Source organism: Streptomyces sp. NPDC051364, assembly GCF_040682115.1.
Classification (GTDB): domain Bacteria; phylum Actinomycetota; class Actinomycetes; order Streptomycetales; family Streptomycetaceae; genus Streptomyces.
In genome coordinates this window covers 1-56,209 of record NZ_JBFBAH010000003.1, presented here as the reverse complement: position 1 = coordinate 56,209, position 56,209 = coordinate 1, and the positions used below count along the sequence as shown (strand labels likewise).

The 56,209-nt window shown below is 72.7% G+C and carries 52 protein-coding genes and 1 riboswitch; of the genes, 25 read left to right on the top strand and 27 right to left on the bottom strand.

Annotation, left to right across the window (positions count from 1 at the left end; all coding sequences use genetic code 11):
• Positions 1–42: 42 nt before the first annotated feature.
• Both AB0M76_RS07250 and AB0M76_RS07245 read left to right on the top strand, forming a co-directional pair.
• The gene (locus AB0M76_RS07250; protein ID WP_365951983.1) at positions 43–672 is read left to right on the top strand and encodes a hypothetical protein; all 630 of its coding nucleotides are present in this window, start codon (positions 43–45) and stop codon (positions 670–672) included.
• Positions 673–687: 15 nt separating this feature from the next.
• Positions 688–918 carry a DUF2277 domain-containing protein gene (locus tag AB0M76_RS07245; RefSeq protein ID WP_365951982.1) on the top strand — a complete coding sequence of 77 codons (231 nt, stop codon included), beginning with the start codon at positions 688–690 and terminating at the stop codon, positions 916–918.
• A 134-nt stretch (positions 919–1,052) separates the two neighbouring features.
• Here the strand turns inward: AB0M76_RS07245 and AB0M76_RS07240 are convergent, their stop codons facing one another.
• From AB0M76_RS07240 to AB0M76_RS07225, 4 genes are all read right to left on the bottom strand, one after another.
• Positions 1,053–1,562, bottom strand: a complete 510-nt coding sequence (locus tag AB0M76_RS07240) for a hypothetical protein (protein ID WP_365951981.1) — start codon at positions 1,560–1,562, stop codon at positions 1,053–1,055.
• Between the two features lie 176 nt (positions 1,563–1,738).
• Positions 1,739–2,359 carry a VTT domain-containing protein gene (locus tag AB0M76_RS07235; protein ID WP_365951980.1) on the bottom strand — a complete coding sequence of 207 codons (621 nt, stop codon included), beginning with the start codon at positions 2,357–2,359 and terminating at the stop codon, positions 1,739–1,741.
• A 300-nt stretch (positions 2,360–2,659) separates the two neighbouring features.
• On the bottom strand, positions 2,660–4,327 hold the full coding sequence (locus tag AB0M76_RS07230) for an alkaline phosphatase D family protein (RefSeq protein WP_365951979.1): 1,668 nt from the start codon (positions 4,325–4,327) through the stop codon (positions 2,660–2,662).
• A 174-nt stretch (positions 4,328–4,501) separates the two neighbouring features.
• Positions 4,502–5,164, bottom strand: coding sequence for an HNH endonuclease family protein (locus tag AB0M76_RS07225; RefSeq protein ID WP_365951978.1), 663 nt, complete (start codon positions 5,162–5,164; stop codon positions 4,502–4,504).
• A gap of 580 nt (positions 5,165–5,744) precedes the next feature.
• Here AB0M76_RS07225 and AB0M76_RS07220 point away from each other — a divergent pair.
• Both AB0M76_RS07220 and AB0M76_RS07215 read left to right on the top strand, forming a co-directional pair.
• The gene (locus AB0M76_RS07220; RefSeq protein WP_133898149.1) at positions 5,745–6,338 is read left to right on the top strand and encodes a TMEM165/GDT1 family protein; all 594 of its coding nucleotides are present in this window, start codon (positions 5,745–5,747) and stop codon (positions 6,336–6,338) included.
• A gap of 206 nt (positions 6,339–6,544) precedes the next feature.
• The gene (locus AB0M76_RS07215; RefSeq protein WP_365952345.1) at positions 6,545–7,066 is read left to right on the top strand and encodes a DinB family protein; all 522 of its coding nucleotides are present in this window, start codon (positions 6,545–6,547) and stop codon (positions 7,064–7,066) included.
• A 498-nt stretch (positions 7,067–7,564) separates the two neighbouring features.
• Here the strand turns inward: AB0M76_RS07215 and AB0M76_RS07210 are convergent, their stop codons facing one another.
• Positions 7,565–8,248: an HAD-IA family hydrolase gene (locus AB0M76_RS07210; protein WP_365951977.1), complete on the bottom strand. Its 684-nt coding sequence runs from the start codon at positions 8,246–8,248 to the stop codon at positions 7,565–7,567.
• Between the two features lie 128 nt (positions 8,249–8,376).
• Entirely contained in the window at positions 8,377–9,312 is a 936-nt protein-coding gene (locus tag AB0M76_RS07205) for a peptidoglycan-binding domain-containing protein (protein ID WP_365951976.1), read from the bottom strand.
• 127 nt (positions 9,313–9,439) lie between these two features.
• On the opposite strand from AB0M76_RS07205, the gene AB0M76_RS07200 reads away from it, so the two are divergent.
• Positions 9,440–11,506, top strand: coding sequence for an MFS transporter (locus AB0M76_RS07200; RefSeq protein WP_365951975.1), 2,067 nt, complete (start codon positions 9,440–9,442; stop codon positions 11,504–11,506).
• Between the two features lie 35 nt (positions 11,507–11,541).
• Here AB0M76_RS07200 and AB0M76_RS07195 read toward each other — a convergent pair whose 3' ends face one another.
• On the bottom strand, positions 11,542–12,075 hold the full coding sequence (locus AB0M76_RS07195) for a GNAT family N-acetyltransferase (RefSeq protein ID WP_365951974.1): 534 nt from the start codon (positions 12,073–12,075) through the stop codon (positions 11,542–11,544).
• A 106-nt stretch (positions 12,076–12,181) separates the two neighbouring features.
• Between AB0M76_RS07195 and AB0M76_RS07190 the strand changes: the two genes are divergently transcribed.
• Positions 12,182–12,577 carry a nuclear transport factor 2 family protein gene (locus AB0M76_RS07190; protein ID WP_266667397.1) on the top strand — a complete coding sequence of 132 codons (396 nt, stop codon included), beginning with the start codon at positions 12,182–12,184 and terminating at the stop codon, positions 12,575–12,577.
• A 94-nt stretch (positions 12,578–12,671) separates the two neighbouring features.
• Here AB0M76_RS07190 and AB0M76_RS07185 read toward each other — a convergent pair whose 3' ends face one another.
• Positions 12,672–13,034 (bottom strand): antibiotic biosynthesis monooxygenase, encoded by a 363-nt coding sequence (locus tag AB0M76_RS07185; protein WP_365951973.1) that lies wholly within the window; start codon positions 13,032–13,034, stop codon positions 12,672–12,674.
• Between the two features lie 120 nt (positions 13,035–13,154).
• Between AB0M76_RS07185 and AB0M76_RS07180 the strand changes: the two genes are divergently transcribed.
• A complete protein-coding gene (locus AB0M76_RS07180; protein WP_365951972.1) occupies positions 13,155–15,173 on the top strand; it encodes a bifunctional glycosyltransferase 87/phosphatase PAP2 family protein in 2,019 nt (672 codons plus the stop codon).
• A gap of 138 nt (positions 15,174–15,311) precedes the next feature.
• Here AB0M76_RS07180 and AB0M76_RS07175 read toward each other — a convergent pair whose 3' ends face one another.
• Together AB0M76_RS07175 and AB0M76_RS07170 are read right to left on the bottom strand one after the other, a co-directional pair.
• Complete coding sequence (locus AB0M76_RS07175) at positions 15,312–15,695, bottom strand: DUF6193 family natural product biosynthesis protein (protein ID WP_365951971.1); 384 nt, start codon at positions 15,693–15,695, stop codon at positions 15,312–15,314.
• A gap of 195 nt (positions 15,696–15,890) precedes the next feature.
• Entirely contained in the window at positions 15,891–17,135 is a 1,245-nt protein-coding gene (locus AB0M76_RS07170) for a cytochrome P450 (protein ID WP_365951970.1), read from the bottom strand.
• 241 nt (positions 17,136–17,376) lie between these two features.
• On the opposite strand from AB0M76_RS07170, the gene AB0M76_RS07165 reads away from it, so the two are divergent.
• The gene (locus AB0M76_RS07165) at positions 17,377–18,546 is read left to right on the top strand and encodes a steroid 3-ketoacyl-CoA thiolase (RefSeq protein ID WP_365951969.1); all 1,170 of its coding nucleotides are present in this window, start codon (positions 17,377–17,379) and stop codon (positions 18,544–18,546) included.
• A 156-nt stretch (positions 18,547–18,702) separates the two neighbouring features.
• On the opposite strand, the gene AB0M76_RS07160 is transcribed toward AB0M76_RS07165, so the two are convergent.
• The 7 genes from AB0M76_RS07160 to AB0M76_RS07130 all read right to left on the bottom strand — a co-directional run bounded on the left by AB0M76_RS07160 (position 18,703) and on the right by AB0M76_RS07130 (position 26,952).
• On the bottom strand, positions 18,703–19,104 hold the full coding sequence (locus AB0M76_RS07160) for a transglycosylase SLT domain-containing protein (RefSeq protein WP_266667409.1): 402 nt from the start codon (positions 19,102–19,104) through the stop codon (positions 18,703–18,705).
• 388 nt (positions 19,105–19,492) lie between these two features.
• Positions 19,493–20,341 carry an ECF transporter S component gene (locus tag AB0M76_RS07155; protein WP_365951968.1) on the bottom strand — a complete coding sequence of 283 codons (849 nt, stop codon included), beginning with the start codon at positions 20,339–20,341 and terminating at the stop codon, positions 19,493–19,495.
• Positions 20,338–22,434 (bottom strand): ABC transporter ATP-binding protein, encoded by a 2,097-nt coding sequence (locus tag AB0M76_RS07150; protein ID WP_365951967.1) that lies wholly within the window; start codon positions 22,432–22,434, stop codon positions 20,338–20,340. The genes AB0M76_RS07155 and AB0M76_RS07150 overlap by 4 nt, the downstream gene beginning before the upstream one ends.
• Entirely contained in the window at positions 22,431–23,528 is a 1,098-nt protein-coding gene (locus AB0M76_RS07145) for an energy-coupling factor transporter transmembrane protein EcfT (protein ID WP_365952344.1), read from the bottom strand. Before AB0M76_RS07145 ends, AB0M76_RS07150 begins: the two co-directional genes overlap by 4 nt.
• A gap of 197 nt (positions 23,529–23,725) precedes the next feature.
• On the bottom strand, positions 23,726–24,367 hold the full coding sequence (locus tag AB0M76_RS07140; protein ID WP_365951966.1) for an SCO2322 family protein: 642 nt from the start codon (positions 24,365–24,367) through the stop codon (positions 23,726–23,728).
• The gene (locus tag AB0M76_RS07135; RefSeq protein WP_365951965.1) at positions 24,367–25,605 is read right to left on the bottom strand and encodes a prenyltransferase/squalene oxidase repeat-containing protein; all 1,239 of its coding nucleotides are present in this window, start codon (positions 25,603–25,605) and stop codon (positions 24,367–24,369) included. Before AB0M76_RS07135 ends, AB0M76_RS07140 begins: the two co-directional genes overlap by 1 nt.
• Before the next feature lie 136 nt (positions 25,606–25,741).
• A riboswitch (cobalamin riboswitch) is annotated at positions 25,742–25,808 on the bottom strand.
• A gap of 103 nt (positions 25,809–25,911) precedes the next feature.
• The gene (locus AB0M76_RS07130; protein WP_365952343.1) at positions 25,912–26,952 is read right to left on the bottom strand and encodes an MBL fold metallo-hydrolase; all 1,041 of its coding nucleotides are present in this window, start codon (positions 26,950–26,952) and stop codon (positions 25,912–25,914) included.
• A 286-nt stretch (positions 26,953–27,238) separates the two neighbouring features.
• Between AB0M76_RS07130 and AB0M76_RS07125 the strand changes: the two genes are divergently transcribed.
• Positions 27,239–28,702, top strand: coding sequence for an aldehyde dehydrogenase (locus tag AB0M76_RS07125; protein ID WP_053785007.1), 1,464 nt, complete (start codon positions 27,239–27,241; stop codon positions 28,700–28,702).
• On the top strand, positions 28,702–28,935 hold the full coding sequence (locus AB0M76_RS07120) for a ferredoxin (RefSeq protein WP_266667425.1): 234 nt from the start codon (positions 28,702–28,704) through the stop codon (positions 28,933–28,935). Before AB0M76_RS07125 ends, AB0M76_RS07120 begins: the two co-directional genes overlap by 1 nt.
• A gap of 78 nt (positions 28,936–29,013) precedes the next feature.
• On the opposite strand, the gene AB0M76_RS07115 is transcribed toward AB0M76_RS07120, so the two are convergent.
• Positions 29,014–29,676 carry a TetR family transcriptional regulator gene (locus AB0M76_RS07115; RefSeq protein ID WP_365951964.1) on the bottom strand — a complete coding sequence of 221 codons (663 nt, stop codon included), beginning with the start codon at positions 29,674–29,676 and terminating at the stop codon, positions 29,014–29,016.
• A 260-nt stretch (positions 29,677–29,936) separates the two neighbouring features.
• Between AB0M76_RS07115 and AB0M76_RS07110 the strand changes: the two genes are divergently transcribed.
• The 5 genes from AB0M76_RS07110 (at position 29,937) to AB0M76_RS07090 (ending at position 34,502) form a co-directional block, all read left to right on the top strand.
• Positions 29,937–31,253, top strand: a complete 1,317-nt coding sequence (locus AB0M76_RS07110; protein ID WP_365951963.1) for a glycosyltransferase family 4 protein — start codon at positions 29,937–29,939, stop codon at positions 31,251–31,253.
• A 58-nt stretch (positions 31,254–31,311) separates the two neighbouring features.
• The gene (locus tag AB0M76_RS07105) at positions 31,312–32,046 is read left to right on the top strand and encodes a class I SAM-dependent methyltransferase (RefSeq protein ID WP_365951962.1); all 735 of its coding nucleotides are present in this window, start codon (positions 31,312–31,314) and stop codon (positions 32,044–32,046) included.
• Entirely contained in the window at positions 32,043–33,125 is a 1,083-nt protein-coding gene (locus tag AB0M76_RS07100) for a prenyltransferase (RefSeq protein WP_365951961.1), read from the top strand. The genes AB0M76_RS07105 and AB0M76_RS07100 overlap by 4 nt, the downstream gene beginning before the upstream one ends.
• Before the next feature lie 168 nt (positions 33,126–33,293).
• Positions 33,294–33,965 carry a hypothetical protein gene (locus AB0M76_RS07095; RefSeq protein ID WP_365952342.1) on the top strand — a complete coding sequence of 224 codons (672 nt, stop codon included), beginning with the start codon at positions 33,294–33,296 and terminating at the stop codon, positions 33,963–33,965.
• An 81-nt stretch (positions 33,966–34,046) separates the two neighbouring features.
• Positions 34,047–34,502: a hypothetical protein gene (locus AB0M76_RS07090; protein WP_365951960.1), complete on the top strand. Its 456-nt coding sequence runs from the start codon at positions 34,047–34,049 to the stop codon at positions 34,500–34,502.
• A gap of 84 nt (positions 34,503–34,586) precedes the next feature.
• Here AB0M76_RS07090 and AB0M76_RS07085 read toward each other — a convergent pair whose 3' ends face one another.
• The 5 genes from AB0M76_RS07085 to AB0M76_RS07065 form a co-directional block, all read right to left on the bottom strand.
• Complete coding sequence (locus tag AB0M76_RS07085; protein ID WP_365951959.1) at positions 34,587–37,325, bottom strand: PKD domain-containing protein; 2,739 nt, start codon at positions 37,323–37,325, stop codon at positions 34,587–34,589.
• A gap of 88 nt (positions 37,326–37,413) precedes the next feature.
• Positions 37,414–38,427, bottom strand: coding sequence for an LLM class F420-dependent oxidoreductase (locus AB0M76_RS07080; protein WP_365952341.1), 1,014 nt, complete (start codon positions 38,425–38,427; stop codon positions 37,414–37,416).
• A 147-nt stretch (positions 38,428–38,574) separates the two neighbouring features.
• A complete protein-coding gene (locus tag AB0M76_RS07075; RefSeq protein WP_365951958.1) occupies positions 38,575–39,402 on the bottom strand; it encodes a hypothetical protein in 828 nt (275 codons plus the stop codon).
• Between the two features lie 133 nt (positions 39,403–39,535).
• Entirely contained in the window at positions 39,536–40,516 is a 981-nt protein-coding gene (locus AB0M76_RS07070) for an N-acetylmuramoyl-L-alanine amidase (RefSeq protein WP_365951957.1), read from the bottom strand.
• Between the two features lie 154 nt (positions 40,517–40,670).
• Positions 40,671–41,312, bottom strand: a complete 642-nt coding sequence (locus AB0M76_RS07065; RefSeq protein ID WP_365951956.1) for a class I SAM-dependent methyltransferase — start codon at positions 41,310–41,312, stop codon at positions 40,671–40,673.
• A 259-nt stretch (positions 41,313–41,571) separates the two neighbouring features.
• On the opposite strand from AB0M76_RS07065, the gene AB0M76_RS07060 reads away from it, so the two are divergent.
• A complete protein-coding gene (locus tag AB0M76_RS07060) occupies positions 41,572–42,390 on the top strand; it encodes a hypothetical protein (RefSeq protein ID WP_365951955.1) in 819 nt (272 codons plus the stop codon).
• Positions 42,391–42,408: 18 nt separating this feature from the next.
• Here the strand turns inward: AB0M76_RS07060 and AB0M76_RS07055 are convergent, their stop codons facing one another.
• Complete coding sequence (locus AB0M76_RS07055) at positions 42,409–43,413, bottom strand: polyprenyl synthetase family protein (RefSeq protein WP_365951954.1); 1,005 nt, start codon at positions 43,411–43,413, stop codon at positions 42,409–42,411.
• 74 nt (positions 43,414–43,487) lie between these two features.
• On the bottom strand, positions 43,488–43,952 hold the full coding sequence (locus AB0M76_RS07050; protein WP_365951953.1) for an ATP-binding protein: 465 nt from the start codon (positions 43,950–43,952) through the stop codon (positions 43,488–43,490).
• An 84-nt stretch (positions 43,953–44,036) separates the two neighbouring features.
• Here AB0M76_RS07050 and AB0M76_RS07045 point away from each other — a divergent pair, with 84 nt between their 5' ends.
• The 6 genes from AB0M76_RS07045 (at position 44,037) to AB0M76_RS07020 (ending at position 51,815) form a co-directional block, all read left to right on the top strand.
• The gene (locus tag AB0M76_RS07045; RefSeq protein WP_365951952.1) at positions 44,037–44,885 is read left to right on the top strand and encodes a helix-turn-helix transcriptional regulator; all 849 of its coding nucleotides are present in this window, start codon (positions 44,037–44,039) and stop codon (positions 44,883–44,885) included.
• Positions 44,845–45,105, top strand: coding sequence for a DUF397 domain-containing protein (locus AB0M76_RS07040; RefSeq protein ID WP_365951951.1), 261 nt, complete (start codon positions 44,845–44,847; stop codon positions 45,103–45,105). Before AB0M76_RS07045 ends, AB0M76_RS07040 begins: the two co-directional genes overlap by 41 nt.
• A gap of 2 nt (positions 45,106–45,107) precedes the next feature.
• Positions 45,108–46,622, top strand: a complete 1,515-nt coding sequence (locus AB0M76_RS07035; protein WP_365951950.1) for a serine/threonine-protein kinase — start codon at positions 45,108–45,110, stop codon at positions 46,620–46,622.
• Positions 46,622–48,187 (top strand): serine/threonine-protein kinase, encoded by a 1,566-nt coding sequence (locus tag AB0M76_RS07030; RefSeq protein ID WP_365951949.1) that lies wholly within the window; start codon positions 46,622–46,624, stop codon positions 48,185–48,187. Before AB0M76_RS07035 ends, AB0M76_RS07030 begins: the two co-directional genes overlap by 1 nt.
• Positions 48,188–48,266: 79 nt before the next feature.
• A complete protein-coding gene (locus tag AB0M76_RS07025; RefSeq protein WP_365951948.1) occupies positions 48,267–50,399 on the top strand; it encodes an acyl-CoA dehydrogenase family protein in 2,133 nt (710 codons plus the stop codon).
• A 201-nt stretch (positions 50,400–50,600) separates the two neighbouring features.
• The gene (locus AB0M76_RS07020) at positions 50,601–51,815 is read left to right on the top strand and encodes a lipid-transfer protein (RefSeq protein ID WP_365951947.1); all 1,215 of its coding nucleotides are present in this window, start codon (positions 50,601–50,603) and stop codon (positions 51,813–51,815) included.
• A gap of 165 nt (positions 51,816–51,980) precedes the next feature.
• On the opposite strand, the gene AB0M76_RS07015 is transcribed toward AB0M76_RS07020, so the two are convergent.
• Positions 51,981–52,409, bottom strand: a complete 429-nt coding sequence (locus tag AB0M76_RS07015; RefSeq protein WP_365951946.1) for a hypothetical protein — start codon at positions 52,407–52,409, stop codon at positions 51,981–51,983.
• Positions 52,410–52,524: 115 nt separating this feature from the next.
• Entirely contained in the window at positions 52,525–52,941 is a 417-nt protein-coding gene (locus AB0M76_RS07010; RefSeq protein WP_365952339.1) for a DNA-binding response regulator, read from the bottom strand.
• Positions 52,942–53,203: 262 nt separating this feature from the next.
• Between AB0M76_RS07010 and AB0M76_RS07005 the strand changes: the two genes are divergently transcribed.
• The 3 genes from AB0M76_RS07005 to AB0M76_RS06995 are packed head-to-tail and all read left to right on the top strand — an operon-like array spanning position 53,204 to position 56,119.
• Entirely contained in the window at positions 53,204–54,058 is an 855-nt protein-coding gene (locus tag AB0M76_RS07005; RefSeq protein WP_365951945.1) for a MaoC/PaaZ C-terminal domain-containing protein, read from the top strand.
• 25 nt (positions 54,059–54,083) lie between these two features.
• Positions 54,084–55,163 (top strand): Zn-dependent alcohol dehydrogenase, encoded by a 1,080-nt coding sequence (locus tag AB0M76_RS07000; RefSeq protein WP_365951944.1) that lies wholly within the window; start codon positions 54,084–54,086, stop codon positions 55,161–55,163.
• A gap of 14 nt (positions 55,164–55,177) precedes the next feature.
• Positions 55,178–56,119, top strand: coding sequence for a 3-oxoacyl-ACP reductase (locus AB0M76_RS06995; RefSeq protein ID WP_365951943.1), 942 nt, complete (start codon positions 55,178–55,180; stop codon positions 56,117–56,119).
• The last annotated feature ends 90 nt before the right edge of the window (positions 56,120–56,209 follow it).

Genomic DNA, 56,209 nt, shown 5'->3' with positions numbered 1-56,209 from the left:
GAGTCTTGACGGCCCGTCGAGGGCCCGTGCGATCGTCGGGGGATGGGTGAGTGGGTGGTGGGGGGTGTCGGGCTGCTGGCGGTCGTGGCCGGCGGCGTGGCGTACGTCGTACTGGACCGCATGGCCAGGGAAGGGTTCGAGCGGCGGCGGGATGATGAGCGGGCGCGGTTGATGGCGCGGGTGGCGGAGCCTGCGGCGGTCGTCGGGGATCCCAAGTACGCCGATGTCGGGGGGATACCGGCCGGGCGGGAGGGGCACGGGGACGCCGAATTCACGTCCGTGCTCGTGGAGTACTACGCGTACGGGCTGACGCAGGCGCGCAGCAGCTTCGCCACCAGCCAGCGGTTCGCCGGGGCCGGCGCCGCCATACTGCTGCTCGGGGTGGCCCTGGCAGTGTGGAAGGCCGAGAGCAGTGGGGATCTGTACCTCGGCGTGGTGATGAGCTCGGTCGGCGTCGTCGTCACGCTCGTCGGGCAGCTGTTTCACCGGCGGGCCGACATCGCGCTCAAGCACATGGCCGATCAGACCGCCTCCCTGCGGGAGGACCGGCGGGCCGCCGCCGCCATGCAGCAGGCCGTCGAGCTGCTCGATGAGGTCACGGATCCTGTATTGAGGGCGCGACTGCAAGCCGGTTTGATCATGAAACTGTCCGGGGCCGAGCTGCCGCAGTAGCGGGATAGTGGGGGTATGTGCCGTTCCATTAAGACCCTGCGCCCGCCCGCCATCCCCGAGAAGGCCACCGAGGAGGAGATCCGCGCCGCCGCGCTGCAGTACGTACGGAAGGTGTCCGGGTTCCGGGCGCCCGCCGCGCACAATCAGGAGGTCTTCGAGGCCGCCGTGGAGGCGATTGCCGAGGCGACGCGGGACCTGCTGGACGGGCTGCAGGTCAGGGGCGCGGTGGCAGCCACCATCGCCTAGGTTCGCCCCGCCCCGTGGTTGTCGTACGGGGCAGCGCCGAGTACGGCTTGCCCGTGCGGGTCCCGTACGGACGACTCGGCGGGCGCCGGCGGCAGTGGCATCGTGGGCTCGGGGCTGCGTCGCCCCGACCGGGGTCACGACATGCGGGAGCGGCGGCGCAGTACCCAGATGCCGGTGCCGAGCGCGCCTGCGGCCATCGCGGCGCCCAGGGCGATCCGGCCGGGGCTCACGGCGCCGATGCTGCCGCCCAGCCCGCCGCGGGCCGCGCCCGTCGTGACCTGGAGGGAGACGGTGACGCGCTGGCCACCGGCGCCGCCGCACTCGAAGGTGACGGAGTGCGCGCCGGTGTTGGCGTTGCTGAAGACGGTGGCGTTGCCGAAGAGGTTCGTGGCCTCGAGGTTGCCCGGCGTCAGACGTACGTCGCCGAAGGCGCTGGACGAGGCAAGGCCGGTCTTGGTCCCGCAGCCGGTGACGTTCAGGCTGACCCGCCCGCCGGGGGCGACGGCGGTGGGGGAGACGCCGGCGGAGGGGGAGGCGGCGTAGGCGACCGTGAGGGGAGTGGCCGCGGCGAGGACGAGGGTCGCGGCCGCGACCCTTGCAAGGAGGCGGTGGTTCGGCAGCTGGGCGAGCGGCTTGGCGGGCATGGAGAGAACTCCTCGGGCTCCTCGAAACGGCACGGCCAGGCCACGGATGTGACGCGGATTCGGTTGCGCACCGTGATGTGGACGCTAGGAGCCCGGGCCCGGGGCGGCGATCGGGGCCGGGTGAACGGGTGAGCCGCTGCTCCGCCCGGGGGAATCGGGTACGAGCGGGCTGCGGGCTATGCCGGTGTCGGGGCGGGGCGCCGGACGACGAAGGCCGCCAGGGCCCCCGCGGCGAAGAGGGCGATCACGGAGACCGCCGTGCCGAGCCAGGCGGCGCCGAGCCACTGGGTGCCGAAGTAGCCCAGAGCCACGCTGTACCCGGCCCAGGCCATGCCGGCCAGGACCGACCAGGGCAGGAACTCCATGGCCTTGCGGTGGGTCTTGCCCGCGCCCAGGGACACCACCGAGCGGCCGGCCGGCGCGAAGCGGGCGATCACCACAAGGGCGCCGCCGCCGCGGGCCAGGGCCGTGCCCAGGCGTTCCTGGGCCCGGGTGAGGCGGCGGGACCGGGCGATGACGCGGTCCAGCCGGGCCCCGCCGCGGCGGGCCAGCCGGAACGCGGCCATGTCACCCAGTACCGACGAGGTCGTGGCGATCACCAGCAGCGCCAGGATGTCCGGCACCTGTGCCGGAACCGGCACCGGCCCGGCCGCCCCGGCGGCTGCCGCAGCCGCCGCAGCGGTGATCACCAGAACCCCGCTCGGCAGTACCGGCAGGAAGACGTCGAGCACGACGGACAGCGCCACCACGGCGTAGATCCATGGGCTCGTGGTCAGCGACCCCAGAGTCTCAAACAAAGCGGGACTCCCCAGTCCGATTGACGTGCTTCGGCGTGAAGCGCCGCGACGTCGCGGGGGAGCGGCAGGGGCGGCTTGACAGCCATACAGCGTACGCCTGGCGTTGGTGCGCCGTACGCCCGGGGGCTTCCCGGGCCCACGGTGTGTCAGCCCCGTCTGTCCTTCTCGGGCAGTGAGTTGCGGTGTGCGGCTTTCGCGCCTGTTGTGCCGTCAGCGTGGTCCGTGCGGTCCGTGTGGTTCGTGCAGTCCGGTGCGGCTGCGCTGGCGGTTCCGGTCGTGCCGACCGGCCCCCTGCCTTATTCAGTCCGCCGCCGTCAGCTCTCGGTCCAGGACCGTCACCAGCCGGGCCCGCTGCTGTCCCTTCCGGGCCTTGTGCGCCTGGTCCAGCCGCAGCCGGGCAGACCGGCCCGCCAGCGTCAGCGTCATCAGCTGGTTCCCGAACCACGGCCCACCCGTACGACGCCAGCTCAGCGGCGGACGCCCCGTCCGCCCGTGCCGCGAGAACCCGCGCCCCATCCACCGCCCCGCCCGTGACCAGCCCAGCCGGAAGCCCCACTTCACCACGGTGTGGATCGAGTTGTGCACCGGCGAGCACGTCAACTGGAACACCCGCGCCGTACTGGGTATTCGGGGCTCGGCCACGTACGCGTGATGCACGTCCCCGGAGAGCACGCACACCGTCGCCGGCGCCCGCGGCCCCGTCCCGACCTCCTCGATCAGATCGCTGAGCGCCGAGAACGAGGCCGGGAACGCCGCCCAATGCTCCAGATCGCTGCGCCGCCGCAGATCCTCCCCGATCCGCGCCCACCGCGGCCCCCGCTCACCGCGGCACAGCGCGGCATTCCACACCTCCGCGTCGTGTATCAGCGGCGGCATCAGCCACGGCAGTGACGACCCTATGAGGAGGTGGTCGTAACCGCCGTGCCCGGCGAGGGCGTTGTCGCGGAGCCACTGCTGCTCCGCCGGATCGAGCATGGCCCGCCCGTCCTCCGCGAGCACCCGCGCCGCCCGCGTGTCCACCATCAGCAGCCGCGACCGGCCGAAGTCGCGCCGGTAGCTCCAGCGCACCGAGCCCGGATCGGCATCCGCCGCGGCGGCGAAGGCCCGCAGTGCATCCGTGCCGTCCGGGGTCTTTCGTACGGCCTCGTACAGCGGGTCGGCCACGAGCTCGGCCGGCGAGAGATTGCCCAGGTGCTGGTACACCCAGTACGACATCAGCCCGCTGAGCACCCGCTCCTGCCACCACGGCGTCGCCCGCATCTCCGCCAGCCAGGCCGCGCTGGTGTTCCAGTCGTCCACGACATCGTGGTCGTCGAATATCTGCAGGCTGGGGACGGTGGAGAGCAGCCAGCGGATCTCCGGGTCGAGCCAGGACTCGTAGTACAGCCGCGTGCACTCCTCGTAGTCCGCGACCTGCGCGCCGGGCGCATCCCGCAGGTCCCGACGGGCCGCGATCCACTGTCTGGTCTCCCGGGACAGCTGGTCCGCGTACACCTGGTCGCCCAGCAGGAGCAGCACATCCGGCCGTACCTCGTCCGGATCGGCGGCCAGCCGCGCCGCGAGGGTGTCGAGGGCATCCGGACCGTGCGGCCCGTGCCGGCCGGCCGGCGGCGCAGCCTGTCGGCACGACCCGAACGTCACCCGCAGCCCGGGGGCCGGCCGCCCGGCTGCCGTGACGGCGGGCGTGGTGATCGTGCTCGGCGGAAAGGCCGTCCCCGCCGGCGGCCAGACCTGCGCGCCGTCGAGCAGCACCTCGTACGCCGTGGTGCTCCCCGGGGTCAGGCCGGTCACCGGCACCAGGGCGTAGTGGTGCCCGGCGACCTGGAAGGTACGCACGCTGCCGCCGGCCCCGTCGGCGCAGCGCACTTCGGCCGTGCACGGGCGGTCGGCCTCGACCCATATCGTGGCCGAACCGCCCGCGTCCCAGTCGACATAGCGAAGCAGCGGCCCCAGACGCAATCCGGCCATGCAACTCCCCCTCCTCCGTAGCCCTTTCGATCACGGTACGACGGGGAGGGGGAGCGTGGCCTCCCCCTGGCGGGGGAAAGGCCGGGTGATTGGTCGGCGGCGGGGTCGGCAGCCGGTCGGGTGGCCGGTTCGGCCTCCGGTCGGATTCCGGTTCGGCCCGGCCCCGTCGGCGGATCAGCAGCCGTTGAGGATGTTCACCAGGGCCGTCTTCTCGCCGGAGTCCATGCTCAGAGCCCAGTACTGCTTCACCTGGACCCACATGCGGGCGTACGTGCAGCGGTAGGCGGTCCGCGGCGGCAGCCACTTGCCCGGGTCGAGGTCGCCCTTGGCCTGGTTGACGTTGTCGGTGACCGCGATGAGCTGCGGGCGGGTGAGGTCGTTGGCGAACTGCTGGCGCTTGGGGGTGGTCCAGGAGCTGGCCCCGGAGCGCCAGGCCTCGGCGAGCGGGACGACGTGGTCGATGTCGAGGTCGCCGGCGGCGGTCCAGGTGGCGCCGTCGTACTCGGAGTACCAGCTGCCGCTCACGGAGGCGCAGGCCGAGTCGGTGACGACGTTGACGCCGTCGCGCTTGAGGACCGTCTCGCGGGTGTTGCAGGTTCCGGAGACGGTGCTCCAGTGCGGGAAGAGGCTGCGGCTGTAGCCGCTGAGGGAGCCCTCGGTCTGCGGGGTGACCGTGGCGAGGTAGGAGCGGGCGGCCGCGGCGCTGATGGGGGTGGGCGGGGCGGCCTGGGCGACGGGCGCGTTCACGAGGGAGGTGAGGGCGGCGAGCGTGGCTGCTGACGCGAGCACGCCGGCTCGACGCGCGTAGACAGTGGATATGAGGGTTTTGAGGGCCATGAGGGGCTCCCTGGGTGGGGGGGGTGTGGCCGGTCAGCCCCGGAGGGGCGCGGCCATGGTGGCGGCGCCAGATTGCGTGGCGGCGGGCGCAAGGTTACAGGCTTGCGACATGAGCACGTCAGGTGTGTGTGCGGACAACTCCCCGGGATTAAGCGGAAGTTGTGCTTCCGGGCGGGAAGTGGGGTGGAGGTGGGGCAGTTGTGGCCGGGTGTGCTGCCGGGTGTGCTGTCGAGCGGGTGGGCCGGATGCGGCGAGCGGGGCGGAGCCGAGAGGGGACCAAGGGCCTATTTCGGGCGGCGGGGGCCGTCGCGTATTCTGTGGGGAGCAGAAGGGGAGTAGCTCTTCGCCGGACCGTCGACATACTGCTGGGTCACCCCAGCCGGCGCCCGGAGGCAGGCCGCACGCAGCGGCCGGCCAGCGAGACCTTCGGCCGCAGTGCCCTGTTCCTGTTCATCTGCACCCGTCCACACACGGGTGCGTGGACGCAGTCAGGGCGCCGCCGAGCCGAAGCGACCCCTGAAACACCCCAGGTCTCTCGGTACCGATGGCGTCCTGCCCGACCGATTGAGGTTCCGCCCCCGTGTTCAGCAGCACCTTCAGCATCACCGTCACGGCGATCGCCTTCGGAGTCGTCTTCCTCGCGGAGCTCCCCGACAAGACGGCCCTCGCCGGCCTGATGCTCGGCACCCGCTACCGCGCCTCGTACGTCTTCGCCGGCGTCGCCGCCGCCTTCGCCGTACACGTCGCACTCGCCATCGCCGCAGGCAGCGTGCTCACCCTGCTCCCGCACCGGCTCGTCCAGGCCGTCGTCGGAGTCCTCTTCCTCGCGGGCGCGGCCATGCTGCTCCTGAAGAAGAGCGACGGAGACGAGGAGGTCAAGGCGCCTGCCGACCAGTCCTTCTGGAAGGTCTCCGGTGCCGGATTCATGCTGATCCTGGTGGCCGAGTTCGGTGACCTGACCCAGATCATGACCGCCAACCTCGCCGCCCGCTACGACAACCCCGTCTCGGTCGGTATCGGCGCGGTCCTCGCCCTGTGGGCGGTCGCGGGCATCGGAATCCTGGGCGGGAAGACCCTCATGAAGTACGTGCCGCTGCGCCTGATCACGAAGGTCGCGGCGGGCGTGATGGCGGCGCTGGCCGCGTTCTCGCTGTACGAAGCCATCGCGGGCTGAGGGGGGTGCTGAGGGGGGTGCGGACGGAGGTGTGTACGCGGGTGCGGACAGGGCGCGGGGATATCCCGTTGCGGGAGGCGGACGCACGGGGCACGCTCGCGGGCGTGATCGACAGCACTGACTCCGCGTCCGCGCCCGGGCTTGTACCTGTACCGCCGACGGCCGGTCGGGAGCCCGAACCCGACCGACGCTTCGGCTGGTCCAACATGTTCGTCCACCCCGACGAGGACACCCGCACCGATGGCGGCTTCCAGGGCGAACGCGCCGTCCTCGCCGGTTACCTGCGCGACCAGAGGCTGACGCTGGAGCTGAAGTGCGCCGGACTCGGCGCCGAGGCGATGGCCCGCCGCTCGGTGGAGCCGTCGAACCTCTCCCTGCTGGGGCTCGTACGGCACCTGGCGGGGGTGGAGCAGCACTGGTTCCGCCAGGTGATGGCGGGCGAGGACGTACGGCGGCACTACCGCTCGGCGGAGGATCCGGCGGCGGACTTCACGGAGGCGGTGGCCGACCCGGCGGTGGTCGCGGACGCGTGGGCCACCTGGCGGGCCGAGGTCGCCTTCGCGGAACAGCTGGTGGCCGAAGCCCCGGACCTGGGTGTTGTGGGCGACGGCGGCGGACAGCCGATGGAGCTCCGCGAGGTCCTGGTCCACATGATCGAGGAATACGCCCGCCACAACGGACATGCCGATTTCCTGCGCGAGCGGATCGACGGGCGGGTGGGGCAATAGGGGGGTGGGTGGTTGGGGGGCTGCGCGGTACGTGGTACGGCGGGGTCTGGCGTGCTCGGCGTGAGCAAGCCGGTCAGGGTCTCGGCGGGCGGGGGTTCCGGCCGGACCGCACCGGAAGGACAGTGGACTGGCGGGACGCCCCCGGGCGCTCTCCCGACGCCGAGTGCGCGGACCCCGGCCCGGGCGTCCCGGCCGGCCCTTGCAACGCGGAGTGTGCGGACCTCGAACCGGAGGTCCCGGCCGGGACCTCCGATGTGGAGTGCAAGGACCCTGCCCCGGATCTTCCGGCCGGCCATCCCGGCGCGGAATGTGCGGAGCTCGCCCCGGAGGTCCGGGCTGGCCTGCCCGGCCCGGATTACATGCACCCCGGCCCTGCAGGCCCCGCCGGCTTTCCACGCGGCGTACGCGGACCGACCCCCGAAGCCCCCACCGGCTTCTCCGTCGCCGGGTCAGCGGCTCGCGCCGACCCCGAACGCCGACCCCGACGCCGAGCCCGGCTCAGGCCTCCGGCGTCAGCGTCAGGTGGATCGAGCCGTCCGGGGTGGTGGTCACGCAGACCGAGGTGAGGTCGGGGACGTGGGCCGTCGGGGCGTGGGCCGCGGCCCGGGGGCCTATGCCGATCACGCGCATGCCCGCAGCCAGGCCCGCGGCGATGCCTGCTGCGGAGTCCTCGAAGACGATGCAGTCCGCGGGGTCCATACCCAGTTCGGCGGCGCCCTTGAGGAAGCCCTCGGGGTCGGGCTTGCTGGCCTGGACCGACTCGGCCGTGACCCGTACCTCGGGCATCGGCAGGGCGGCGGCGGTCATCCGGGCCGTGGCCAGGGCCGCGTCGGCGGAGGTGACCAGGGCGTGCGGCAGTCCGTCGATCGCCGCCATGAACTCCGCGGCTCCGCCGACCGGGACCACGCCGACGGTGTCGGCGGTCTCGCGGGCGAGCATCACGGTGTTCTCGGCGTAATTGAGCTCCATCGGGCGCTCTGGCAGGAGGATGGCCATCGTGGCGTAGCCCTGGCGGCCGTGGACCACCTTGAGGGCCTCCTGCGGATCCAGCCCGTGGGACACCGCCCAGTCGCGCCAGCAGCGCTCGACCACCGCGTCGGAGTGGACGATGGTGCCGTCCATGTCCAGGAGCAGGGCCTTGGCGGTGAGGACGACGGGTGCGGTGGTGGTGCTGGCCGACATCGGCGGTGCTCCAGACGGGGCGGGAAAGAGAACAAGCGGTTCCGCCCACCGGTCAGGGAGTGCGGGCGGAACCACTTTGTTTCCACACGATACAAAATATGGGGCGGTCCGCGCCACTCCGCCACGAATCAGCCCGTGCCCTCCAGGGCCCGACGCGTCTGCGGACCGTAGACGCCCCAGTCCTCGTCGATGTAGTTCTGCCACTGGAAATCCGAGACGGCGTCCTCCGTGCGGCTGTCGAACCTGCCGTTGATCTTCCCGCGGTAGTAGCCCCGCCCCGCCAGGAGCCGCTGCATCTTCTCCACCTCCGGGCCCGAATCCCCGTACCGCAGCGTCGGTGCCTGCGGGGGTGGTGCCGGGGCGCTCGGCTTGCTGCTGCTCGTGCTCGGCGACGGGGTCGGGGACGGGGGTGCCGAGTTGCGGGAGGCGGTGGGCGAGGCGGAGCGCGATGCCGACTTGGAGGCGCTCGGTGACGGCGAAGCCGAAGCCGAGCGGGACGGGCTGCTCGTGGGGGCCGGCTGCGTCGGGCCGGCCGGAGCCAGGCTCGCGGCGGGCGCGGAGGGCTTGGCGTCCAGCAGGACGGTGTCGCTGTCACCGGAGCGCGGGAGCATCCCCAGCGCCAGGGCCGCCGTGCCGACGGCGACCACCGTGCCGGCGCCGGCCAGGACCGTCGGGAGCCGCCGTCGGCGGGACGGGCCGGTCCGCTTCTCGGGGCCCCCTCCCCCTCCCCTCCCCCCGACCCTCGTACCGGTTGCCGGGGTGGCTGCCCGGAGCTGGACCGTCTCGGCCGGCCAGAGCGCCTGCGGCGGCGCGTCCGGCCAGGCCACGGGTATGCCGTACGCCGGGGTGTCGTCCCCCGGCTGCGCCTCGGCGGGACGGGCGTACCCGCCCGCGGGACCGGCCACCACGCCCCGCACCGGCTGCGGGGGCGGCGGGGCGTCGGACTGGCCGGGGTCGGGCAGCGTCACGTACGGACGGATGCGCAGTGGCTCGAAACCGGCCACCGGCGCGCACCCGCAGTCGACGCCCACGGCGCCGCATTCTGGACAGCGCTCAGCGCTCACTGGAATCCCTCCCTGGCCATTGCCTGCGATTATGCAGACCCTCCGGGGCCTGCCCAACCCGCCCGAGAGGCCATAACCGGCCACACCGCTCAGGATGGACATGTTGATCCGGCCCGAGGAGGAACGGATGGCTCAGGACGTGACCGCGGACGCCGCGGACCCCGCTCCCCACCCGCAGAAGTCCGGCCCCGCCGCCGAACACACCTCCCGCGAGGTTCTCGTCTCCATCGGCGCCCTGCTGCTCGGCCTGCTCATCGCCGCCCTCGACCAGACGATCGTCTCCACGGCGCTGCCGACGATCGTCAGCGAGCTGGGCGGGATGGCTCACCTGTCCTGGGTCGTCACCGCATACATGCTGGCCGCCACCGCCGCCACACCGCTGTGGGGAAAACTCGGCGACCAGTACGGACGCAAGAAGCTGTTCCAGGGCGCCATCGTGCTCTTCCTCATCGGATCGGCGCTGTGCGGGCTCGCCCAGGACATGCCGCAGCTCATCGGATTCCGCGCCCTGCAGGGCCTGGGCGGCGGCGGACTCATCGTGCTGTCGATGGCGATCGTCGGCGACATCGTCCCGCCCCGCGAGCGCGGCAAGTACCAAGGCCTCTTCGGCGCCGTCTTCGGCGCGACCAGTGTCCTCGGACCGCTGCTGGGCGGCCTGTTCGTCGACAACCTGTCCTGGCGCTGGGTCTTCTACATCAACCTCCCCATCGGTCTCGTCGCGCTCGTCGTCATCGCCGCGGTCCTGCACATCCCCGTGCGGCGGTTGAAGCACGTCATCGACTACCTCGGCACGTTCCTCATCGCCTGCGTCGCCACCTGCCTCGTGCTCGTCGCCTCCCTCGGCGGCACCTGGGGCTGGGGCTCGGCCCGGATCGTCGGCCTGGCCGTCCTCGGCGCCGTACTGCTCGCCGTCTTCCTCTTCGTCGAGCGGCGGGCCGTCGAACCCGTCCTGCCGCTGGGGCTGTTCAGGATCCGCACCTTCACCCTCTGCTCTGTGATCAGCTTCGTCGTCGGTTTCGCGATGTTCGGCGCGATGGTCTACCTGCCGACCTTCCTCCAAGTGGTCCAGGGCGTCTCGCCCACCATGTCCGGCGTCCACATGCTGCCGATGGTGCTCGGCATGCTGATCTCCTCCACCGCCTCCGGCCAGATCGTCAGCCGCACCGGACGGTGGAAGGTCTTCCCGATCGCGGGCACGGCCGTGACCGCGGTCGGGCTGCTCCTGCTGCACCAGCTGCAGCGCACCAGCGGCACCTGGGAGATGAGCGTCTACTTCTTCGTCTTCGGCACCGGACTGGGTCTGGTCATGCAGGTGCTGGTACTGGTCGTGCAGAACGCCGTCAGCTACGCCGATCTCGGCGTCGCCACCTCCGGCGCCACGTTCTTCCGCTCCATCGGTGCCTCCTTCGGTGTTGCGATCTTCGGCACGGTCTTCACCAACCGGCTCGACGGCAAGCTCGCCACCGCCTTCACCGGGCTTCCGGTGCCGCCCGGTTCGGCCGCGCTGGTGGAGGCCGATCCGCGGGCCATCGAACGGCTGCCCGCCGAGCTGCGGCCCCGCGTGCTCGACGCGTACGCCTCTTCCATCACCGACGTCTTCCTCTACGCCGTGCCCGTCGTCCTCGTCGCCTTCGTCGTCGCCTGGTTCCTGAAGGAGGACGTGCTCCGGGTCTCGGTCACCGCTCCCGACGTCACCGAGACCCTCGCCTCCAACCCGGTCCACCGCTCCTCCCACGACGAGGTCGCCCGCGCGCTGACCGTCCTCGGGACCCGCGAAGGCCGCCGCCACGTCTACGAGAAGATCACCGAGAGGGCCGGCTTCGACCTGCTGCCCGCGGCCAGCTGGCTGCTGCTGCGGATCAAGAAGTACGGCTCGACCGAGCCCGCGCTGCTCGCGGAACGGACCACCGTGCCGCTGAAGGTGATCACGGACGCCGCCCGCCAGATCGAGGAGCGCGGACTCGCCGTACGGGACGGACTGTCCCTGGTCCTGACCGGGCGCGGGCGGGAGTACGCCGAGAAGCTGGCCGAGGCCCGCGAGGAGTCGCTCGCCGAACTGCTCGGCGACTGGTGGGGCCCGGACCGCCCGACCGACCTGGTCAAGCTGGTCAAGGAGATCAACGCGGAGCTCTGCGGATCCGACGCCGAGGAGCCCTACGACTCCCTGCCGCGCCGGGACCACGCCGCGCACTGACCCCGACGGGCGGCCAGGCAGGACGCCGACCGGGCTCAGACCAGGGGCTTCTCGAACCAGTGCTCCGCGTACTGGCCCGCGTTGTACGCCGGTATCTCCGCGTACCCGTGCCGCGCGTACAACGCCCGGGCTTCCACCAGGTCCGACCGGGTGTCGAGCCGGACCCGCTCGGCGCCCAGCGCGCGGGCCTCGTCCTCCAGGGCGGCGAGCAGGGCCGCCCCGCCGCCGGTGCCGCGGGCGCGGGAGTCCACGTACACCCTGGTGAGCTCGGCGGTGACGGGGTCGAGCAGCCGTATGCCGCCGCAGGCCAGAGGCCTGCCGTCCAATCGGCCGACCACGAACTGGCCCGTCGGCGGGACGAGCCCGTCGTCCGGGTCGTCCCGCAGGCCCTTGTCGATCTCGGCCTCGGTGACGGACCGTTTCCAGTACCGGCCGGCGACCTCCGCGTAGTACGCGCGGCGCAGCGCGGTGGCGTCGGCGGTGGCGAAGTGCTCGGCGACGACGGTCCAGTTGCCCGCCTCGCGGGGGGTGGCGACGGTGGAGCTGTTGCTCGTGCTGTTGATGTTCATGGCGCCATTGTGGAGTCCGTGCGCGGCTCGCCGCGTGGAATATCCACAGGTGCGGGCCGATGATAGGAAAAGACGTATATCACTCACATGGAGGGCGTGAAACGCCATGTCCGAACACCCTGACGCTGCCCTGATCCGCCGCGGTTACGAGGCCTTCGGCAAGGGCGACATGGAGACGCTGGGCACCCTGATGACGGCCGACGTCATCCACCACGTGCCCGGCAGCAACCCGCTCTCGGGGCACCACAAGGGCCGTGAAGCCGTCCTCGACCTGTACCGGCGGTTCGGCGAGGAGACGAACGGCACCTTCCAGGTCGATCTGCACTCGGTGCTGGTCGACGGGCGCGGCCACGGCATGACCTTCCACACGGCGCGCGGCGACCGCGGCGACCACGGGATCGAGATCCAGGGCGGCCTCTTCTTCACGATCGTCGGCGGGAAGATCACCGACGTCGACCAGTGCACGCAGGACATCGACGAGGAGGACCGCTTCTGGGGCTGATCCCCGGACCTCCTCGCCCCGCCCCGACGCGAGCCCCCGGCGTGGGCCCCTGGCGTGGGCCCCTGGCGTAGCCCGGCGGCTGCGCCGCCCCGGCTCAGGCCTGCGGCTTCGGCGCCGCCTGCTGCACGACCTCGAACGACCACACCGTCGAACCGGAAGCCGCCGGCTTCGGCCGCTCACCCGCGCCCGCGCCCGCGCCTGAGCCCGCGCCCGCACCCGCGCCGCCGCCCTGGTGGGCCGCCTTCATGGGCCCCTCCATCCACGCCTGGAAGTCCTCCTCCGACCGCCACCGCGTGTACACCAGGTACTGGTCCGTCCCCTCGACGGGACGCAGCAGCTCGAACCACTCGAACCCGTCCGAACCCTCCACGGCGCCCGCCCGCGAGGCGAACCGCTGCTCCAGTACTTCCCGCTGTTCGGCAGGCACGGTCAGTGCGTTGATCTTCACGATGCTCATGCCCGCCATCCTAGGGATCGCGTGCGGGATATCGTCCTCCCAGGTAATGAAGTGGTGCATGAAACGCGGCAGCCAGGCGAAGTCAAGGTTGCGGTCAACAGGGCGGGAGGCCGGCGAGGCGTGGCTAACGCGGCAGAGCACGGTGGTGCGAACGGACATGCCGGGGTCATAGGCGGTAGCGGCAGGCTGGGGGCGGCGCGGTTCCTCCTGTGGGCGCTGGCCGGTGTCCTCGCCGTCAGACAGGCCGCCGCAGTGCTGCGCGTGCCACCGGGCGAGTGGCTCAGCGAGTTCCAGCTCCCCAGCAGTTTTCCCGGCTCGCTCTACGACGGCGGCCAGTTCACCGGGACCCCCTTCGCCGGGATGGTCCTGAGGCCGTTCCTCGGGCTTGCGGCGCCCTCCCTGGAGTTGGCCTGGACCTGTGTGACGCTGCTGTTCGTCGCCGCCGTCGGGCTGGTCGCCGCGCGCGGCCTGCCCGACCCCGTGCCGCGGCGCACCGCGCTGCTCGCCGCGCCCGTGCTGGTCGGCCTGATGATGGTGTCGCTGCCCGTCCGGGCGGCCGCCTCGCCGGGCCAGACCGCCGTCCTGCCCGTGCTGCTGGTGCTGCTGGCCGTGTTCCGGGTGCCCGGTGAGCGCCCGGCCGGCTTCCTCGTCGGCCTCGCCGCCGCGCTCCAGCCGGCCCTGCTGCTGTTCGCGCCGCTGCTGTGGCTGACCGGCCGCCGCCCCACCGCCAAGGCCGCCGCCGTGACGTTCGCCGCAGCCACCGCCCTGTCCTGGGCGGCCCTGCCGCGCGACTCCTGGACGTACTGGGTCCACCACCTGGCCGGCACCGGCCTCGGCGGCGCCCCCGACAGCCTCGCCAACCAGTCCGTGCACGGCGCGCTGCTGCGGCTGGGCCTGAGCGGCCCCCTCGAGATCCTGCTGTACGTGGCCCTCGCGGCCGGGATCGTCTGGGTCGGCCTGCGCCGCGCGGCCCGCTACGCCCGCGACGGCCAGCTGCTGCTCGCCGTGGCCGTCACCGGCTGCGTGGCCGTCGCCGTGGCGCCGGCCGGCTGGCGCCACCAGCTGCTGTGGGTGCTGCTCGCGGTGGCCGGCAAGGTCGGCAAGCGGGCGGCGGACCGGCCCGTGTGGCCGGTGGCCGTGGTGCTCGCCATGACCCTGCCCAGCGACGTGCTGCTGCCCAACCTGGCCGCGCTGGCCCCTGTACGGGACAACGTACTGCTGCTCGCCGCGCTGGCGGCGGCCTGCGCGGTGCCGTTCCTGCCGCGCTCCTCGCCGTACTGGCGCGAGCCCGTCGCGACGGCGTACAGCCGGCCGGCCGCCGCCCGGTGGTCGCGGGTGCCGCTGATGCCGTTCTGGCGGCGCGTGCTGTCGCGCCCCAACCTGTTGCTGGAGCTGCTGCTGATACGGGTGGGGTACTCGCTGTACTCGCACATCCGGGCCGCCGCGCCGAGCAGCCGCAGCGTCGCCGAGGGGAACGGGAGTCAGATCCACGCCGTCGAGCGGGCGCTGGGCATCGACATCGAGCACGCCGTCAACCACGCCGTCGTGAACCTGCCCTGGCTGGAGAAGTTCTTCAACTTCTACTACACGTCGTTCCACTTCGTGGTGCCGCTGACGATCCTGGCGGTCCTGTACTGGCGCAGGCCGGGCGACTACCGCTGGGCCCGCGCCTCCCTGGGCCTGGCCACCGTCCTCGCGCTCGTCGGCTTCTGGCTGTACCCGCTGGCGCCGCCGCGGCTGATGCCCGCACTCGGCTTCATCGACACCGTGCACGGGCCGCAGGATCTGGCCCATCCGCAGTACGGGGCGATGACCGCGATCTCCAACCAGTACGCGGCGATGCCCTCGCTGCACTTCGGCTGGTCGCTGTGGTGCGGGATCGTGATCATCACCCTCGCGCCGAAGGGCTGGCAGAAGCTCCTCGGGGCGCTGCACCCGCTGATCACGGTGTGCGCGATCGTCGCCACCGCCAACCACTGGGTGCTCGACGCGGTCGGCGGCGCGGTCGTCATCAGCGCCGGGTTCGGGCTCGTGTACGTACTGTCGGGGCCGCGCGGCGCCGTCCTGCCGGCCGGGCTGAGCGTGCCGCGGCCGCGCGAGCCGGAGCGGGTGGGCGCCGCCACGCGCAGCCGGGCCTGAGCAGCCGCGCCCGACGGGCGGATTCCGCAGCGCGAAGGGGTGCCGGGGCAGGCCGTGTGCCCGCCCCGGCACCCCTTCGGTGGATCGCCGCGTCCTGTCAGGATCCGCCGTCGGCGGCCCCTGCGCCACCCGGGGTGATCAGCGGACCGCCGCGCCGCCCGCGGAGAGCCGGTCCACGACGAGAGCGATGGCGGCCTCGGCGGTGTCGGTCTCGGCGATGACGGTGGTCAGGCTGGGGCTGCGCACCCGGAAGCGGCCGTCGGGCGTGGGCTCGACGGCCGGTGCCTCCACCTCGAAGGGGTGGCGGGTGCGGGAGCTGAACCACAGGGTCCACTGGCGGGTGAACGGGTACAGCCGGCGCAGCTGCGGCTGCGCGGAGGCGGCCTCGATGAGCTCGATGACACCGCGGCAGAGCGTCTCGGGCCCGCCGCGCTCCTGGATCAGCCGCCACGTCGTGGGCAGCCGCTGCCAGCGGGCATCCACCCGGTGAGCGGTGTCTGTATCGGCAGCGTGAAGGTTCATCCGCGCAGTGTGACGCCCCACCGGTCTCAGGACAACGGTCCGGAAGTCAACAATCCGGCATACGCGCGCCCCCGATGCGCCCTGTCCGCCCGCCGGGCGCGCCCTCGGCGGCATTCCAGCGGACGGCAGGGGCCGGGGCGTGGGAGGAGCGGCCCCTGCCGCCGTGGAACCGGTACGGCCACGGACGGCACGTGCTCAACCGTGGCTGACCCGGAGCTCCTTGATGCCGTTGAGCCAGGCGGCGCGCAGCCGGCGCGGCTCCTCGCCGGTCAGCCGCAGGTCGGGCAGGGTGTCGGCCAGCGCGTTGAAGATCAGGTCGATCTCCATGATGGCCAGGGACTTGCCGAGGCAGAAGTGCGGGCCGCCGCCGCCGAAGCCCAGGTGCGGGTTCGGGTCGCGGGTGATGTCGAAGCGGTCGGGATCGGTGAACACCTCGGGGTCGTGGTTGGCGGAGGAGTAGAAGAGCCCCACCCGGTCGCCCGCCTTGATCTTCTGCCCGCCCAGCTCGGTGTCCTGGGTGGCCGTGCGCTGGAAGGACACCACCGGGGTGGCCCAGCGGACGATCTCCTCGGCGGCCGTCGCCGGCCGCGTCGCCTTGTACAGCTCCCACTGGTCGGGGTGGGTCAGGAAGGCGTGCATGCCGTGGCTGATGGCGTTGCGCGTGGTCTCGTTGCCGGCGACCGCCAGCAGCAGCACGAAGAAGCCGAACTCGTCGGAGCCCAGGTTGCCCTGGCCCTCGGCCGCCACCAGCTGCGTGACGATGTCCTTGGCCGGGCACTCCTTGCGGGCGGCGGAGAGGTTCATGGCGTAGCCGATGAGCTCCACGGCCGCGTTGGAGCCGACCTCCTCGGTGATCGCGTATTCGGGGTCGTCGTACGCGATCATCTTGTTCGACCAGTCGAAGATGCGCAGGCGGTCCTCCTGCGGTACGCCGATCAGTTCGGCGATGGCCTGCAGCGGGAGCTCGCACGCGACCTGCGTGACGAAGTCGAAGCTGCCGTCGGCCGAGGCTTCCAGCGCCTGCGCGACGATCTTCCGGGCCCGGTCGCGCAGGGCTTCCTCCAGGCCGCGGATGGCCCGCGGGGTGAAACCGCGCTGCACGATCTGGCGCACGCGGGTGTGTTCCGGCGGGTCCATGTTCAGCATGATCAGACGCTGGGCATCTATCTGCTCGCGCTGGATGTGCTCGTTGAAGCGGATGATCGCCGTGTTGGTGGTGGAGGAGAACAACTCCGGGTGCGTGGATACGTACTTGACGTCCGCGTGCCGGGTCACGACCCAGTAGCCCTCGTCGTCGAAGCCGGTGATGCCGTGCTGCTGGGGGCACCACCACACGGGTGCGGTCTGCCGCAGCTGTGCGAACTCGGGGAAGGGGACCCGGTCCTGGAGGAGGTCGGGGTCGGTGGCGTCGAAGCCTTCGGGCAGCGCGGGACAGGGCATCGGGCGACTCCAAAGTCTGACGGCCCATCAGAAGTTGGCTTGAAGGTAGTAACGAGTTCTGGAAGTGACAAGGGTCCTCACGTCAACTGTTGCGTGTGGAATCCGTGTAAGCCGCGTGCAAGACCCTTGCGTGCCGGGCCTCCGGGTCATAAGACTGCGAGGAGAACTAGAACGCGTACTAGTTCGGGCGGGGCGCCGGGACGGCCCGCCGCGCCGGCACAGTGCAGGAGAGGACGAGCTCATGGCCGCGGAACCCGTCATCGTCGAAGCCGTACGCACCCCCATCGGCAAGCGCGGGGGCGCGCTCGCCAACCTCCATCCCGCCTACCTGCTCGGCGAGACGTACCGCGAACTCCTCGCCCGGACCGGAATCCAGCCCGACTGCGTCGAGCAGATCGTCGGCGGCACCGTCACCCACGCCGGCGAGCAGTCCATGAACCCGGCGCGCAACGCCTGGCTCGCCATGGGCCTGCCGTACGAGACCGCCGCGACCACGGTGGACTGCCAGTGCGGCAGCTCCCAGCAGGCCAACCACATGGTCGCCAACATGATCTCCGGCGGGGTCATGGACATCGGCATCGCCTGCGGCGTCGAGGCGATGAGCCGGGTGCCGCTGGGCTCCGGCTCCAAGCACGGCCCCGGCAAGCCCTTCCCGGACGAGTGGAACGTCGACCTCCCGAACCAGTTCGAGGCCGCCGAGCGGATCGCCCGCCACCGGGGCCTGACCCGCGAGGACGTCGACCGGCTCGGGCTGCTCTCCCAGGAGCGGGCCGCCACCGCATGGGCCGAGGAGCGGTTCAAGCGGGAGACCTTCGCCGTCCAGGTCCCGACGACGGAGGAGGAGCAGGCCGCAGGGCAGGGCATGTGGCGGCTCGTCGACCGCGACGAGGGGCTGCGCGACACCAGCATGGAGGCGCTGGCCCGGCTCAAGCCGGTCATGCCGACCGCCGTGCACACCGCCGGGAACTCCTCGCAGATATCCGACGGGGCCGCCGCCGTGATGTGGGCCTCACGCAAGATGGCCCGCGCGCTCAAGCTCAAGCCGCGCGCCCGGATCGTCGCCCAGACCCTTGTCGGCGCCGACCCGCACTACCACCTCGACGGGCCGATCGACGCGACGCGGGCCGTGCTCGGCAAGGCCGGGATGTCCCTCAGGGACATCGACCTGGTCGAGATCAACGAGGCCTTCGCCTCCGTCGTCCTCAGCTGGGCCCAGGTCTTCGAGCAGGACCTGGAGAAGGTGAACGTCAACGGCGGCGGCATCGCGCTCGGCCACCCCGTCGGCGCGACCGGAGCCCGGCTGATCACCACCGCGCTGCACGAGCTCGAGCGCCGCGACAAGGAATTCGCGCTGATCACCATGTGCGCGGGCGGCGCGCTGGCGACCGGGACGATCATCCAGCGGCTGTGAGCGCGTGAGCGCGTGAGCGCGTGCGGCGCGCACCGCGCGCACCGCGCCCACTGAACCCTGTGGGATGGGAAACAGAAGGCCCCGGTGGCCGGACCTGGGGAGGTCCGGCCACCGGGGCCTTCGCACTGCTCGTGCAGCAAAGCGCTTACCGGTGGCTTAGTACCAGTGGTTGGCCTGCCAGAAGTTCCAGGCGCCGACCGGGCTGCCGTAGCGGGAGTTCATGTAGTCCAGGCCCCACTTGATCTGGGTGGCCGGGTTGGTCTTCCAGTCCGCACCCGCGGAGGCCATCTTCGAGGCCGGCAGGGCCTGGGCCAGGCCGTACGCACCCGAGGAGGCGTTCGTGGCGGTGTGGTCCCAGCCGCTCTCGTGGGAAATGATCTTGTCGAAGGCGGCGAACTGGGCCGGGTCCTTGATCATCTGGTGCGCGATCGCCTTGGCGCTCGTCGGGGCCGCCTGAGCGGGAACCGTGGCGAGCATGGTGCCGGCGACGCCCAGGGCGACGATGGAGCCGGCGAGGGCCTTCTTGGAGGCGGCGATGCGACGGATGACGTGGGACACGGATGAAACCTTCCGCAGGGGACAAGGGCGGTCGCGGGCATGTCGAGGACATGCGTGAGCCACTCACGCAGAGGAGAGGGGTTCGTCGGGCGGGGGGTGAAGACCCCGGCCGCCGTAGCGACAACACCAGTTAGCCAGGTCCCCGAGGCTCTGGCAACGACCCCGATTACTAGCCGCCCTCGCAGCCGGGGGCCGTTGGGCCGGGGGCGGGGGTGCCGGCGTTCTCGCAGGTGAGGGCCGGTTCCCGGGTCGAGGGAGGGGGTCTTGAGGGCTACTACCCCGCGTCGTATGTGACGTGGGTCCTATGGGGTGAGTCACCGGGACAAGGCCCGAATGTCACCTTCTGTGGTGGTTCGTTACGCGAAATGGTGTGTGCGCCGGGCCACTTTCAACCCGAACCGAAGGAAACGGGCGCCTCGAACGCCGCTTTTCGTACCGCCCGCCGCAATGCTTTCAGCAGCGTGCCGCCGACCGCGAGCGTCAGTACGACGGTCAGCGCGGCCCGGCCCAGGTCCCAGCCCAGCGAGGTCGCCGCGCAGTACGCGGCGAAGCGGGCCAGGTTGGCGGCGACCGGATCCCCCGGGTGGAAGGAGATGCCCTGGCCCATGCCCTGCAGGAGCACCCAGCCCTGCAGGTTCATGACCGTGCCGTACGCGAACGAGCCCACGAACCCGTACGCCGCCAGCATCAGCAGCTCCGCCCGGCCCCGGATCCTCCCCCAAGCTCTCGGCTTCGCTCGAGCAGGGGGGACCCCCGTCGCGCCGGGCAGCAGCCCGGCGCCCAGCGAGAACCAGCCCATCGCCAGCATCTGGAACGGCATCCACGGCCCGACCCCGCCCGTGAGCAGGGCGGAGGCGAACATCGTGACCGAGCCGAGGACGAAGCCGAAGCCCGGGCCGAGGACGCGGCCGCTGAGCACCATCAGGAAGAACATCGGCTCCAGGCCGGCCGTGCCGGCGCCCAGCGGTCTCAGGGCGGCCCCGACCGCGGCGAGCACGCCGAGCATCGCCACCGCCTTGGCGTCCATGCCCTGGTCGGCGATGGTCGCGACGACGACGGCGACGAGGAGGGGGAGCAGCGCCGCGAAGAGCCAGGGGGCGTCCTGGGAGTGGGCGAGGCCGGACTGGCGGTCGGCGAGGAGGGGCCAGCCGAAGGCCGCGATGCCGATGAGGGTGACGAGGAGCAGGGCGGTGGCGGCGCGGGGGCCGATGCGGAGGGGGCGGGAGGGGGTGCTCATGAGGTGGCCTCTGACTCTGACTCTGCCTCGGCCGGGGCTTTCAGGGCATTCGCGACCTGGGTCACCGTGAGCCAGTGGCCCGGGGCCAGGATCTTGGCCACCTGGGGGGCGAAGGCCGGGGACGACACGACGACCTCGGCGGTCGGGCCGTCCGCGACGATCTCGCCGCCGGCGAGGATCACCACCCGGTGGGCCAGCTCGGCGGCGAGCTCCACGTCGTGGGTGGCGAGGACGATCGCGTGCCCGTCGGCGGCGAGGCCGCGGAGGATCTCGATCAGGCGGGCCTTGGCGGCGTAGTCCAGACCGCGGGTTGGCTCGTCGAGCAGGAGCAGCGCGGGGCGGCCGGTGAGTACGAGGGCCAGGGCGAGGGCCAGGCGCTGGCCCTCGGAGAGGTCCCGGGGATGGGTGTCGTCGGGGACGTCCGGGAGCAGGGCGGAGACGAGGTCCCGGCAGGTGCCGGGGGCCGCGCCGGCGTCGGCGTCGGCGGCGGAGCACTCGGCGGACACGGTGTCGGCGTACAGGAGGTCGCGGGGTTCCTGCGGGACGAGGCCGACGCGGCGGACCATCTCCTGCGGGGCGGTGCGGTGGGGGATGCGGCCGCCGACGGTCACCGTGCCGGTGGTGGGGGCGAGCGTGCCGATGAGGGTGGCGAGGAGGGTGGACTTGCCGGCGCCGTTGCGGCCCATGAGGGCGATGGTCTCGCCGGGGGCCACGGAGAGGTCGATGCCGTGGAGGACTTCGGCGCGGCCGCGGCGGAGGGAGAGGGCGGTTGCCTTGGCCACGGAGGCGGGATTGCCGGTGCCGGTGCCGGTGCCGGTGCCTGTGCCTGTGCCAGTGCCGGCTCCGGGCGCGGGCGCGCTGCCGGTTCCGGCGCCGGTGGCGGGGCTGGGGGACGGCTCGCTCCGGCGGAGCAGGCGGGCCAGGATGCCGGGGCGGGGGACGGGGCGGGGGACGGGGCCGCTGCGCGGGGCTTCTTCCCCACCCCGCCCCTTCCCGAAACCGTGGGCTCCGCCCCCGGACCCTCCCCCTCGCTGCGCTGGGGGGACCCCCAGCGCCTCGAACCCCGGCTGGGCTGGATGGTGCTGCGGAGCCGGGGCGCCCGACGGGACCGGGGACTCCGGCTGGGCCGGGGCGGGCTGAGGGGTGGGAGACGTCGGCCGGGGCGCGGAGGGCGGCGGTGTCGGGGATGGCAGAGGGGATGCGGGCGTCGGGCGGGGTGAGCGAGGCGGCCACGGCGGCGGTTGCGGGGTGGAGGCCTGGGAGGCGGCGGAGGTTGCGAGGGTGAGGCGGGAGCGGAGTGGAGCGGACCGGCGGCGGGCGTCGCGGATCGAGAGAGGGAGGGGGGACCAGTCCGCCAGGCGGCCCAGGGCCACCACCGGGGGGTGGACCGGGGAGACCGCCATGATCGAGGACGGGCTGCCGAGGACCGGCGCCGCGCCCGGGGACGGGAGGAGGAGGACCTGGTCCGCGTACTGGACGACGCGTTCCAGTCGGTGTTCCGCCAGCAGCACCGTCGTGCCCAGGTCGTGGACCAGGCGCTGGAGGACCGCCAGTACCTCCTCGGCGGCCGCCGGGTCCAGCGCCGACGTCGGCTCGTCCAGGACCAGGACCTTCGGGTGCGGGGTCAGGACCGAGCCGATCGCGACCCGCTGCTGCTGGCCGCCGGAGAGGGTGGCGATGGGGCGGTCACGCAGTTCGTTCAGGCCCAGCAGGTCCAGGGTCTCCTCGACCCGGCGGCGCATGACGGCCGGGGCCAGGCCGAGGGACTCCATGCCGTAGGCGAGCTCGTCCTCGACCACGTCCGTCACGAAGTGCGCGAGCGGGTCCTGGCCGACCGTGCCCACGACATCGGCGAGCTCGCGCGGCTTGTGGGTACGGGTGTCGCGGCCGGCGACGGTGACACGGCCCCGCAGCGTGCCCCCGGTGAAATGCGGGACCAGGCCGGAGACCGCACCGAGGAGGGTCGACTTGCCGACGCCCGACGGGCCGACCAGGAGCGTGAGCTCGCCCTCCGGGATCACCAGGTCGGCGTCGCGGAGGGTGGGCTCCGCGGCGCCGTCGTACGTGACCGACACCTGCTCGAAGCGGATCACAGTGCTGTTTCCTTCGGAGGTACGGGCGCCACGAAGGCGGGGAGCAGGCCGATCAGGATCGCCGCCGCCGGCCACAGCGGGAGCGTGGGGGAGACCAGGGGGACGACGCCGGGGAGGAGGGCGTCCGGGTCCACGGCCGCGGCATGGATGAGGACGGCCGCGACCGCCGCACCCGACCCGGCGACCAGCCACGCCCGCCACCCCCAGCGGTCGGGCCGGTAGCGGGTCCGGATGCTGCGCCGGCCGCCGAGGCGCAGGCCCGCGAGGGCCAGGAAGAGGCCGATGAGCAGGACCGGCAGCCCGTACGCGGCGCCCTCGGCGGCGAGCAGCCCGTACGTGCCCGCGCACATGCCGAGCAGGCCGCCGAGGGTGAGGACGTTGGTGGTGTGCCGCACGGCGGGCGGGACCTGCGCAGTACGGCCGTAGCCGCGGGCGTCCATCGAGGCGGCGACGGCGACGGAGCGCTCGAGGGCGCCCTCCAGGACGGGCAGGCCGATCTGGAGGATCGCCTTGACGCCGCCGGTGGGGCGGCCGCGCAGGCGGCGGGCGGTCCGCAGGCGGGCGACGTCGGCGACCATGTTCGGCGCGAAGGTCATGGCGACGACGACGGCGACGCCGGCCTCGTAGAGGGCGGCCGGGAGGGATTTCAGCAGCCGCGCCGGATTGGCGAGGGCGTTCGCGGCGCCGATGCAGACGAGGAGGGTGGCCAGCTTGGCGCCGTCGTAGAAGGCGAAGATGAGCTGCTCGGCGGTGACGCGGCCGCCGATGCGGATGCCCTGGGCCGCCCAGGCGGGGAGCGGGAGCTCGGGGAGGGTGAGCAGGACGTGCGCGCCGGGGATCGGGGAGCCGAGCAGCACGGAGAAGAGGAGGCGCAGCCCGATGACGAACAGGCCGAGCTTGAGGAAGGCGCCGTAGGAACGCGCCCAGGGCGCGGAGGTCCGGCGGGCGGCCACGACGTAGCCGGCCACGCCGGCGATCAGGCCGAGGAGAAGGGGATTGGTGGTGCGGGAGGCGGCCGTGGCGAGGCCGAGCGCCCAGAGCCACCAGGCTCCCGCGTGCAGGGCGTTCCCCCGACGGGCCTGCGGCGCCACCACGCGGCGGACCCGGCTTTTCTCGTACGCCGGCCAGGACCCGGGGTCGCCCGCCCCGGCGGGCCCGGGCCCGGCCGGGATCACGTCGCCGACTGCGGGCCGGCGGGTCCGACCCGTACCCTGCGCCCGCGCCGCTGTCCCACGGGGACCGCCCGGGGCGCTGGCTCCGGCGGAGCCCGTGGGGTGGGGGGTGTCGGGGGTCATCGCCGGCGGCGGGATTGCCAGACTGCGGCTGCCGCCAGGGCGGCCACCGCCGCCAGGCCTGCCAGGAGGCCCGTGGACGGGCCTCCGTCCTTGGGCGCGGTGTGCGTCGGCTCGGGTTCCGCGTCGGCGATCTGTTCGCCGCAGCCCTGCTTCGGGTAGCCCGACACCGCGCACAGCAGCGCCGCGCTGTTGTAGCGGAGCGGCTTGGCCACCTCCGCCAGGGCCTCGGCCGCCGTGGCGTCCGGGGCGACCCGGGCGCAGGCCGTGCGCGGGGTGTCCTGCGGCGGGGTGTCGCCCGCCGGGGCGTCCGCCGGGACGCCGGAGTCGACGACCACGGCGATCCGCTTGCGGCCCTCCACGGGCGGGGTGGCTGCGCAGACCGACGCGAAGTCGGCCGCCGCGCGCGGCTTCGCCGCCTCGGCCGCCGCGTCCTGACTCACCGCGAAGCGGAAGCCCAGGGCCGCGCCGTCCGCCGGGCGGGCCGTCGAGGGGCCCTGCGTGGCGTACTGCCACTGGCCTCCCGAACCCTCCCAGAACGACCAGTAGCGGTAGCCCGCCGCCAGCGCGGGCGAGGTCGCCAGGAGGGTCAGGAGGATGCCGAACACGAGGGCCCACGGGGTCAGGCTGCGGCGGCGCATCAGAGCTGGTTCTTCTTCCGGCGGCCGCTCAGGAGGACGCCGATGCCCATGCCGGCGGCCAGGCCCGCGCCCACGATCCACCACACGTTCTGGTCGGACGACTTCGAGTCCTCCTTGGGCTTCGGCGCTGCCGACTCACCCGTCTGCTGGGCCGGGCCCGTTGCGTTCAGGGCGGTCACCAGGTCCGTGCCGCCGAACGACCTCGGGTCCGTGCCCGTCGCGTGTGCGGCCAGCACCAGGGTGCCGAGCGCGGCCGGGTTGCCCTGGGCCCACTGCGCCGAGTTGGCCTTCAGCCACTCCAGCGCGCCCGCAGCCGACTGCGTGTGCCCGGCCGCGGCCAGCGCGATCACCGCGTCGGCGGTGTTGCCGGTGTCCGCGGTCGGCTGGTCGGCGCCGGGGGTGACGGCCGTGAGGTGGCCGTCCTTCTTCAGCGTCTCGGCCAGGTAGCCGGCCGCACCCTGGGCGGCGGTCGCCGGGTCGGTGGCGCCCGCCGGGCAGGCGAGGGCGGCCGCGGGGGTGTCCGTCGAGGCAGGGGGCACGAGCGACCCCTGGCCGAGGCCGGCCAGGACCGCGGCGGCCGTGGCGTCGGCGTTGGCCGGGAGCTTGCCGTCGGCCGGCTGGTACCCGAAGGCGCCCCGGTCGGCGGCCGGCTCGGCGGCGCAGCCCAGCTGGAAGGCGAGCAGGCCCTCGTACGCGGACTTGCCGGCCTTCGACTTCACCTCGGCCGGCGTCTCGCCCGCCACGGCCAGCGCGCTGATCACGATGGAGGTGGAGTTGCCCTCGCTCGGGGTACCGGGGACGAAGGCCCAGCCGCCGTCCTCGTTCTGGACGGACTTCAGCCAGTCCACGCCCTTCTTCACCGCCGCGTCCTGGCCGCCCAGCCCCTTCAGCGCCTGCACGGCCATCGCGGTGGCGTTCGTGTCGAACATCGTCTTGTCGTCGCAGGCAGCGCCCGCGTCCGCGCGGAAGGAGGCGAAGCCGCCGTTCGCGCACTGCTGGCCGACGAGCCAGGCGACGGCCTCCTTGGCCGGCTTGACGCCGACCGTCTGCTGGGCCAGCAGCGCGAAGGACTGCCGCCACACACCGTCGTACGTCGGGTCGTTCTTGCCGAACAGCCCGGACGGGATCACCGGGGCCGGCGGGGCGGAGGGGGAGGGCGCGGCGAGGGCTGCGGGGGCGGCGCCCACGCAGAGCACGGCGGAGGCGGCGAGCGCGGCGGCGCTGCGGCGGACGTTCATGGGGGCGGGTGCCTCTCGTGCTGGGGAGCAGGAGGCAGGCGCGCACAGGGCACCGGGCTCCGGCTCCGTTTACCTCGACGGTGCCGGCCGCCGGGGGCTCCGGCGGCGCGAGCCGCGCACCTCGCGTACGGGGCGGTCCGGCTCCCCGCCCGGCGGGGCCGGGGCGGGTCACGGTTGCGGGTCAGCGCCGGAATTTCACCGGCTTCTTCCCGTACGGAAGGGTGGACGACGCGCTTACTGTACCGGCCCGTAGCAGTCCGGAAGGGTGGCGTCGGCCCGCTGCGCCCCTTACCGGCGGGCCTGCCGTCACAGTGCGCGGTACGTGACCGGGTCGCTGCCCGGGACCGCCTCGGCCCGGCCCTGCTTCACCAGCCGCCGCAGATGGGCCTCTGCTTCGGAGACGGCGATGTTGCGGGAGCCGTACGGGATCTGCTCCCAGGGCCGGTTCCACTCCATGCGCTCCGCCAGCCCCCACGGGGTCAGCGGCTCGGCCAGCAGTTCCCACAGCCCGGTCAGCCGGTCCTCGTGGTGGCGCAGCAGCTCGCGGACCCGGGCCGGGGCGTCGGTGAAGGCGTGCTGGTGGGCGGGGAGCACCTCGGCGGGGTCGAGGCGGCCGATCCGCTCGAGGGAGTCGAGGTAGTCGCCGAGGGGGTCGGTGACCCGCTCGGACGACGGGTCCTCGTAGAGGCCGATGTGCGGGGAGATCCCGGGCAGCAGGTGGTCCCCGGAGAAGAGGCGTCCGTTGCCGGGGAGGTTCGCCGGGTGCTGTTCCTCCAGGTGCAGGCAGACGTGGCCGGGGGTGTGCCCCGGGGTCCAGATGGCGCGCAGCCGCCGCCCGGCGAGGGGGAGTGGCTCGCCCGGGACGATCTCCCGGTCGGGGACGGCGGCCCGGAGTCCCGGAAGGGTGCGCATGCGGCCGCTCGCGCGGGCGGCCCTCAGGGGTGCGAGGTGCTCCTCGGGGGCTCCGGCGGTGGCCAGCTTCTCGCTCATGTAGTCGAACCAGACGCCGGGCTCGGCGGAGCGGGTCCGTACGACGACCTCGGTGTCGGCGGCGTGCATCGCGATCCAGGCGCCGGAGGCCTCGCGGACCCGGCCGGACAGGCCGTGGTGGTCGGGGTGGTGGTGGGTGATGACCACGCCGTGGACGTCGGCGACCGGGATGCCGAGGGCGCCGAGGCCGGCGACGAGGGTGTCCCAGGACTCGGGGTCGTCCCATCCGGTGTCGACGAGGACGGGGCCGCGGTCGGTGTCGAGGACGTGGACCAGGGTGTGGCCGAGCGGGTTGTCGGGGATCGGGACCTTGATGCCGTGGACGCCACCGCCGTGGTCGGTGACATGCGGGGTGATGGCCGGGATGACGGGGGGCGTGGCCCCGGGTCCGGTGGGCGGTGCGGCCTGCGGCGGCGTGTCCTGCGGCATGAGGGCTCCCTGTCTGCGCCCGGCCGCGCCTGCGCCGCCCGGCTCACTCTCACGAGAACGTGTTGCAGTAGTCGCCCAAGTCGACCATCTGAGGCCCGTTCTGACTAGTCGTAACCCCTCGTTGGATCTTCCGGGCTGTTCCGTCCTGGCCGTGGACTCCTAGAACTAGAACTGGTATCAGTTCGGGAACGCCAAGCCGCAGGAGGCAGCAGCCATGACCGAGCTCGTGGAACACGGACACCTGTTCATCGGCGGGGAGTGGACGGATCCGCTGGGCACCGACACGATCGAGATCGTCTCCCCCCACACCGAGCAGGTCATCGGCAGCGTCCCGCACGCCTCCCGCGCGGACGTGGACCGCGCTGTCGCGGTCGCCCGCCGGGCCTTCGACGAGGGCCCCTGGCCCCGGATGTCCCTGGACGAGCGGATCGCCGTCGTCACCCGGATCAAGGACGCGATCGCCGTCCGGCACGAGGAGATCGCCCGGTCGATCAGCTCGCAGAACGGATCCCCGTACTCCTGGAGCGTCCTCGCGCAGGCGCTCGGCCCGATGATGGTCTACGACGCCGCGATCCAGGTCGCGCGCGCCTACCCGTACGAGGAGCACCGCCAGGGGGTGCTCGGGCCGATCCTGGTGCGCCGGGAGCCGGTGGGCGTGGTCGCGGCCGTCATCCCGTGGAACGTGCCGCAGTTCGTGGCCGCCGCGAAGCTGGCTCCCGCGCTGCTGACGGGGTCGACGGTGATCCTGAAGCCGTCCCCCGAGTCGCCGCTGGACTCGTACATCCTCGCCGACATCGCCCGCGAGGCCGGGCTGCCGGAGGGCGTGCTGTCGATCCTGCCCGCCGACCGGGAGGTCAGCGAGTACCTGGTCGGCCACCCCGGCGTCGACAAGGTGGCGTTCACCGGCTCGGTCGCGGCCGGCCGGCGCGTGATGGAGGTCGCCGCGCGCAACCTGACCCGGGTCACGCTCGAACTCGGCGGCAAGTCGGCCGCCGTGATCCTGCCGGACGCCGACCTCGAGTCCACCATCGCCGGGATCGTCCCGGCGGCCTGGATGAACAACGGGCAGGCCTGTGTGGCCCAGACCCGGGTGCTCGCCCCGCGCAGCCGGTACGAGGAGGTCGCCGAGGCGCTCGCGGCCGCGGCCGGCGCGCTGGTGGTCGGCGACCCGCTGGACCCGGCGACGCAGCTCGGGCCGCTGGTGGCCAGGCGGCAGCAGCAGCGGTCGCTGGACTATATCCGGATCGGCCAGGAGGAGGGCGCGAAGGTCCTGGCGGGCGGCGGCCGCCCGGCCGGGCTGGAGCAGGGCTGGTACGTGGAGCCGACGCTGTTCGGGGACGTGGACAACTCGATGCGGATCGCCCGCGAGGAGATCTTCGGGCCGGTCGTCTGCCTGATCCCGTACGGGGACGAGGCGGAGGCGGTACGGGTCGCCAACGACTCGGAGTTCGGTCTGAGCGGCAGCGTCTGGACGGGGGACGTCGAGCACGGCATCGACTTCGCCCGGCAGGTGCGGACGGGCACGTTCAACGTGAACACCTTCAGCCTGGACATGCTGGGGCCGTTCGGCGGCTACAAGAACAGCGGTGTGGGGCGGGAGTTCGGGCCCGAGGGGCTGAGCGAGTACCTGGAGCACAAGATGATCCACCTGCCGGCGGGCTACGCGGCGGGTGCCTGATGGGTGACCGCTGGCAGGTCGAGGTGGACCGGGGGGTCTGCATCGGCTCGGGCATGTGCGTGAACCACGCGCCGGAGGGCTTCGTGCTGGACTCGGCGCGCCAGTCGCATCCGCGGGATCCGGAGACGGACGCGAACGAGCCGGTCCTGACGGCGGCGGAGGGCTGCCCGGTGGAGGCCATCATGATCACCCTGGCGGCCACCGGCGAGGCGGTGTTCCCCCCGGAGGAATGACCGAAGAGGCGCCGGGCGGCGGCCCGGGCGGCGGACACCCCCGTCCGCCGCCGGGGCCGCTGCGTGCGTACAGCGGGATCAGGCCTTTCGCGCGGTCCCGGTAGCCCCGCCGGCCCCGCCGGCGGCCGGCGGCGCCGTCATGTCGATCAGGCGGCACACCGTCTCGATGTCGATCTTGACCTGGGCGATCGAGGCGCGCCCCGAGAGCCAGGTGATCAGCGCCGAGTGCCAGGTGTGCTCGATCACCCGGACCGCGGAGAGCTGCTCCGCCGTCGGCGGGGCGTCCAGGCCCATCGCGTCCAGGATGATCGCCGTGGTCAGCCGGGACACCGTGTCCACCTCGGGGCTCACGCTCCGGTCGGCGAACGTCAGGGCGCGGACCATCGCATCGGCGAGCTGCGGTTCCCGTTGCAGGGCGCGGAAGGCCCGCATCAGCGTCTCCGCGACCCGCGCCGCCGGGTCGTCGCCCGCCGGGGGCCGCTTGCGGAGCGTCGTGTGCATGTGCTGGAGCTGGTCCTGCATCGTCGCGACGAGCAGGTGCACCTTCGACGGGAAGTACCGGTACAGGGTGCCCAGCGCGACCCCGGCCGCCTCCGCGACCTCCCGCATCTGGACGGCGTCGAAACCGCCCCGGCTGGCCAGCTGGGCGCTGGCGTGCAGGATCCGGCGGCGGCGCGCCTCCTGGCGCTCCGTCAGGGGAGGGGACGCCGTCGTGGCGACGGCTTTCGCATCCGCTGTCATCTGTCCCGTTCCATGGCGTTCCGTGTCGTTGCGGTGCTGATTTCCGGGCTGTTCACATCGTGATCGGCAGGCGATCGGCCGGTGATCGACAGCCAGCATGTCAGGCGCCGGAGCCGTGGCGTGAATCACCTGCTCCGCCTCTTACGGTGTGGTTTCCGGCCGGTAGATTCAATGGTCTTCGACGGATCAAGTCTGAAACTTGTTCTACATTATGCGAGCGGTTACGCTCCGGCGAAAGTGCAGGGAGAAGGGGGCCGAGAGTGACCGCTGAGGCCATGGTGACGAGCCCTTTCGCGGGTTCCGCCACCGACGGCGACCGCCCGTTGCGCATCGCACTCCTCACCTATAAGGGGAACCCGTTCTGCGGCGGCCAGGGCGTCTACGTCCGGCACCTCTCGCGGGAGCTCGTGAGGCTGGGGCACTCCGTCGAGGTCATCGGCGCGCAGCCGTACCCGGTCCTCGACACCGGCGCCACGCTCACCGAACTGCCGAGCCTCGACCTGTACCGGCAGCCCGACCCGTTCCGTACGCCGAAGCGCGACGAGTACCGGGACTGGATCGACGCGCTCGAGGTCGCCACCATGTGGACGGGCGGATTCCCCGAGCCGCTGACCTTCTCGCTGCGGGCCCGGCGCCACCTCGCCGCCCGCGCGGGCGAGTTCGACGTCATCCACGACAACCAGACGCTCGGCTACGGCCTGCTGGCCGACCTCGGTGCGCCGCTGGTCACCACCATCCACCACCCCATCACGGTGGACCGGAAGCTCGACCTCGAAGCCGCGAAGGACCGCAAGAAGCGGCTCTCCGTCCGGCGCTGGTACGCCTTCACGCGGATGCAGGGACGGGTCGCCCGCCGGCTGCCCTCCGTGCTGACCGTCTCCGGATCCTCCCGGCAGGAGATCGCCGAGCACCTGGGCGTGCGGGACGAGCGCATCCACGTCGTCCACATCGGCGCCGACACCGACCTGTGGTCGCCCGACGCGTCCGTCGCCGAGGTGCCGGGGCGGATCGTCACCACCTCCAGCGCCGACGTCCCGCTCAAGGGCCTCGTCCACCTCGTCGAGGCGCTCGCGAAGCTGCGGACCGAGCAGCCCGACGCCCACCTCGTCGTCGTCGGCAAGCGCGCCGAGCAGGGTCCGGTCGCCCGCGCGATCGACTCGTACGGGCTGAAGGACGCGGTCCGCTTCGTCAAGGGCATCACCGACACCGAGCTCGTCGACCTGGTGCGCAGCGCACAGGTCGCCTGCGTGCCGTCGCTGTACGAGGGCTTCTCGCTGCCCGCCGCCGAGGCCATGGCCACCGGCACCCCGCTGGTCGCCACCACCGGCGGCGCGATCCCCGAGGTCGCGGGCCCCGACGGCGAGACCTGCCTCGCGGTGCCGCCCGGCGACGCGGGCGCGCTGGCCGCCGCACTGGGCCGGCTGCTGGGCGATGCGCAGCTGCGGGCCCGCCTCGGCGCCGCCGGACGCGAGCGGGTGCTGGCCCGGTTCACCTGGGCCAGAGCCGCCGAGGGCACCGCCGCGCACTACCGCGCCGCCATCGAGCAGGCAGCCGGCCGCGCCCGCCGCGCGCGGTGACCTTCCGCCTTTTCCACACCACCCCCGAACACCCCCGCGACCGCGAAGGCAGGACCCCGTGCTGACCGTCGATTTCTCCCGGTTCCCGCTCGCCGCAGGCGACCGTGTGCTCGATCTGGGCTGCGGCGCCGGCCGGCACGCCTTCGAGTGCTACCGGCGCGGCGCCCAGGTGGTCGCAGTCGACCGCAACGGCGAGGAGATCCGCGAGGTCGCCAAGTGGTTCGCCGCCATGAAGGAGGCCGGCGAGGCCCCGGCCGGCGCCACCGCCACCGCCATGGAGGGCGACGCGCTGGCCCTGCCCTTCCCCGACGAATCCTTCGACGTCGTCATCATCTCCGAGGTGATGGAGCACATCCCCGACGACAAGGGCGTGCTCGCCGAGATGGTCCGCGTCCTCAAGCCCGGCGGCCGCATCGCCATCACCGTGCCGCGCTACGGCCCGGAGAAGATCTGCTGGGCGCTCTCCGACGCGTACCACGAGGTCGAGGGCGGCCACATCCGCATCTACAAGGCCGACGAGCTGCTCGGCAAGATGAAGGCCGCGGGCCTCAAGCCGTACGGCACGCACCACGCCCACGGGCTGCACTCCCCGTACTGGTGGCTCAAGTGCGCGTTCGGCGTCGACAACGACCAGGCGCTGCCGGTGAAGGCGTACCACAAGCTGCTGGTCTGGGACATCATGAAGAAGCCGCTGGCCACACGGCTCGCGGAGCAGGCGCTCAACCCGCTCATCGGCAAGAGCTTCGTGGCGTACGCGACGAAGCCCCACCTGCCCGTCGGCGCGACGAAGTGAGCTCGCCCGGGCGCACCGAACGCCTGGTCCTGGACGGGGTGCTGACCGCCGAGGAGGCCGCCGGGACGGTGGCCGGCATCCTCGCCGCGCAGCGCTCCGACGGGGCCATCCCCTGGTTCCGCGGGCACCACCTCGACCCGTGGGACCACACCGAGGCCGCGATGGCCCTGGACGCGGCCGGCGAGCACGAGGCCGCGGAACGGGCCTACGACTGGCTGGCCCGGCACCAGAACGCCGACGGCTCCTGGTACGCGGCCTACGCCGACCGGCCGGACGGGGTGGACACCGCCGAGCCGCAGGACGCGAGCCTGGAGAGCAACTTCGTCGCGTACATAGCCGTCGGGGTCTGGCACCACTACCTGGCCACCGGCGACGACCCGTTCCTGGATCGCATGTGGCCCGTCGTCTACGCGGCGACCGAGTTCGTACTCGGACTCCAGCAGCCGGGCGGCGAGATCGGCTGGAAGCGGGAGGCCGACGGCACGCCCGTCACGGACGCGCTGCTCACCGGCTCCTCCTCGATCCACCAGGCGCTGCGGTGCGCCCTGGCGATCGCCGAGCACCGCGAGGAACCCCAGCCGGACTGGGAGCTGGCGGCGGGTGCACTCGGGCACGCGATCCGGCGGCACCCGGAGCGGTTCCTGGACAAGTCCCGCTACTCGATGGACTGGTACTACCCGGTGCTGGGCGGCGCGCTCACCGGCGCGGACGCGAAGGCGCGGATCGAGGAGCGCTGGGACGAGTTCGTCGTCCCGGACCTCGGAGTGCGCTGCGTCCTGCCGAACCCGTGGGTGACGGGCGGGGAGTCCTGCGAGCTCGCCCTCGCCCTGTGGGTGACGGGCGAGTCGGACCGGGCGCTGGACATCCTGCGCTCGATCACGCACCTGCGCGCCGACAACGGCATGTACTGGACGGGCTACGTCTTCGAGGACAAGGCGGTGTGGCCGGTCGAGCAGACGACCTGGACGGCCGGGTCGCTGCTGCTGGCCGTGGCCGCGCTGGGCGGCGACGAGGCCACCGGGGCGGTGTTCGAGGGGCTGGAGCTGCCGTCCGGACTCGAGCCGGACTGCTGCCGCTAGCACCCTGTCCGGCGGCCCGTCGGGCCGGATGATGCGGGCGGGCCGCGGAGCGCGCCACCCGGGAGAGCCGATCGGGTTTCCCGAGTGGCGCACCCCGGGGCCCCGGGTGACGCTGCGGGGGAGACACCTCACTCCCCGGAGGCAACCGTGTCCGAACCCAGCGTGTCCATACCCAGAACTTCCCGACTGCGCCGCGCCGTCACGGCGCTGCTCGTGTCCACCGCGCTGGTCGCAGGAGGCACCGCGTGCAGCAGCGGCGCCGACGGCAGCAGGGGCCAGCGCGAGGCCGTCCCCGTATCCGTGGCCGCGCAGCAGGCGGTTGCCGACGAGGCGCTCGCCGCGCAGGTGCTCGCCGCAGAGGCGGTTGCTGCGCAGGAGGTCACCGACGAGGTGCCCGCCGCCGAGCCCACGCCCAGCACCCCGGCGGAGAAGCAGAAGTTCTCCAAGGCGCGCTTCGTCGCCAATGCGGGCCTCGCGGCCGGGGCGACGTACCAGTGGATCATCAAGCCGTACCGCGCGGGCAAGTTCAAGAAGGGCGCCAAGGGCCGTACGTTCGCGCTCATCAAGGCGGGCCTCGCAGGCGCCTTCGCGTACAACCGGCTGAAGGCGGCGGCGGACAACGCCAAGGGCGACCCGCTGCTGTCGAAGGCGGTGGCCCCGCTGACGGCGGGCATCGCGTCCCTCAAGGGCCTGGGCTCCAAGCTGCGCAAGGGCAATGCGGGCGATGCCGACATCGGCTCCTTCGAGGGCGTCATCAACGGCGTCAAGGACGCCGGCAAGAGCGCGGGCGCCACGGTGACCGACAAGGTCCCGAGCGCCGGCCAGCTCAGCGGTGGATAGGCCTCCGGATCCCGCGGGCAGGCCGGACGGGCAGCGTCGCCCGCCCGGCCTGCCCGTCCGGCTGCCTGCTTCAATGGGCGGATGATCGAGTTCCTGGCCCTTGCGGCCGCCGCCGTCGGCGTCGGGTGGCTCGTCCGGCGCAGGCACCGGCAGCGGGTCGCCGCCGGGAGCCCGGACGGGATCCCGTGCATGGCCCGGCACCCGGCCGGCGCGGGCCGCTGGCGGATGGGCCGGGTGTTCCCCGGCCCCGGCGGGGCCCGCTGGGTGCCCCGGCGCGGTGAGCCCGTACCGCTGCCCGGCGGCCGGGCCACCGGGGTGCGGGTGCCGTCCGTGAAGGAGGGCATCTCCATCAACCCGGGATCGCGGATCGTGGCGTGCACGTACGGGACCGTCGAGGACGACGCGGGCGGCGAGGGCGGCGAGGGCGGTGAAGGCGGCGCGGGCGGCGGGAGCATCGAGATCGCCGTCATGCCGCTGGATCTGAGGGAGTTGCTGGCAGCGGTGCCGCCGCCGGAGGCGGACACGCCCTCACCCTGACACCCCCGCCCTGACACGCCGGGAGCCCCGGTCACCGCGGTGTGCGCGGTGGCCGGGGCTCCTGACGTGCTGCGGTGTGTGTGATCAGCCCTCGCTGAAGTAGCCGAGCAGGTCGGAGATCACGTGGGTGCTGCCGCCGAAGCTGTTCCCGATGACGACGCGGCCGTCGGCCGCGGGGGTGGTGACGTGGTTGGGGACGGTTTCACCGGGGCGGGTGTTGAGGCTGCTGACGCCCGGGCGGATGCTGCCGTACCCGTACACGGTGAGGAAGCCGGGGCCGGTGGAGTCGGTCGCGGTGACGTTCAGCGCCGCGGCGATCGCGTTCGCCGGGATCCCGGTGACGGTGGTCGTCGCGCCGGGGGTGAGCTTGCCGGTGCTGCGGGTGTCGGCGAGGCGCTGGGGGACGACGGGGGTGAACAGGCCCTTGGCGTCCTTGGCGTAGTAGCCCACGGCGTCCAGCACCAGGTGGGTGGAGCCGGAGTTGGTGTACAGGGTGATGGTGCCGTCGGGGCCGACGGGGACGATGGCCTGGTTCGACTTGTCCTTTCCGGGTTCGAGGTTGAGGTTCGAGGTGGCCGGCCGCCTGGTCGGGTCCGGGTAGGCGATGACGTGGGCGTTCTCGGTGGCGCCGGTGCCGGTCATGTTGAAGGCGACGGCGGTGGCGTCGGCGGGGATCCCGTTCACGCCGGCGACCTTCACCGTGCGGGTCTGGCCGCCGCTCAACGGGCGGTCCGTGACGCGGGTGTCGAGGAAGCGGGTCGGAGTGAGCGGGGAAAACCGCTGCCCGGCGTTCGGCTGGTAATAGCCGACGAAGTCCACGATGAGCGCGGCCTTGCCGGAGTTGAGCTGCGCGGAGACCAGGCCGTCGGCGCCGATGGGCACGGTGACGGTGTTGGAGGAGGTGCCGCCCGCCTTGACGTTGACGTTCGAGGTGGCCGGGCGGGGCTGGCCCGAGGGCCAGACGCTGAGGTGCGTGTCCTCGGTGGCACCGGTGACGGTCACGTTCAGGACCACGGCGGAGGCGCCGGCCGTGTGGTGCGGGCCGGAGCTGTAGTAGTGGACGGGAACGTCGACCGGCGTGGCGGTGCCGCCCTGGACCGGGGAGCCGGTGGTCCGCGTGTCCAGGATGCGGTACGGGGCGACCGCGACGTAGCCGGCCGGGGTGTAGGCGACCTGCACGGTCCGCTCGGCGGTGGAGGTGGCGCCCTTGATGTCCGTGAGGGTCACGGTCACCTTGTACGTGCCGGGCTGCTTGTAGGCGTGCTGGACCGGGTCCAGCGTGCTGCCGGTGTCCTTCGCGCCGTCGCCGTAGTCCACGTCCATCCGCGCGATCGGCCACGGGGCCGCGGCGCTCTGCGGGTCGACCTGGACGGACAGCGGTGTCACGAGCCGGTTCGGGTCGCTCGCGCTCGGCAGGTACGGCTCCGCGATGAAGGCCGCGGCCAGCGGAGCGGCCGGGGTCACCTTGATCGACTGCTGGCGGTAAGCCTCCTTCCCCGCGGCGGTGATCGCCTTCACCTGGACCGTGCACGCGCAGGGCGACTGGTAGACGTGCTCGGCGGTGGCCGCCTTGGTGACGACCGGAGCCGTCCCGTCACCGAAGTCGTAGCGGTACGTGAGCGTTCCGGGCCAGTTGTTGTCCGCCACGGCCTTCACCTGGACGGTGGTGCCGACAGGGGCCCAGCTCTGGGCGATCTCCAGTTGGACGCCGCGCACCTCGTCCTGGGACTCGTGTGCGCCGCGGTCGATGAACCCGCCGTCCTTGCCTGTGTTGGGCACGCGCGGGTCGTCCGTCGTCGGGTACCCGTTGTAGTCGGTGGGCAGGACGCCGGGCGCGGTCGGGTCGCCGGAGTCGACGGTGGGGGAGCGCTCCCACGGACCGACGTCCGAGGTCGTCGGGGTCAGGATGTCGTGCGCGCCCTGGCCGGTCGCGGCCTGGAACGCCGCCGGGGTCGTGTGGACGACCTCGGCCCACTTGTAGGGGACCACCCCGTCCGCCGGGAAGCCGGCCAGCAGGTTGTAGTCGGCGCGGGTGCCGGTCGCGGAGTCCTGACCCACCAGGATGCCGCTGCGGGGACCGGGGTTGACGCACGACTTGGGGGTGCTGGTGTGGATCAGGTTGTTGAACGCCCCGGAACCGGTGGAAGCGCTGCGGAAGGAGACGGCCGCATCACAGCTGAGGTAGAGGGTGTTGTTGGTGACGATGGTGCCCGGGCCCCAGACCGCGTCGACCGCTGCCGTGATGCCGCCGCGGATCTGGTTGCGGCTCAGCACGGTGCCCCGGGAGCCGCCCTCGATGCGGACGGGGTTGAGCAGGTAGCTCCTGCTCACGCGCACGTCGGCACTGCCCCAACCGACGACGACGGAGGCGGGGTCGGTCGTCGAGACGCTCGTGATCCGGTCCAGCTCGACATCGGTGGAACGGCTGACCTGGACCCCTCCGGGTGAACTCAGCCCGCGCACCACCACGTGGGAGGCGCCTTGGACCTTGAGGCCCTTGACCCGGGCGAGGCTGCCGGTGTTCGGCCCGGCGACGATGGAGATGGGCTTGCCCGGCTCCCCGGAGCGCTCGATGGTGACCGTTTCGTCGTACGGCTTGTTCGCGAGGACCCGAACGGTCTGGCCGGGCTGCACGACCTTGGTGGCCGCCGAGATCGTGCAGAACGGAGTGTCTTCGGAACCGGGTCCGGTGTCGGAGCAGTTGGGGAGGTAGGCGTTGTTCACGTAGAGCGTGGACGGGTTGTCGGCCGCGGCGGCGGCCGGAATCCCGAGAAGGGTGACCAGACCCGCGGTCAGCAAGACGGTCGCACGAGTGGGACGCAACAGGGAGTTCCTTCAAGCAGAGGACGAGCGGCGTCGATCATCATCTACTTTCGGTCAGTCCCTGTCACATCTGATTTCCGCATCGGAATCACCGGCTGTTGAGTTCGGCCAGGACGCGGAGGGTGTGGGGGTCCGGGGCTGTCAGGAGCAGGTCGGTGACCGGGCCCCCCCGCCACAGCTCGAGGCGTTCGGCGATCCGCTCGCGCGGCCCGATCAGGGAGATCTCGTCCGCGAACGCGTCCGGGACGGCGAGCACCGCCTCCTCCCGGCGCCCGGCGAGGAACAGCTCCTGGATGCGGCGGGCCTCCTCCGCGTAGCCCATCCGCCCCATCAGGTCGGCATGGAAGTTGCGGGCCGCGTGGCCCATCCCGCCGATGTAGAAGCCGAGCATCGCCTTCACGGGCAGCAGCCCCTCGGTGACGTCGTCGCAGACCTTGGCCCGGGCCATCGGGGCGATCATGAACCCCTCGGGCAGGCCGGCGAGCGAGGCCTGGTAGACGTCCGTGCGGGTCGGCGACCAGTACAGGGGAAGCCAGCCGTCCGCGATCCGGGTCGTCTGGGCGATGTTCTTCGGGCCCTCCGCGCCCAGCAGGACCGGCAGGTCCGCGCGCAGCGGGTGGGTGATGGGCTTCAGCGGTTTGCCGATGCCGGTGCCGTCCTCCCCGCGGTACGGGTGCTGGTGGAAGCGGCCGTCGAGCGCGACGGGGGCCTCGCGGCGCAGCACCTGGCGGACGACGTCGACGTACTCGCGGGTCGCGGTGAGCGGGCTCGCGGGAAACGGGCGCCCGTACCAGCCCTCGACCACCTGGGGGCCGGAGAGGCCCAGGCCCAGCATCATCCGGCCGCCGGAGAGGTGGTCCAGGGTCAGGGCGTGCATGGCGGTGGCGGTGGGGGAGCGGGCGGCCATCTGCGCGATGGCGGTGCCGAGGCGGATCCGCGAGGTGTGCGCGGCGATCCAAGTGAGCGGGGTGAAGGCGTCCGAACCCCAGGCCTCGGCGGTCCACACCGAGTCGTAGCCGAGGTTCTCGGCCTCGGTGGCGAGGCCGAGGTGGGCCGGGTCGGGGCCGCGGCCCCAGTAGCCGAGTGCGAGTCCGAGGCGCATGTACGTCCCCTCCGCGATGCCGTGGTGGCGCCGTGCGTGCCGCGCCACAGCCGTATCTGACGATGCGTCAGGTGACTGTAGGGCAACGGCCCCCCGCCCGGAAGGGCGGGGGGCCGTCGGGGCGCTGCACCGGCCGTCGGCGCGGGGTCAGCCGCGCTGGATGCCCGAGGTGTCGTTCAGGACACCGCGGCGGCCGTCCTGGGTCTGCGCGATCAGCGTGGCGGGGCCGCGCTGGTCCACCGCCAGGTACCAGGTGCCCGGGGCGAGTTCGGCGATCGGGGTGGGGGAGCCGTCCTCGGGGAAGAGGGGGCGGGCCACCGGCACCGCGAACCAGAACGGGGTGAAGTCCCCCGCCGGGGCGGGCGCCTGGTCCTGCGGCGCCGGGGCCGGGGCCGGGGCCGGGGTCGGGGTCGGGGTCGGGGCGCCGCCGTACGGCGGGGCCGGCTGCGGGGTGGCCCCGTACGGCTGCGGCTGCTGGCCGCCCGGGTAGCCGTACCCGGTGCCGGGCTGGGGCTGCGCCCCGTACGGCGCGGGGGCGACGGGCCTGGCCTCCGGCACCAGCGCGCCGGCGAGCGCCGGGACCTTGCTGCCCGCGACGGCCACACCGGCCAGCGCGAGGGTGGCCAGGAAGGCGATGATGCAGCCCGCGCCGAGGTCGGCGCCGCTCGGGCTGGTGATCAGGGACCAGAGGGAGGACCAGGCGGCCGCAACCGCGAGAACCGTCCCCCACGCGGCCAGGGGCAGGCCCGCGAGCTTCCGGGTCTCCGGCTGGAAGCGGGCCGCGATGATCAGGCCGGCCGCGATGAAGCCGAGCAGGAAGATGGTGGGAAGCGCCAGACGGTAGACGTCGGTGTCCCACACGCTCGGCAGGTCGAGGCCGGTCGCGGAGTAGAAATCGAGGAACGAGGCGATGAACAGCAGCGCCGCTGCTCCGATCACCACGCCGTCGCCTCGAGTGAGGGAGCGGATGTTCACGTCTTAGGTGTCCTTCTCGGTCTCGGTCGTCTCGTGGTGCCGCGGTCCACGTGCAGGAGCGGGGCGGGCGGGACCATGGTACGGAGGTTCCCCGCGGCCGAGAGGATCGGGGCGGCAGGCTGTCCCGGTGGGACTACCCGCCCAAGAAGCCGACGATGCCGTCCGCGATGCCCTGGGCCGCCTTCTGCCGCCACTCCGGACTCGTCAGCAGCGCCGCGTCCTTGGCGTCACGCATGTTGCCGCATTCGATGAACACCTTGGGCTGCGTGGAGAGATTGAGTCCGCCGAGATCGTCGCGGACGACCAATCCCGTGCCGCTGCCGAGGTAGTTGGCGGGGGCGGAGCCGGTGGTCCGGGCGAAGTTCGAGGCGATCCGCTCGCCGAGGTCCCGCGAGGGGCCGACGATCTTGGCGGTGTCCGCGGCACCTCCCTTGACCTTGGCCGGGAGGATGATGTGGTAGCCGCGGTTGCCCTCGGAGACGCCGTCCGCGTGGACCGAGACCACGGCGTCGGCGGTGGCCTCGTTGCCGATGCGGGCGCGCTCGTCGATGCAGGGGCCGAAGGGGCGGTCGGCCTGGTGGGTGAGGACCACCTTCAGGCCCTTGGCCTCCAGGACGGTCCGCAGCCGGCGGGACACGTCGAGGGTGAACTCGGCCTCCATGTAGCCGGAGTTCGTGGTGGTGCCGGTGGTGTCGCACTCCTTGCGGTTGGTGCCGATGTCGACCTTCTTGTCGATCTCGGAGGTGTGCTTGAAGTTGCCGGTGTTGTGGCCGGGGTCGATGACCACGGTCTTGCCTGCGAGCGGGCTCTTGGCGGGGCTCTGGCTCTTGGCGGGGCCTTCGGCGGGGCCTTCGGCGGGGCCTTCGGCAGGGGCGGAGCTCGGGGTCGCCGCCGCGCCGTCCGTGGGGGAGGCGGCCGGCATCACGATCCGCGGCGGGCGGGCGTCGTCCGCCCCCGCCCCGGTCGTCACCTGTACGAGGACCCACCCCGCCAGGGCGGTCGGGGCGAGCACGGCGGCTCCGACGGCGAGGCCGGAGCGGCGTGCGAACCACCGCCGCTCCGGGCTGACCGAGGAGGCGGACTCGGGGGATGGGGGACTGTCGTCGTAGGGCACGTCGCGATGCTAGACCGGCCGCCGGCCGGCGGCGCGGACCGTGGGCCATACGGGGGCGTGGTGTGGTTATCCCGTTATATGGCCGGATGTGCCGAATGGCCCCGGCGGGTCGGCAGCATGGCCCTCCGGGCCCCCGGGGCCGGCCGCGCCGTCCTCAGATGCCCGGGGCGGTGCGGCGCAGGACGCGGAGGGAGTCGGTCACCGAGACCTCCTCGAAGGCACCGGAGGCGAGGGCGCGCAGGTAGATCCGGTACGGGGCCTGGCCGCCGTCGGCCGGGTCCGGGAACACGTCGTGGATGACGAGCGTGCCGCCCTCGGCGACGTGCGGGGCCCAGCCCTCGTAGTCGCCCGTGGCGTGCTCGTCGGTGTGGCCGCCGTCGATGAAGACCAGGCCGAGCTTCCCGCCCCAGGCCGCGGCGACCTGCGGGGAGCGGCCCACGATCGCGATGACGTGGTCCTCGAGGCCCGCCCGGTGGAGGGTGCGGCGGAAGGTCGGGAGGGTGTCCATCAGCCCGACCTCCGGGTCCACCACGGTCGGGTCGTGGTACTCCCAGCCGGGCTGCTGCTCCTCGCTGCCGCGGTGGTGGTCGACCGTCATGGCGGCCACGCCGGCCTCGCGGGCGGCGTCGGCCAGCAGGATGGTGGAGCGGCCGCAGTACGTGCCGACCTCCAGGAGGGGCAGCCCCAGTGCCGCTGCCGCGGTGGCGGCCTCGTACAGGGCCAGGCCCTCGCGTACGGGCATGAACCCCTTGGCGGCCTCGAAGGCGGCGAGGGTCTCCGGCTTGGGGGTGGCCATGTGTTCCTCCGGGATGGGGGTGGGGTGGTGCGGGTGGGCTGGGCGGCCCATGGTGCCTTACCGGCTGGTAGGGCACCATGCCGGGGCCCTCCGGGGTGGGGGGTGGGATGCCGCTGCGCGGGGCCGTCTCCCCGCCCCGCCCTTTCACCGTTTCCCGGGGGCGAGCCCCGGAGCCCCGTCGGGTGCGGCGCCTCCCCCAGACTCCTTCCGGGGGCAGCGCCCCCTGGGGGTCCCGGCCGGCCGGCAGTGGCCGCCCGCCGTGTACGAGCTGATCGCCGCGCAGCGGGCCGAGATCGACCGGCTGCTCGGCGGCGAGGCCCCTGCGGTCGCGAAGGCACCCGAGCCCGAGCCGGAGCCCGAGCCCGAGCCGGAGCGGCGTCCGGCCCCGGTGGACTTCTCCGAACGGGCCACCGAGGAGGCCGGCCCCGGAGTGGTGCCCCAGGCGTCGTCGCCGCGGCCGGACTCGAGTTCCCGGGGCAGGGCTGCATGGGTGGCCGGCGGTGTGCTGGCCGTCGGCATCGTCGTCGTGGCCGCGTCGTTGTGGCCCGAGGGCGGGGGCGGATCCCCGACGGGGAAGGGGAAGGCGCCCGCCTCCGCCTCCGCGCCCGCTTCCGTGGCCATCGCCGTCGGCCTCGGCAAGTACGCGAGGATCCCCACCTGCGAGGAGATGGCAGGGCGGTTGCCCAAGGGGCGGACCGTGGCCAAGGACCGCCATGCCGAGCAGGCCAACACGGCGCAGACCAGCTGCGCCTGGTATGCCTCCGACCCCTCCGAGCCGCCGACCGAGGTGGTCCTGTGGGACCTGCTGCTCAGCCGCTTCGGAATCGAGCTCGCAGCCGACGAACAGCAGCGCCACTTCAACACGGCATGGAGCGGCGGCGACCGGGAGACCGGTCTGGGCGTCGGTGACGAGGTCTACTGGACGGACAAAGGATCCAAGACCGTTTGCGCTCTCGCCGTCCGCGACGGCAACCTCACCGTCGACGTGACCCTCACACGCGAACGGCACCCCGGGTCGTCGTGTGAGCAGGATGCCAAGAAACTCGCCCGTACCGCGCTGGCGGCCGTGCCGCGCTGATCCGCCCGGAACGACGGCCTACACGGCGGCCGGGACGAGGTGCGTCCGCAGGAGCATCTGCGCCGCGTGGTCGACGAGATGCCGCATGCCGGGTACGTGGTGCTCGTCGCCGTCCAGGGTGGTGAGCAGGCGGTGCGCCTCCGCGCGGAACGCGTCGAGGTCCGCGGTGTACCGGTCGAGCGCGGCCGGTGCGAGGAGGAGGCGGGTCAGCTCGGCGCGCGCGTCCTCGGAATTCCGCGCGGCGGCGCAGCAGCCGAGGACGTCCTCCCGGTCCCGGGGCGTGGCGGCGTCATCGAGGACGCAGGTGAGCAGATAAGTGACCGTCCCGTTGAGGAGGTCCTCATTGCGGCCGGACAGGATGTCTTCCTGGTCGTTGAACAACTGCCACAGGATGCCGAATATGTAGCCGAACTCCCGCCACAGTTCTACTCTTTCGTCACTCGCGCCCGACAATATCGCCGCCATCGCCGTGATCATCGAGAACGGCCCGCCGGATTTCCCGCGGTAGGCCTCGACCACCGAGTTCCGGGTGGCGCCGTCGGCATCTCCGTCGATGTCGGTCAGCTGCCCCTCGGCGCCCACCACCCAGCCGGTCGCGATCTCGGCGGTCAGCGCGCCCTGGACCGCCGCCGGCACCGGGAGGGACCGGATGATCTGAATCGGCAGCACTGCCCCGCTGAGCACCGAGGCCAGCAGCGCCTCGTTCTGGCTCAGGCTGTCGGAGGCGGTCGTACCGTGCCCGTCGGCCAGGTCGTCGAGGTAGCAGGCCGATGTCCACCACAGCACGTGCACGGCGGACAGCGGGACGGCCGGTCCGGGATCCCCCGTCTCGATGGCGTGCACCATCATCGGGAGGACGGACAGGGGATGCCTCAGTTTTTGATGCCGGAGGAGTCTGCTCACCGCGCTCTTGGCGGCGCCCGTACCCGAGGGCGGGGCGAGCCGTAAGAGGGCGGTTTCCAATTCCGCCTCGATGTCCAAGGAGACTTGCCGGTGCAGGTCCACGTACGTCACGCAATTCACAGGCGATTTCCTTCCTGAAGTGAAATGGGGTCGGCGTTAACGCCCCAGATTGGATCATTTGGTACTGAGGGGATCTAGAGCGATTTCCGGACTTGGCCGGTATTGGCCCGTGCCGGTTCGGTACCGGGTGGGTCGCATTCGAACCACACCGTCTTGCCGGTGGCCGTCGGCTCCGCGCCCCAGCGGTCGGTCACGGCCCCGACCAGATGCAGCCCGCGCCCGCCGTCGGCGAGCTCCCCGCCGTCGCCGCGAGCCACGCGCACCAGGCTCGGGCAGTCGTCCGTCAACTCGACCCGCAGCCCGCCCGGCCCGCACAGGATGAGCACCGAGCAGGCCCGCCCGGGAACGTGCCGGACGACATTCGAGACGAGCTCGGTCAGCGCCAGCTCGGCGGCGTGGGTCAGCCCGGCCAGGCCCCAGCTGGCCAGGTAGATCCGCAGGATGCGCCGCATGTGCCGGGCCGAGTGCTCACTCACGGTGAAGCCCATGTGGTAGCTCTCGCCAAGTCCGGCTGCTGAGTGCTCAGTTACGTGATTCACGTCACCAGGGTGGGGTGGTGTGGTTACGCTCGGCTACGGACCGAAACGAACGCCGCAAGGCGTGTACTTGGGGGTGACCGCCTCATGGTCAACATCCGCGATCTCGATCCCAGCGCGTCCCCGCTGGACTACTACGGCGCGGAGCTGCGCCGGCTGCGGGAGGAGGCCAAGCTGAAACAGTGGCAGCTCGGGGACATCGTGTTCTGCACGGCCTCGCTGATCGGCCAGATCGAAACGGCGAGGAAGGTCCCGACGCGGGACTTCTCGGAACGGGTCGACGCGGCGCTCGGTACGGACGGGGCACTCTCCCGGCTGGTGGGGCTGGTGTTGCGGAGCCAGCTGCCGACCTGGTTCCAGGCGTACGCCGAGATGGAGGCGAGGGCTGCATACATCTCCACCTTCCAGGCGCAGTTGGTCTACGGGCTGCTGCAGACGGAGGAGTACGCGCGGGCCGTGCTGGGCGTACGGACCGAGGGGGACCTCGACGCGAAGGTGGCCGCCCGGATGGAGCGGCAGCGAGTACTCGACCGCGAGAACCCGCCACTGATGTGGGTGGTCATGAGTGAGGCCGTACTGCACCAGGAGACTGGCGGCCGGGAGGTCATGCGGAACCAACTCGCCCACTTGTTGGCCCTGCGGAGGCGGGAGTGGGTGCAGGTGCAGATCCTGCCTTTCGAGGCCGGCGCCCATGCGGGGCAGATGGGCTCTTTCACCGTCCTGCGGTTCGAGGACGACCCGGACCTCGTCTATACCGAGGACTTCATCCAGGGCCATATGACGGCCAATCCGCAGGCTCTCAGGGAGGGTTCGCTCCGTTACGATCATTTGCAGGCCGCCGCGCTCTCCGTGGAGGACTCGGCGGCACGGATCGCCCGCGTAATGGAGGAGCGTTATGGACACCATCCAGGAGCTGACGGGCGCGCGGTGGCGTAAGTCCTCGTACAGCGGGGACACCGGCGGCGAGTGCGTCGAATGCGCCCCCCTCGGCGCCGCCGCCTGGCGCAAGGTCTCGTACAGCGGTGACACCGGCGGTGATTGCGTCGAGGTCGCCTCGCAGCCCTGCCTGATCGCCGTCCGGGACTCCAAGAACCCTGAAGGCCCCGCCTTCACCGTGAGTCCTGCCGCCTTCGCCGTGTTCGTCGGCGCCCTCTAGGAGTGGAGTACATAGGGCCGTTCCGGACGGTCTCGGTGCTCGGCCGGGGCGGGATGGGCCGGGTGGTGCTGGGGGTGGGGCCGGACGGGCGGTTCGTCGCGGTCAAGCAGGTCCATGCCGAGCTGGCCGAGGACGAGGGGTTCCGGGCGCGGTTCCGCCGCGAGGTGGATGCCTCGCGGCGGGTGGCCGGCGGCTACACCGCGGCCGTGATCGATGCCGATCCCGATGCCGAGGTTCCGTGGCTCGCCTCGCAGTTCGTGCCGGGGCCCTCGCTGAGCCGGGCCGTGGAGACCGCCGGGCCGCTGCCCGAGGAGGCGGTGCGCCGGCTGGCCGCCGGGCTCGCGCACGCCCTGGCCGACGTACACCGGGCGGGGCTGATCCACCGGGACCTCAAGCCGTCCAACGTGCTGCTCGCGGAGGACGGCGTACGGGTCATCGACTTCGGCATCGTGCGGGCGGTGGGGGACCAGACCCGGATCACGCACGCGGGCGCGCTCATCGGCTCGCCCGCGTACATGTCGCCCGAGCAGGTCCTGGGGCAGGAACTCGCCCCGGCCAGTGACGTGTTCTCGCTCGGCGCGACCCTCGTCATGGCCTGCACGGGGAAGCCGCCGTTCGCCGGGAGCTCGGTGCCGCGGATCCTGCACGAGGTCGTGCACGCCGAACCGGACCTGGGCGACGTACCGGCCGGGCTGCGTGACGTGGTCACCCGGTGCCTGGCCAAGGATCCGGCCGACCGGCCGACCCCGGGCGAGCTGCTGACCGCGGTCGGCGAGCTGGCGCCCTCGGCGCGGCCGTGGCCGGAGGCGGTGAACATGCTGATCCGCGAGCAGGTGGACGTGACCGCCGGCGTGGTCAACGGGGCCACGGCTCCCCGGACCGACGACGGGGCGGCACCCTGGTGGCGTCGCCGGTGGCCCCGGCCGTTGATCGTGGCGGTTGCCGTGGCGGGGGTCGTGGCCGTGGCCGGGCTGACCGTGGGGCGGCAGTACCTCGTGGATACCTACCGCGAATTCATATCGGATGTCCGGTCGACAGGGCTGGCGCAGAAGCAGGACAAGTACCCGGCGATGCCCCCGTCCTGTGAGCAGGTCCGGGCCAAGGTGCGCGTGCCGTCCGGGTTCGACCAACCGGACGGGTTCGGGCCGGTCGAGAAGTCCGGCTCGGCCTATGCCCGCTGCACCTGGACCAACCGGACCGGTGACGAGATCGAAGCGGAGTGGACGTTCTTCGCGACCAGCAAGGGCGAGGGCACCGGGGCCGAGCAGGCGAAGCACCGCCTTGAGATCTTCAACGAACCCGGCGAGACCCGGCGTGACATCGACCTCGGGTTCGCCGACGAGGGCCTGTGGCAGCCGCCGCCCAAGGACGACAGATTTCCGAACTGTCGTCTGTACGTACGGGACGTCAACATGACGCTCCACGTCTCGGTGACGGGCCCCCGCTACCCGACCGGCACGTGTGCGGCCGTCACGCGGGAGCTCGCAGCCTCGGTCGTGGAGTCGGTGGGGAGCTGATGAGACCGCTCAGGGAGTCCGATCCGGCCACGGCGGGACCGTACCGGCTGCTCGCCGAGCTAGGCCGGGGCGGTATGGGCCGCGTGCTGCTCGGCGCCGCACCGGACGGGCGGCTCGTCGCCGTCAAGCAGGTGCACGCCCGGCTCGCCGACGACGACGGTTTCCGGGCCCGGTTCCGGCGCGAGGTCGCCGCCTCGCGGAAGGTGTCCGGCGCCTTCACGGCCGCGGTCCTGGATGCCGACGCGGACGCGGACGCCCCGTGGCTGGCCTCGGTGTTCGTGGCCGGGCCTTCGCTGGGGGCCGCGGTGGAGAGCGCCGAGGCGCTGCCCGAGGAGACCGTACGAAGGCTCGCCGCCGGGCTGGCGACGGCCCTCGCCGAGATCCACCGGGCGGGGCTGGTGCACCGGGACCTCAAGCCCGACAACGTGCTGCTCGCCCGGGACGGGGTGCGGGTGATCGACTTCGGGATCGCGCGGGTGGCCCGGCCCGGCGAGATCACCGAGCTGACGCGGGCCGGGACGGTGATCGGCTCGCCCGCGTTCATGTCGCCCGAGCAGGCCGAGGGCGGCGAACTGACCCCGGCGAGCGACGTGTTCTCCCTCGGGTCCGTCCTGGTGCTGGCCGCGACGGGGCGCAGTCCCTTCGCGGCGGCGACGGTGGCGCTGACCCTCTACAACGTCGTGCACACCGAACCCGACCTCCTCGGCCTCCCGCCGGGTCTGCGCGGGCTCGTCGCCCGGTGCCTGGCCAAGGATCCGGCGGCCCGGCCGTCCCCGGCCGAGATCCTGGGCCTGACCGGCGCGGCCGACAGCACGCAGTGGCCGCCCGCGGTCGAGCGGATGGCCGCCGCCCAGAACGAGGAGATCGACGGGCTGCTCCGGGACCCGGACGCCGCGGCTCCCCCGCTCGAGGGCCAGGACGTGGACCCGCACGCGGCGACCGCGACCGCGACCGCGGCGGCCGTCCGCCCGGAGCGGGCCCACGCGCCGCGCGGCCGGCGGCTGCGCCTGCGCCCGCGGAACCTGATGCTGGCCGCGGGCGTCCTCGTGGCGGCCTGGGCCGGGGTGACGTACGGGTTGCGCGCGCTGGAGGAGCCGCCGCCGGTCGAAGCGGACCGGTATCTGAGTGTGCCGCTCTGCACGGAGGCGGCCGGGAACCTGCCGCTGCCGCAGCAGGAAATGCGCCAGGCCGGTGACAACGAGTCACCCGTGAAGTCGTACGCGGCCTGTGACTGGGTGGTGGCCTTCGATGCGTTCGCCGGCGAGGAGGAGCCGAAGCCGCACGCGTACGTCAGCTGGTCCGTGGAGCGCAGCGGCCGCGTCCCGGGCAGCGGGACGGAGCGCACGCGGTTCAACCTTGGCACCGGGCGGCCCGAGACCGGTCTCGGGGCGGGGGACGGCGCGCGCTGGTCGACTCCGATGACCGCGCAGACCTGTTCGCTGGGCGTGAGCGACGGCAACCTCCTGGTGCGGGTGGCCCTCGGCGGTCCGCAGCATCCCGCCGCGACCTGCGAGAGCGAGGCGAAGGAGATCGCCCGGGCCGCGCTGGCGGCCGTCCCGCGCTGAGCCCGGCGGATCCATCGAAGCAGAACACGTTCCTGTTCTGACCTTCCGTCAGAATGGAACGTGTTCTAGCCTGCCGCGCATGGGCATCGGAATCACTGGGGAACAGCGGGAGTTGGCCGGGGCCGTACGCGGCTGGGTGGCGCGGGCCGTGCCGCCCGAGGAGGTGCGCAAGCTGCTCGACACCCCGCCGCAGACCGGGGCGCGGCCCGCCTACTGGGACGCGATGGCCGCGCAGGGGCTGCTCGAGCCGCACCTGGAGGGCGGCACCCTGCTCGACCTGGCCGTCGTCGTCGAGGAGGCCGCCCGGGCGGCGCTGCCCGGGGCGTTCCTGCCGAGCGCGCTGGCCTCCGTACTGCTCGACCGGGCCGGGTCCGAACCCCTCGACGGGCGGGTCGGCGCGGTCGCCCTCGGCCCGGGGACCCTGACCGCCATCGCCGTCGAGGGCGGCGGGTACCTGCTCGACGGCGACGCACCACCGGTGCTCGGCGCCGGGGAAGCCGACCTCGTGCTGCTCGCCGCCGAGGCCGCGCACGGCACGTGCTGGTTCGCCGTGGACGCCGCCGCACTGGACATCCGTACGCACGAGAGCGCCGACCCGACCCGGCCCACCGCCGGGGTGCGGGCCCGCGCCGTCACCGTGCCGCCCGGGCGCCTGCTCGGCCTGGACGCGGCCCTGGTCCGGGACCTGGCCTGCGCCCTGTTCGCCGCCGACGCCTGCGGCACCGCCGGCTGGGCGCTGCACACCGCCGCCGAGTACGCCAAGGTCCGCGAGCAGTTCGGCCGGCCCATCGGGCAGTTCCAGGGCGTCAAGCACCTGTGCGCCGACATGCTGGTGCGCCTCGAACAGGCCCGCGCCCTGGCCTGGGACGCCGCCCAGGTGATGGACGAGTCGGCTCCGGTGCGCTCGCTCGTGGCCGCCCTGGCCGCCGGGAGCGCGCTCGACGCCGCCTACTCCTGCGCCAAGGACTGCATCCAGATCCTCGGCGGGATCGGCTTCACCTGGGAGCACGACGCCCACCTCTACCTCCGCCGGGCCGTCGTCGCCCGCCAGCTCCTCGGGCCCGGCGACGGGCACCGCGTACGGGCCGTCCGGCTGGCGGCCGCCGGAGCCCGGCGCGAGCTGCGCCTGGAACTGCCCGCGGAGGCGGAGACCCACCGCGCGAAGGCCCGTACCGCCATCGAGGACGCGCGCGGACTTGGTCCGGCGGCCGCCCGGCGGATCCTGGCCCCCACCGGGTACGCGGCCCCGTACCTGCCGCCGCCCCACGGGCTCGGCGCCGGCCCCGTCGAGCAGCTCGTCGTCCAGCAGGAACTGCGCGCGGCCGGGGTCAGGCTCGCCGACCTCGGGATCGCCACCTGGGTCGTGCCCTCGCTGCTCGCCTACGGGACCGACGCGCAGCGGGAGCGGTACCTGCCGGCGACCCTGCGCGGGGACGTCACCTGGTGCCAGCTGTTCTCCGAGCCGGGGGCGGGCTCGGACCTGGCCTCGCTGCGGACCAGGGCGGAGCGGACGGCGGACGGCTCCTGGAAAGTGAACGGACAGAAGGTGTGGACGAGTTCCGCGCACAGCGCCGACTTCGGGATCCTGCTGGCCCGCACCGACCCGGCCGCCCCCAAGCACAAGGGGCTCGGCTACTTCGTGGTCGACATGAAGAACACCCCGGGGATCGACGTGCGCCCGCTCAAGGAGATCACCGGCGAGGCCCTCTTCAACGAGGTCTGGTTCGATGACGTCCTGCTGCCCGCGGACGCCCTCGTCGGCGCGCCCGGCGGCGGGTGGAAGGTCGCCCGCAACACGCTCGGCAACGAGCGGGTCCACATGGCCGACCAGATGACCTTCGACACCGGACTGGAAGCGCTGATCGCCCGCTCGGCGGAACTCGACGGCGCGTACCGGGCGCGGATCGGGGCGCTCACCGCCGAGGCGCACGCCCTGGCCTGCATCGCGCTGCGCACCACGCTCCAGCAGGTGTCGGGGCTGGAGCCGGGCGCGGGTGCCTCCGTACGCAAGCTCGTCCAGACCCCGCACCAGCAGCGGACCGCCGAGCTCGCGCTCGAACTGCTGGGCCCGGCGGGCGCGGTACGGGAGGGGGCGGGGGAGCGGGCGGTGCACGGGATGCTCATGTCCCGCTGCCTGACCATCGCCGGGGGCACCACACAGGTCCAGCTCAACGTCGTCGCCGAGCGCATCCTCGGCCTCCCCAGGGACTAGGGGGTGTCTTGTGGATCATGCCGGGCTCGCGGCGTCCGGTGCCTCGCCTCGCCATGTTCTCGTCGGTCGCCAATGTCCCCCGGCTACCGCTGGGAGGTGCCCCACCGCAGTGGCTCCCTCCTCGGCCTTGCGATCCACGGCACCGGACGCCGCTCCCTGATCCGGCCTGATCCACAAGACACCCCCTAGGAGTTGTCGGGCATGAAGTCATACATCGTGGGCGTCGGCATGACGAAGTTCGAGAAGCCGGAGTCGAGGGACTGGCAGTACTGGGACATGGCGAAGGAGGCCGGGACCGCGGCGCTGGCGGACGCGGGGATCTCCTACGAGGAGGTCGAACAGGTGCCGGTGGGGTACTGCTTCCAGGCCTCCACGGCCGGGCAGCGGGCCGCGTACGAGCTGGGGCTGAGCGGGGTCCCGGTCTACAACGTGAACAACAACTGCGCGACGGGGTCGACGGCGCTGATGATGGCGCGGCAGTTCGTGGAGGGCGGGATCAGCGACTGCGTGCTCGCGCTGGGCTTCGAGAAGATGAAGCGGGGCGCGCTGGGGGGTGGGGCCGACGGGGGTGCCCGCGGCGGAGCCGCTGATGATTCCTTCAAGACCTCGCCGGTGGCCCGGCACTACGGGATCATGGCCGCGGGCCACGGCTTCGAGATGTCCCCGCCGACCGCGCAGATCTTCGGGAACGCGGCGCGCGAGCACATGGAGCGGTACGGGACCACGGCCGCGCAGCTGGCGGCGGTGGGGGCGAAGAACCACCGGCACTCGGCGAACAATCCGAACGCGCAGTTCCAGGACGTGTACACGGTGGAGGAGATCCTGGCGGCGAAACCGATCCACGAGCCGCTGACGAAGCTGCAGTGCTCGCCGACGTCGGACGGGGCAGCGGCTGCGGTGGTCGTCTCGGAGCGGTTCGTCGTCCGGCACGGCCTGCACGACAAGGCGGTGGAGATCGTCGCGCAGGCGATGACGACGGACACGGAGGAGTCGTTCGCCTCCGGCTCGTGCATCGACGTGGTCGGCAAGCCGATGACGGCGGCGGCGGGGCGGGCGGTGTTCTCGTCCTCGGGACTCGGCATCGAGGACGTGGACGTGATCGAGCTGCACGACTGCTTCTCGATCAACGAGCTGCTGACGTACGAGGCGCTGGGCATGTGCGAGGAGGGCGCCGCCGGGAAGCTGGTGGAGTCGGGCGCGACGACGTACGGCGGGCGGTGGGTGGTGAACCCGTCGGGCGGCCTGATCTCGAAGGGCCACCCCCTGGGAGCCACCGGGCTCGCGCAGGCGGCGGAACTGGTCTGGCAGCTCCGTGCCGAAGCGGGCCCCCGACAGGTCCCGCAGGCCCGCATCGGCCTGGCCCACAACATAGGCCTCGGCGGCGCGGCCGTCGTGACGCTACTGCGGCGGGGCTGACCCCAACCGCTGCACGTGTTCGTGGGCCGCTCGCGGCGCCGGACGTGTCTCGTGGTGCTGCCGAAGCGGCTGTTCACCGCCCCGGGCGAGAGCGACCTCCTCGCCGCCCTCGCCCGCTCGCGCGCAGGCGACCGCTCTTGGCGCCCAGCGGCCGCGGCGCGCCGGTCAGAGCTTCTCGATGTCCTTGTGCACCACGTCGGAGTCGGGGTGGCCGGCGGCCAGGCGCACCTTGAGCGGGTGGCCGGCCGGCGCCTTGATGATCCGGTCGGGCGACTCCTCCAGGCCGGTGCCGTTGCAGGACGGCTCGCTGGTCAGGTTGCTCCAGCCGTTCGGGTCGTGCGGGTCGTTCCACGACACCCAGGCGCAGTCGCGCTCGCCGCTGAGGATGTGCACCGAGATGATCCTGACCGAGTTCACCGCGCCGTCCACGCGCTCGTAGGTCACCGTTCCGGTGTTGTGGTGGAAGCCGTTGCCGGCCTCCAGGGGGACCGTGAGGACCGGGCCGGCCGGGGTGTCGGCAGCGGCCGGAGCCGCTCCTGCGGCGAGCGCTGCGGCCACCAGCGCGAGGGCGGCGGGCAGGGCGGTTATGCGCATGATTCCGTCTCCACGAAGCTAGGCTGAGGGAGCCTCATCCTGGTCCAGTACGCGGACCGGCGCTGCGGCGGAATCCGTCAATCGGTGGCCGGGAAGGGCCGTCCCGCCCGCCGCTCTACGGTTCCAGCGTCGGGTCCGTGACCGTCTCGCCCGTCACGGCGCGGCGGACGGCGCCGGCCAGCGCCCCGGGAGGGTCGTCCCGCAGCACCACCCCCGCCGCTCCCGCGGCGAGCGCCCCTTCGACCAGGCCCGGCCGGGCCGACCCGGCCAGCAGCAGCACCCGGCACTCGGGTGCCTCGCGGCACACCGCCGCCACCTCCGCGAGCACCTCCGGGCGGTCCGCGTCCATCAGCGCCACGGCCGGACAGGCCGTCAGCGCCGCCGCGCCCACGTCCGCACCGGGCGCGACCCGGGCGACCACGTCGAGGTCCGGCTCCAGCTTGAGCAGAACCGCCAGCGCGCCGGCCGACGTGCCCGGACCCTCCGCCAGCAGGACCCGCAACGACCTCACCGTACGGAAATTCCGGGGCATCTCGTCCACCCCGCCACCCTAGGGCCCCGACCCCCGAGTGCCCGGCAACACGCTCCGGCCAACGTCATCCTGACGTGGAGTCAGGAGTCTTCCCAACTGCTGGGGCGTGCGTTATACATTCCTTCACCGGCTCGACCTAGAACGCGTTCTAGAAGACGGCCGGTCCCGCAAACGACCTCGGTGCGGCCGACGGTGCGGACGACCGCACCGAGGTCTTCCATGCAGAAGCAAACGGGAACCGAAACAAGGAGCAGCATCCTCAATGCCGATCGATGCCGCCAGGGCCCTCGCCGCAGACCCCCGCCAGGGGGACATCGCCTGGGACCACAAGGACATCCAGCTCTACCACCTCGGTCTCGGCGCAGGCATCCCTGCCACCGACCCCGACGAGCTGCGCTACACCCTCGAGTCCAAACTCCACGTACTCCCCAGCTTCGCGACCGTCGCCGGTGCCGGGATGGCCATGATGGGCGGCCTCGCCGCCCCCGGGATCGAGGTCAACCTCGCCCACGTCCTGCACGGCGGCCAGTCCATCGAGCTGCACCGCCCCATCCCCGTCAAGGGCAGCGCCACCTCCTCCGCCAAGGTGGCCGCCCTCTACGACAAGGGCAAGGCCGCCGTGATCGTGCTGCGCACCGAAGTCGCGGACGCCGACGGGCCGCTGTGGACGAGCGACGCGCAGATCTTCGTACGGGGGGAAGGCGGGTTCGGCGGCGACCGCGGACCCTCCGTCAAGACCGAAATGCCCGAGCGGGTGCCCGACCGGGTCGAGGAGCGGCACATCCGCGAGGAGCAGGCGCTCCTGTACCGGCTCTCCGGCGACTGGAACCCCCTGCACGCCGACCCCGAGTTCGCCAAGCTGGCCGGCTTCGACCGGCCGATCCTGCACGGCCTGTGCTCGTACGGGATGACCCTCAAGGCCGTCGTCGACACGGCGCTGGGCGGGGACGTCTCGCGGGTCCGCGCCTACCGCACGCGCTTCGCCGGGATCGTCTTCCCCGGCGAGACCCTGCGGATCCGGATGTGGGAGGAGCCGGGCCGGGTCCGGGTCTCGGTGACCGCCGTCGAACGGGACGACGCGCCGGTCCTCGCCGACACCGTCGTCGAACACGCGTAACGCCCGACCACAAAGGAGCCGCACCGTGCGCGCAGCACTGCAGAGCGAGATAGGCCAGGACAAGCTCGAGGTCGTCGAGGACATGGAGACCGCGGGCTTCGGCCCCGGCAAGGTCCGTATCCGCATCAAGGCCACCGGCCTGTGCCACTCGGACCTCTCCGCGATGAGCGGCGTGCTGCCGCAGCCCGCCCCCTTCATACCCGGCCACGAGGGCTCGGGCGAGATCGTCGGCGTCGGCGACGGGGTCACCACCCACGCCATCGGCGACCGGGTCCTCGTCTGCTGGCTGCCGCCGTGCGGGCACTGTCCCGCCTGCAAGCGCGGCCAGGGCCACCTGTGCCTGGAGTCCTTCGCGAACGTGGCCACGCCCAACTTCCGCCGCACGGGCGGCGGGGACATCTTCGGCTTCGCCGGCACCGGCACCTTCGCCGAGGAGATGGTGGTGCCCGCCGCGTGCGCCGTACCGATCCCCGACGACCTGCCGTACGACATCGCCGCGCTGATCGGCTGCGGGGTGACCACCGGCCTCGGCGCGGCCATCAACACCGCCAAGGTGGAGGCCGGGTCCTCGGTCGCCGTCATCGGCTGCGGCGGAGTCGGCATCTCCGTCATCCAGGGAGCCAAGGTGCAGGGCGCGGCGCAGATCATCGCCGTGGACCCGGTGGCCTCGCGGCGCGAGGCGGCGCTGCGCTTCGGCGCGACCGAGGGGGTCGCGCCGGAGGCCTTCGCCGACGCCAAGAACCGCATCACGGGCGGCGAGGGCTTCGACTACGTCTTCGAGGTCGTCGGCAAGTCCGCGACCACGCAGACCGCGTACGAGATGACCCGGCGCGGCGGCTCCGTCGTCGTGGTCGGCGCGGGCGCGCTCGACGACAACTACTCGATCAACATGTTCTCGCTGTTCTTCGACGAGAAGAAGATCCTGCCGTCGATGTACGGGGGCGGGGACGTGCTCCGCTCGTACGAGCGCACCATCGCGCTGTGGCGGGCGGGCCGGGTGGACCTGGCGGGCCTGATCACCCACCGGGTGCACCTCGCCGAGATCAACGACGCCCTCGACCAGATGCGCACGGGCGTCGCCCTGCGCACCTGCATCGAACTCTGAGAGGAATCCGGTAGATGTCACTGCCACTTGAGGGGCTCTGCGCCATCGTCACCGGCGCCGGCCGCGGGCTCGGCCGGGCCGAGGCGATCGAGCTCGCGCGGCTCGGCGCGAGCGTGGTCGTCAACGACTTCGGCCAGAGCGGACGCGACGGCTCCGGGGAGGCCTCGGCCGCTCCGGCGGAGGAGGTGGCCGCCGAGATCCGCGCCGCGGGCGGCCAGGCGGTGGCGCACCTCGGTGACGTGGCCGACTTCGAGCAGGCGCGCGAGCTGGTCGAGCTGGCGGTGAGCAGCTTCGGGAAGCTCGACATCCTGGTCAACAACGCGGGCATCCTGCGCGACCGGATGGTCTTCTCGATGTCGGAGGAGGAGTGGGACTCGGTCATCCGGGTCCACCTCAAGGGCCACTTCAACACCACGCACTTCGCCTCCGTGCACTGGCGCGAACGCTCGAAGGCGGCGGGCGGGCCGGTCTACGGCCGGATCGTCAACACCTCCTCCGAGGCCTTCCTCGGCGGCTCGGCCGGCCAGCCGAACTACGCGGCGGCCAAGGGCGGCATCGTGGGCCTGACGACCTCGACCGCCCTGGCCCTCGCCAAGTACGGGGTGACGGCCAACGCCATCTGCCCGCGCGCCCGGACCCGGATGACGGAGGACGTGTTCGCGGGCTTCCAGGTCCCGGAGGAGGGCAGGCTCGACCCGCTGGCCCCCGAGCACGTCTCGCCGCTGGTCGGCTACCTGGCCTCGCCGGCCTCGGCGAGGGCCAACGGGCAGCTGTTCGTCGTGCACGGCGGGATCGTGGTCGTGATGGAACGCCCGAAGGTGGCCGCGAAGTTCGACACGGGCAAGGAGGCCTTCTCCTACGAGGAGCTGGACGAGCTGCTCACCCCGCACTACGACTCCCGTCCGGCGAACGAGACGTTCGCAGCAGTGGAGGTCCTGGGCCTCAAGCACGACTAGGGTCTGTTGCGAAAGTGGATCTTGATCGGTGATGATCATGGTGTGGCGCGTGGAGATCTGACGGATGCACAGTGGGCAAGGCTGGAGCCG

Bases quoted from the DNA above. Each gene is read 5' to 3' on its own strand.
- AB0M76_RS07090 (WP_365951960.1), top strand. From the start codon at position 34,047: ATGATCGAGTTCCTGGCCCTTGCGGCCGCCGCCGTCGGCGTCGGGTGG.
- AB0M76_RS07200 (WP_365951975.1), top strand. From the start codon at position 9,440: ATGGCTCAGGACGTGACCGCGGACGCCGCGGACCCCGCTCCCCACCCG.
- AB0M76_RS07025 (WP_365951948.1), top strand. From the start codon at position 48,267: ATGGGCATCGGAATCACTGGGGAACAGCGGGAGTTGGCCGGGGCCGTA.
- AB0M76_RS07245 (WP_365951982.1), top strand. From the start codon at position 688: ATGTGCCGTTCCATTAAGACCCTGCGCCCGCCCGCCATCCCCGAGAAG.
- AB0M76_RS07155 (WP_365951968.1), bottom strand. From the start codon at position 20,341: ATGAGCACCCCCTCCCGCCCCCTCCGCATCGGCCCCCGCGCCGCCACC.
- AB0M76_RS07020 (WP_365951947.1), top strand. From the start codon at position 50,601: ATGAAGTCATACATCGTGGGCGTCGGCATGACGAAGTTCGAGAAGCCG.
- AB0M76_RS07065 (WP_365951956.1), bottom strand. From the start codon at position 41,312: ATGGCCACCCCCAAGCCGGAGACCCTCGCCGCCTTCGAGGCCGCCAAG.
- AB0M76_RS07120 (WP_266667425.1), top strand. From the start codon at position 28,702: ATGGGTGACCGCTGGCAGGTCGAGGTGGACCGGGGGGTCTGCATCGGC.
- AB0M76_RS07190 (WP_266667397.1), top strand. From the start codon at position 12,182: ATGTCCGAACACCCTGACGCTGCCCTGATCCGCCGCGGTTACGAGGCC.
- AB0M76_RS07045 (WP_365951952.1), top strand. From the start codon at position 44,037: ATGGTCAACATCCGCGATCTCGATCCCAGCGCGTCCCCGCTGGACTAC.
- AB0M76_RS07240 (WP_365951981.1), bottom strand. From the start codon at position 1,562: ATGCCCGCCAAGCCGCTCGCCCAGCTGCCGAACCACCGCCTCCTTGCA.
- AB0M76_RS07010 (WP_365952339.1), bottom strand. From the start codon at position 52,941: ATGCCCCGGAATTTCCGTACGGTGAGGTCGTTGCGGGTCCTGCTGGCG.
- AB0M76_RS07210 (WP_365951977.1), bottom strand. From the start codon at position 8,248: ATGTCGGCCAGCACCACCACCGCACCCGTCGTCCTCACCGCCAAGGCC.
- AB0M76_RS07125 (WP_053785007.1), top strand. From the start codon at position 27,239: ATGACCGAGCTCGTGGAACACGGACACCTGTTCATCGGCGGGGAGTGG.
- AB0M76_RS07135 (WP_365951965.1), bottom strand. From the start codon at position 25,605: ATGAACGTCCGCCGCAGCGCCGCCGCGCTCGCCGCCTCCGCCGTGCTC.
- AB0M76_RS07030 (WP_365951949.1), top strand. From the start codon at position 46,622: ATGAGACCGCTCAGGGAGTCCGATCCGGCCACGGCGGGACCGTACCGG.
- AB0M76_RS06995 (WP_365951943.1), top strand. From the start codon at position 55,178: ATGTCACTGCCACTTGAGGGGCTCTGCGCCATCGTCACCGGCGCCGGC.
- AB0M76_RS07115 (WP_365951964.1), bottom strand. From the start codon at position 29,676: ATGACAGCGGATGCGAAAGCCGTCGCCACGACGGCGTCCCCTCCCCTG.
- AB0M76_RS07015 (WP_365951946.1), bottom strand. From the start codon at position 52,409: ATGCGCATAACCGCCCTGCCCGCCGCCCTCGCGCTGGTGGCCGCAGCG.
- AB0M76_RS07225 (WP_365951978.1), bottom strand. From the start codon at position 5,164: ATGGCCCTCAAAACCCTCATATCCACTGTCTACGCGCGTCGAGCCGGC.
- AB0M76_RS07215 (WP_365952345.1), top strand. From the start codon at position 6,545: ATGTTCGTCCACCCCGACGAGGACACCCGCACCGATGGCGGCTTCCAG.
- AB0M76_RS07195 (WP_365951974.1), bottom strand. From the start codon at position 12,075: ATGAACATCAACAGCACGAGCAACAGCTCCACCGTCGCCACCCCCCGC.
- AB0M76_RS07185 (WP_365951973.1), bottom strand. From the start codon at position 13,034: ATGAGCATCGTGAAGATCAACGCACTGACCGTGCCTGCCGAACAGCGG.
- AB0M76_RS07080 (WP_365952341.1), bottom strand. From the start codon at position 38,427: ATGCGCCTCGGACTCGCACTCGGCTACTGGGGCCGCGGCCCCGACCCG.
- AB0M76_RS07230 (WP_365951979.1), bottom strand. From the start codon at position 4,327: ATGGCCGGATTGCGTCTGGGGCCGCTGCTTCGCTATGTCGACTGGGAC.
- AB0M76_RS07040 (WP_365951951.1), top strand. From the start codon at position 44,845: ATGGACACCATCCAGGAGCTGACGGGCGCGCGGTGGCGTAAGTCCTCG.
- AB0M76_RS07005 (WP_365951945.1), top strand. From the start codon at position 53,204: ATGCCGATCGATGCCGCCAGGGCCCTCGCCGCAGACCCCCGCCAGGGG.
- AB0M76_RS07250 (WP_365951983.1), top strand. From the start codon at position 43: ATGGGTGAGTGGGTGGTGGGGGGTGTCGGGCTGCTGGCGGTCGTGGCC.
- AB0M76_RS07165 (WP_365951969.1), top strand. From the start codon at position 17,377: ATGGCCGCGGAACCCGTCATCGTCGAAGCCGTACGCACCCCCATCGGC.
- AB0M76_RS07170 (WP_365951970.1), bottom strand. From the start codon at position 17,135: ATGCCCTGTCCCGCGCTGCCCGAAGGCTTCGACGCCACCGACCCCGAC.
- AB0M76_RS07175 (WP_365951971.1), bottom strand. From the start codon at position 15,695: ATGAACCTTCACGCTGCCGATACAGACACCGCTCACCGGGTGGATGCC.
- AB0M76_RS07140 (WP_365951966.1), bottom strand. From the start codon at position 24,367: ATGCGCCGCCGCAGCCTGACCCCGTGGGCCCTCGTGTTCGGCATCCTC.